The following is a 56607-nucleotide window of genomic DNA, read 5'->3' on the forward strand; positions in this document are numbered from 1 at the left end:
GCGCCGAGCAGCTGCCGCGTCAGCGAGAGCCCGCGCTGCACGAGCGCGAGCGCGGCCACGAGGCCGAGCTCGACCGAGACCCACACGAGCGCCGCGCGCTCATCGCGGGCGACCACCGCGTCGGTGATCGCCTTTCCCACGTAGGCCACCCCGAGCGGCAGCACCGCCGCGGCGAGCGTGAGCGCGCCGAGGGCGGCGCTCGCCGCCTTCGACGAGCGCCAGACGAGCTGGAGCGTCCGTGGTGTGTAGGCAAAGCTGTCCCGCAGGCGGGAGAGGCCGAGCATGGACGGCGGATTCTAGCCACGCCGCGGCGCTCCGCCCGCGAAGACCGGCGAGGGCGCGAGGGCTGAGGGACGCGAGCGCGACGACCCCGGGCGGCCGTGGTCGCGGGCGCGCGGCGGGCGGGCGGATACGGTGGCGGACGCGCGCCCGGCGCGGTATCCCGGGCCTCCGAAAGAAAAGGAGGCTCTTCATGTCGAGCATGTCCACGTTGACCATGGGCTACGGAGCGCTGCTCACAGCGCTCGGCGTCGGCGGATTCGCGGCGACGAGCGCGCGGACGGCGCTCATCCCGGCCGGCTTCGGGGTCGTCGCGTTCGGGCTCGGCCTGCTCGCGCGGCAGGAGAGGTACCGCATGCACGCCATGCACGCGTCGGCCATGGTGGGCGTCCTCGGCTTCCTCGGCTCCGCCCGCGGCCTGACCCAGCTGCCGACGCTGCTCTCCGGCGGCGACGTGGCGCGCCCCCCGGCCGTCATCGCCCAGTCCGTGATGGCCGTCCTCTCGGCGGGTTACGTCGCCCTCTGCGTGCGATCCTTCATCACGGCGCGCCGCGCCGCCGCCCGCACCTGAGCGCGACGCGCGCCGCCATCGCGTGAGGAGCGCGCCGCCCCGCCACGCGACGCGCGCCGCCCCGTCAAGGAGCCCAGGCGCGCCTTCACAGTCCCCTCTTCCCATCGCCGTCCGGCCGGCGTGCTCGGTGCGGTCCTGTCGGGCGCGAGAGCCATCGAACGGCGCGCTCCTGCCGATCCGTAGAGAACGGCCGCTGCGGCCCCTCTCGCGTGGCGCGTGGTGGATGAGCCCTCCCCTCTCCTCACCCGCCTTACTCTGCACGTCCCATCTCTGCGTGTCCGATTTCCGCGCGTCGGATCAGGGCGCTCGCACGTCGAGGACCTCTTTATGTCGATTATTTGGCAATCCGGACCGCCAGTCCGGAATGCTATAAATCCGCGCGCAAAAAGCCAGATCGGTGCCCTCGATGCCCGTGCATGATGTACTGTCATCGTCACCAGACCATCAACTACGAGAAGAGCGAGCACCATGCTTCGACGCGTCATTGCATTGGGGCTGACGGCGCCTTTTTTCCTTTCCTGCGAGGGGAGTGGTGGTGTCATCCAGATCTGGAATTGCGAGGAGTGCCTCAAGGGCTGGACCTGCACGGCGGACGCCTGCATCCCCCCGCACTGCAGCAATGACGTCACGGATGAGGACGAAGGAGAGACCGACCGCGACTGCGGCGGCTCGTGCAAGCCTTGCGGCCTCGGCGCCTCCTGCGAGACGGGCATCGACTGCAGGGAGGGCGTGTGTCGCCTGGGGGTTTGCCAGGCTCCGACCTGCGTCGACGGCGTGGCGAACGGCTTCGAGACCGGCGTCGACTGCGGCACGCGCTCGTGCCCGCTCTGCCCCGCGGGCGAGGCGTGCCTCACCGGCGAGAACTGCGGGTCCGGCGTGTGCAGGGAGCGTGTCTGCCAGCCGCCCTCGTGCGACGATGGGGTCCTGAATGGAAGCGAGCTCGCCGTGGATTGCGGCGGGGACTGCCGGACGTGCCGGTAGCCCGGAGCGCCCAGCGACGTGACCAGGCCTCGCGACCCCACCCCGACGAGGCGACGGCGCGTGGGAAGAGCGCCCCTCGCCTCAGAGGAACTGGACCACGGGCACCGTCTCCAGGCTGACCGTGCCGCCGGTCGCGATCCAGCGGAAGCCATCGATGAGCGCGGTCGAGTCGAAGCGGTCGTCGCCGGTGTCGAACAGGATGAACCGGAGCGAGATCTCCTCGCCGCCATGCACCGGCGCGCGCGTCTTGAGCCACCGGGTGCCGCCGTCGCGGCGCGGGCTGAACCCCGTCCCCACGAGCTCACTCGAGCCGAGCGGACATCCGTCGCAGACATCGAAGAACGCGATATTGACGCTGACCGGCCTTCCCTCCCCGTCGAACGAGAGATTGCCGTTGTACGACCCGGGAGGCGCGGGCGTCGCCAGCGCGACGAATTGATCGTTGAAGTCCTCGCAGACCCACTCCGGGTATTCGAACGTATAGAACTTGAAGAGGAACTCGTAGCCGGTCGCGTTCGTCGGCGCGCGGAGGACGACCTCCAGGCCGACGTCGTCGTTGATGAAGCTGGACGGAGGACAGGAAGGGTTGTCCTGAGGGAACCCGGGCGGCGCGGAGCCGGGACCATAACTCGCGCAGCTCCCGGACCAGCACGCGTCGGGGTGGCCAGGCAGGCGTGCGCTCCCCGTCGAGAGCGCGAGCAGGCGCGCGCCGCCCTGCACGTGCACGTTGGGGCCGAATCCATCGAAGAGGCCAACCGCGGGCGACCGCTCTGCAGGCGAGCCGTCCCCGCGGACATACCTCGCGGAGAGCACACCCCACCGCCTGTCCTCGCGGGACGCCACGGCGCAAAGGTCGATCGCCCTGGCCCCGTTCGCCGGATCGAAGTCCTCCAGCGAGAGGCCCTCGTCGCACGGCGGCGGCACGTCGTCGATCACCCCGTTGCAATCCTCGTCCGCCGGCGCGGGGATCTGGCCGCTCGCGTCAGGCTCGGTGACCTCGACCTCGATCGCGCCTGGATTCACATTTCCATCAACATCGTTGCAGTCGCCCTCCGCGGGCGTGAACCCGTCCCCGTCGCCGTCCACGTTGGGATCGGTGATGGGGATTGCGTCACCGGGGTCGAGCCCTGGCTCACCCGGCTCATCGAGCCCGCCGGGGCCGTCCTCGCCGAGGGTCCCCGAGGGCTCCTCGCGCCCGTCTCCCCCACCCCCCGGCGCGGACGCGCCGCCCACCGCGGAGCACCCGAATGCGACGGCGAGCACCGCGATCACGGCCATGCCGGCGCAGGGGAGAGCCAACCGTTGTTCGATCATGCTGCACTTTGCCAGAGAGAACGGACCGACGTCGCGCGCAACCTCGAGCGGGCGAGCGCAACCTCGGTTCGAATGCGCGGGCAGGCACGCGCAGCTCAGGCAGATGCGCATCCTCGGGCGGACGCGCGATCGCCGAGCGCAGGCAGGGTCGGGCGCCGCTGCCGGACGCTCTACATCCGCTCCGGCGCCTCGATCCCGAGCAGGCCGAGGCCCTTCGCCAGCACCTCCGCCGTCAGATCGCAGAGCGCGAGGCGCGAGCGGCGCACGTCGTCGCTCTCGGCCCGGAGCACCGGGCAGCGCTCGTAGAAGCTCGTGAACGAACCGGCGAGCTCGAACAGGTAACCGCACAGGCGGTGCGGCTCGAGCGTGGCCGCCACGTCCTCCAGCACGGCGCCGAACCGGAGCAGCTCCAGCGCGAGCGCCCGCTCCGTCGGCTCGCTCAGCACGATCCCGGCCTCGCGCGGCGACTCCACGCCGGCCTTCCGGAAGATCGAGCGGATGCGGGCGTGCGCGTACATCAGGTAGGGCGCCGTGTTCCCCTCGAACGCCAGCATGCGATCCCAGTCGAACACGTAGTCCTTGATCCGGTCGCTCGAGAGATCGGCGTACTTCACCGCGCCCACGCCGACCGCCCGCGCCACGGCGTCGGCGGCCTCGGCGTCGAGCTCGGGGTTCTTCTCCCGCACCACCTTCGACGCGCGCTCCGTGGCCTCGTCGAGCAGGTCCGAGAGCTTCACGGTGTCGCCGCTCCTCGTCTTGAACATCTTCTTGTCGGCCCCGAGCACCGAGCCGAACGCCACGTGCTCGGCCCGGGCCGGCGGCGCGAGCCAGCCCGCCTCGCGCGCGGTCGCGAAGACCATCGCGAAGTGCTGGCTCTGCGGCGCGCCGACGACATAGACGATCCGGCGCGCGCCGACCGTGGTGAGGCGGTGGCGGATCGCCGCGAGATCCGTCGTGGCGTAGCCGTAGCCGCCGTCCTGCTTGCGCACGATGAGCGGCAGCGGCTCGCCGCCCTTGCCGGTGAAGCCGGCCGGGAAGACGCAGAGGGCGCCCTCGCTCTCGCGCGCCAGCCCCTTGCGACCGAGCTCCTCGATGACGTCGGGCAGCATCGGGTTGTAGAAGCTCTCGCCGGCGAAATCCGCGTCGGTCAAGGTCACGCCGAGGCGGCGGTAGACCGACTCGAAGTAGCGCGTCGACTCGCGCACGAGCTGCCGCCAGAGCGCGAGGGTCTGCTCGTCGCCGCCCTGCAGCCGCACGACCCGGCGGCGCGAGCGCTCGGCGAACGCCGCGTCGCCGTCGAACTTGGCGCGCGCCTGCCGGTAGAACGCGTCGAGATCGCCGACCGAGAGCTCCTGCGAGGCCGCGGCCTCGCCGAGATCGAGCATGTGCTCGATCAGCATCCCGAACGGCGTGCCCCAGTCGCCGAGGTGGTTCTGGCGGATCACGCGGTGGCCGAGCGCCTCGAGCACGCGCGCGAGGGCGTCGCCGATGATCGTGCTGCGGAGGTGGCCGACGTGCATCTCCTTCGCGGCGTTGGGGCCCGAGTAGTCGACGATCACCGTCCCGGGCTCGGCCGCGGGCGCGATCCCGAGCCGCCCGCCGCCCGCGGTCTCGGCGAGCTCGCGCGTGAGGTACGCGTCCTCGAGCGTCAGGTTCACGAACCCGGGGCCCGCGATCTCGACCTTCCGGCAGATCCCGTCGAGCTGCAGGGCCGCCACGATCGCCGCCGCGACCTCGCGCGGCGGCCTGCCGAGGCGCTTGCCGAGCGCCATGGCGGCGTTCGCCTGGTAGTCGGCGTGGGTGGAGCGGCGCAGGGAAGGATCAACCGCGGCGTGCTCGGCGCCGAACGCGGCGGTGATCGCCGCCTGGAGTGCGCGGGCGAGGGCGTGGACGGGATCGGCCATGGCGCATCCTTTGGCCCGGGCGCCCGGCCAATTCAATAGGCAAGCCGGCGCGGCCACGCCACATCAGCGCACCTTTGACAAAAATCGGGGTAGGCCGGACAGTTCACGCCTCACGTGAGCGCTCCCCTGCCCCCTGCCCCCGGCGATCCGCCGCCCGCCGCGAGCAACGCGCTCGCGGAGAGCGCGGCGGCCCAGCTGGTCGGGACGGTCCTCTCGGACCGGTACCGGATCGTGGAGCTCGTGGCGACGGGCGGGATGGGCGCGGTGTACAAGGCCGAGCACCTGCTCCTGCGCAAGTGGCTGGCCGTGAAGCTCCTCCTGCCCGCGGCGAAGGGCTCCCCGGAGCTCACGGCGCGCTTCGAGCGCGAGGCGATCGCGGGCGCGCACATCCAGCACCCGAACATCGCCTCGGCGACCGACTTCGGCACCCTCCCCGACGGCTCCCGGTTCCTCGTGCTGGAGCACGTCCGCGGCACGACGCTGGATCGCATCATCAAGAGGGGCCCGTTGCCTGCCCCGCGCGCCGCGGAGATCGCGCGGCAGATCGCGGCGGCGCTCGCCGCGGCGCACGAGCGCGGCGTCATCCACCGCGATCTGAAGCCGCGCAACGTCATGGTCGAGGACGGCACCGACGCGGTGAAGCTCATCGATTTCGGCCTGGCGAAGGTGCCGATCGAGCGCCTCTCCACGACGGACGCGCACAGCAGCGAGGCGCGGCCCGACGCCGGCCGGATCACGCTGAGCGGCATGGTCTTCGGCACGCTCGCGTACATGGCGCCGGAGGCGGCGCAGGGCATGGATCACGTCGACGAGCGCTCCGATCTCTACGCGCTCGGGCTCATCCTCTACGAGATGCTCGCCGGGAAGCACCCGTTCGACGCGATCCTGCCCGTCGAGATCTTCCGCGAGCAGCTCCACACGGCGCCGCCGCCGCTCCGGCTGCGCGCCCCGGGCACGGCGGCGCCGCGCGAGCTCGAGGCGCTCGTGATGCGCATCCTGCGCAAGGACCCGGCGGAGCGCCCCGCGAACGCCCGCGCGCTGCTCGCGGCGCTCGACGCGGCCGTGCCGAGGTCCGAGGCGCTCGGCCTCCTCCCCTGGAAGGAGCCGCTGTCGAGCGGGTCGTGGCGGCTCAGCGACCCGCTGCGCGCGATCCCGCACGCCATGCCGCCCGAGCTGCCGGCAGGGCAAGACCGCGCGGGCGCGGCCGGCGGCGCTGCGGCCAGGGGAGCCGCGGCTGGCGGCGCGGCGACCGGCGGCGCCGAGGCCGATGGGTTCGACCTGCAGCTCGGGGCCGCCGGCGCGGACGGCGGGGCGGCAGGGAAGGCAGCGCGCGCGGCGGCAGGGAGCCGGCCACGAGCGCGAGGGCGCGCGTGGGGCTGGATGCTCGGGGTGGCCGCCGTGGCCGCGATGGGCGCGGCGGGCGCGCTGCTCCTCGGCCGGCTGCCCGCGGGCGCAGGCTGGCTGCGCGCGGGCGCCCCGGCGGCGGCCGGCCCGGAGCTCCAGCCGGCGCCCGCGGCGGCGCAGACGGCCCCCGCCGGGGCGCCGGCCGCCCAGGCGCAGGATGCCCTCGGCACCCCGCTGCAAGCCCCTTCCGAGGCGCCCGTCGCGAGCGCCTCGGCCCCCGGGTCGGCCGACGTCGCGGCGGCGCTGGACGCGGGCGCGGCAGACGCGGGTGCGGCAGACGCGGGTGCGGCAGACGCGGGTGCGGCGCTCGCCGGCCCGGAGCCGCTCGAGGGCGCGGGCCTCCCGGCCGAGCGCGAGCGCCTCGTGGCGACGGTCCGGGCGAAGCGGTGGGGCGACGCGGAGAGCGCGCTGCTCACGCTGCTCGAGAAGGATCGCGCCGCCTTCGAGCAACGCGACGTGATGACGGCCGCGGCCGCCGTCGCCGTGAAGAGCTCGTACCGGACCGACGGCCGCGCGGACGCGATCTTCGACGCGCTGGAGAGCCGCCTGGGCCCGGAGGGCCTCGACATCGCCTACGAGATCTGGAGCGGCTACGGGGGCACGCAGGGCGGAAAGCGCGCGGCGGCGCTGCTCCGCCGCCCCGAGGTGCTGAAGCGCGCGAGCGTCCCGCTGCGCATCGCCGTGGCGCTGCGCGAGGCCCCCTGCCGGCGCAAGGAGGCGCTCTTCGAGCGCGCGGCGCTCGAGGGGGACGCGCGCGCGCTCGTGTTCCTGGAGATGCTCCGCTCGTCGCAGTGCCAGCCGCGCATCGGGCAGTGCTGCTTCCACCACCACGAGGGGCTCGAGCGCGCGGTGCGCGCCTTGCGGGACCGGCTGCGCTACTGAGCCGACCGCGCGCGCGTGGCGCGGGCTCCCGGCGCGACGCGGCCCCGAGGGCCGCCGAGATGGGCTAGGCTCGCGCCCCCGGGTTCCACGGCGCCCAGGAAGCCAGAGCACGGCGACGGGGCGACAGGCGGCGCGCGGACGACAAGGACGAAGGATCAGGAATGAGCGACAAGACGAATGAGGAGATCTACAGGGCGTATCTGCTGGCTTATGCGTGCAGCGGCGACGCCTCGAAGGTCGCGGTGCTCCAGGACGCGCGCCCGCTGACGGCGGTGGTCGCCGCCGCGCTCGCCCTCGCCGAGCGCGACCGCCATGCGAGCGAGCCGCCGGACACGTGGGATTCCCTCAGCGAGCGCCTGCAGGCCATGTTCGATGAGTTCGATCCGCACGGGTACGACCTGGCGGGCGGAGGCGACGAGTCGCTCGAAGACGACGAAGAAGACGACGAGGACGAAGACGGCGACGAGCCGATCGCCTCCTGAGGCGCCCGAGGCGCTTTATCGAGGAGCGGCCGCCGGCGACACGGCCGTTCGCCCGGCGATCACGGGCGAATGGCCTTTCCTCACACCGCCTTCGCTCTCGGGTCGGCGGAGCTCACGAGCATCCCATCGGCGTTAACCAAGGCTTCGCGCCGCGTTCTCCCAAATCCGAACGTTGACGTTCACGTTCACGTTGGTGAGCGGGGGCGGGCTTCGTGCCCTGAGCGTGACCGAACCTGGTTAACCCCGTAGAGTCCGAGTCGCGGCGCGCGACGCGGCCCGGCTCACCCCCCGAGGGTCGCGCCGTTCGAGGCGATGAGCTCACGATACCAGTGAGCCGAATCCTTGAGGACGCGCCTGCCCGTCGGGTAGTCGACGAAGACGAGGCCGAAGCGGTGTTTGTAGCCGTGAGCCCACTCGAAGTTGTCCAGGATCGACCAGTGGAAGTAGCCGTTCACGACCGCGCCCTCGGCGATCGCCCGGCGGAGCTCGATCAGGTGGCGCGCCATGAAATCGATGCGCTGGGGGTCGTGCACCTTCCCGTCGAGCGAGATCCAGTCCCGGGTCGACAGGCCGTTCTCGGTGATCACGATGGGCCGCTTGTACCGCTCGTAGAAGAATTTGGGCCCCCAGTAGAGGCACTCGGGGGTGACCGACCACTCGAACGCGGTGATCGGGTGTCCCACCGGGTGGGGCACCACCTCGGCTGCGCCGTTCGCCCCGGCGCGCACCGGGACTCCCCAGTAGACGTTCACGCCGCAGAAATCGACCGGCTGCGCGATGATCTCCATGTCGCCGCTCCGGACCTCGGGCAGCTCGTTCGCGAACAGGCGGAGCCCGTCCTCGGGGTACCTGCCGAAGAACACGGGATCCATCCACCACGTGTTGGTCCACGTGGTCCGCGCATTCACCGACCACGTGGCCGCGCGCGCCGCCTCCAGATCCTCCGGCGACGAGGTCGCGGGGTATTTCACCTGGGCGACGGGCGCATAATAGACGTTGCACCTCCCGGGGCTCGCCGCGCGGATCGCCTGCACCGACTTGCCGTGCGCGAGCAAGACGTGGTGGCAGACCCGGAGCACCTCGGCGAAGCGCAGCCGGTCGCCGGGGGCGTGGCGCCCCTCGTAGTGGCCGGCGCCGGCGAACACCTGAGGCTCGTTGAGCGTCATCCAGTCCTTCACCCGATCGCCGAGCTTCCTGACCACGACGCTCGTGTACTCGGCGAACCAGTCGGCGCTGTCGCGGTTCAGCCACCCGCCCTTGTGGTAGAGCGCGAGAGGAAAGTCCCAGTGGAACAGCGTGATGTGGGGCTCGACGCCCGCCTCGAGCAGCGCGTCCACGAGGCGATCGTAGAACGCGAGCCCGCGCTCGTTGACGGCGCCCGTGCCCTCCGGGAGGACGCGCGGCCACGAGGTGCTCAGTCGATAGGCGCGGAGGCCGATGTCGCGCATGAGGGCGACGTCCTCCGGGTACCGGTGGTAGTGGTCGCACGCGACGTCGCCCGTGTGGCCGTTCCACACGGCGTCAGGCTTCCTGCAGAACATGTCCCACACGGACGGCCCCTTGCCGTCCTCGTGCGCGGCGCCCTCGATCTGGTACGACGCCGCGGCGGCGCCCCACAGGAACCCTTCCGGAAAGCCCTTTTCGCTCTGCTGTCGCGTCATGGTGGCCGCCACCATACCAAAGGCGGCCGCGTTTCGGCGCCGCGGCGCACCGCGGCGTCAGCCAGCGTCGCGCGCCTCGTAGCCGGCCTCGCGCACGGCCGCGAGGAGGGCCTCCGCCGCCGCGCTCCCCTCGACGACCGCCTCTCCGCGCTCGAGGCTCACCTCGCTCACCCGCGTCACGCCAGGGACCTTCGCGAGCGCCTTCGAGACCGCCTGGACGCAGTGGCCGCAGGTCATCCCTTCGATAACGATTCTGCGCATCTCCCCCCTATGCCCGCTCGAGGCAGCAGCGTCAACGAGGGCACGGCGGTTGCGGCGGTTGCGGCGGTTGCGGCGCCCACGCCCGCGTGATGTGCTCTCGAGCGTGACTGCCCTCGAGCACACGGCGCTTGTCGGCCACGGCGGCGTGCACATCATCGAGGGCGCCGGGGGGACGCGCCGCCATGCGCTCCACCTGGTCAAGCTGGTGGTGCCGGTCGACGGTCCTCTCGAGATCGAGGCCCAGGTCGGGCGGCCGTTCGAGGTGCGCGCGCCCGTGCTCACCGGCGCCGGCGTCGCCCATTCCATCGGCTCTCCCGGCGCGACGGTGACGACCTTCCTGGCGCCCGAGGGGCTCGGCGCCGGCGCGCAGGCGGCCGCCCGCGGGCGGGTGCTCGTCCTCGAAGGAGCGCAGGCCGAGCGGGCGCGCGCGGCGGCGCGCGACGTGCTCCGCGGCCGGCTCGATCACGCGGCGACGCATGAGCTCATGAGGGCGTGCGCCGGTGCGTTCGCGCCGGGCGGCCCGCCGGTCGATCGCCGCGTGCTGCGCGCCATGCGCCGCCTGGCGGAGCAGGCGCCGGGCCGCCCCGCGCTGGGCGCGCTCGCCGCCGGGGAGGGCCTCTCCCGCTCGCGGCTCTCCCACCTGTTTCACGGCGCCTTCGGCCACCCGCTGCGCGATTACGTGACCTTCCTTCGCGTGTTGACGGCCATCCAGGCGCTCATGGACGGCACCCCGCTGGCGCAGGCGGCGCTCGCCGGCGGCTTCCACGACCAGGCCCACCTGACCCGCGCGATCGTCGCCACGCTGGGCCGCACGCCGGGTTCGATCGCTCGCAGCCGCTTCGTACAAGCCGAGGCCACACGGCCGGGGCCATGGTGATCCCCTGAACCCAAGGAGGATCCATGCCCCCCCGCGCTGTCGGCGCAGCCCGCGTCGCCCTCGGCCTCATCGTCCTGCTCGGCGGCATCAACGGATTCGTGCGCATCGTGCCGGTCCCCGAGCCGCTCCACCCGTTCGTCCAGCTGCTTGTCGACAGCGGCTACATCTACGCCGTCAAGGTCGTCGAGATCGCCGCCGCGGTCCTGCTCCTCCAGGGCCGCCGCCGTCCACTCGCGCTCGCGCTGTTATGGCCGGTCGTGGTGAACATCGCCCTGTTCCACCTGCTGCTCGACCCCCGCGCCGGCATCAACGCCGGTGTCCTCCTCGGCCTGCTCGGCGCCCTCACCTGGCATGATCGCCACGCGTTCGCGCCGCTCCTCGCCGAGGGGCGGTCCGGGTCGCTCGCCCCGAAGGGCGACCCGGCGCGCGGAGAGCGCGCCTCGCTCGCCTAGGACCCGAGCCAATGAGCGCTTCGGGAAACCAACAGAAGAGAAGAAGACCGCTGGCGAGCCCGCGCGGCGGCGCCGGTAGCTACGGCGCGATGTCCTGGAGCACGCCGTCGGGCACGAGGCGGAGCGAGCGAACCGCGCCCTCGCGCGCGAGCAGGAGGGCGCCGAGCAAGCCGGCCTCGCCCCCCAGCGGAGAGGCGACGACCGGCACGTCCGCGCCGCGGACGGCGTGGCGCGGCAGCTCCTCGCGCACGCCGGCAAGCAGGATGTCGGGCGCGGCCAGCAGCTCGCCGCCCAGCACGATGAGCTGGGGGTTGAGCAGGTTCAGCAGGACCGCGATGCCGCGCGCGAGCTGCGTGCCCGCCTCGTGGAAGATCGCGCGGGCGCTCTCGTCACCGGCGAGCGCCGCGCTCGCGATGGCGCTGACGGCGTGCGGGCGGGCGAGCGCGGCGAGCTGGGGTGAGCGCGCCGACGCCGCCTCCGCGGCGCGCCGGAGCGCCATGACCGAAGCGAACGTCTCCAGACATCCGCGGCGCCCGCAGCCGCAAGGCGGGCCGTCGTCCGCAATGCGGCAGTGGCCGATCTCCCCGCTGTATCCCTGCATCCCGAAGAACAGGCGTCCATCGGCGACGAGGCCCGCGCCGACGCCGAGCCCGACATAGATCCATACATACGACGCCTGCCCCCGCGCCGCGCCGAGCTCCCCTTCCGCCACCGCCGCTGCCTGAGGCAGGTTGTACACAGGCACCTGCATGCGAAGCGCGCGGCTGAGCTCCGCGCGCACAGGGAACCGCTCCCAGCCCAGGTTGGGCGCAAGCACGCAGACGCCGCTCGGCCGCTCGATGAGCCCAGGTAACACCGCGCAGGCGCCGCGCAGCCGCTTCCGCGGCACCCCACTCAGCTGCAGCACCTTCGGCAAGAGCTCGACGATATCGCGGACCGTCCGGTGCGGATCGCGCAGGACGGTGGGCTGCTCCAGCCGCGCCCGCATCCGCCCGCGGGCGTCGGCCACGGCCACGGCCGTCTGCTCGACACCGATCTCGATGCCGAGGAAGGCCGCGCTGTCGTCGTTGAACTCGAGGAGCCGCGCCGGGCGCCCGCCGCGCGATTCGGTCCCGACATCGCGGACGCTGCCGCTGTCGAGCAGCTCCTCGATGATGGCCGAGACCGTCGGCTTGGTGAGCCCGCTCAACCGCGCGAGGTTCGTGCGGGAGATCGGGCCGTGCTCTTGCACGAGGTCGAGGACGAGGGAGCGGTTGAGCTCCCGAGGGGTGCGGTTGTTCGCCGTCTTGTCGTTGGCACGGACCATTCGAGCAAAACCAGACTTAGCCGTCCTCGCTCAGCAAAAGCAAGGGGGGTCGCAACCGAGCTGTCACGAAAGCGCGCGCGGCGAGCGCTTCACCCGTGGTTCCCCGCCTCAGCCGTGGTTCCCCGCGCTTCCGCCCTCTCCTCGCACGTCTTCCGCACGTCTTCCGCACGTCTTCCGCACGTCTTCCCGCTTCCTCTCGCTCACCGCACGCATCGCTGCCTCGACGCCTCGCCACCTCGCGGCGCGTCAGAGCTGCTTATGTCAGCACCACAATCGTCGCTGCCCGGACGGCCACCGGCGCAGCGCCCCTCCCGCCTTCCACGTAGCAAACTGCCCCGCTTCAGGGGATGGGCTCCTACAGCCCGCACCCCCGTGTGGCGGAACGCCGCATCGCCGCAGGTGAGATGGAAACAGGGAGCGCGCGCGCTCCTCCCGGCGTCCGACCCGCCCGGACCTGGCGATCGCCCGCTCCTCGCTCCCGCAAGGCCGCGAAGATCCGCGGCGGGCGGGCTCATCTCTTCTCCAAGGGGAACACCGATTGCAGACGGCAACGAACGACAAGCGGGGGATGACAGACGGCAGGCGCTCACCGGCAATCGACGTTCAATGAACGACAAACGGCAAACGCGGAAAGCGAGCAAACACCGAGTCGACGAGCGCAGATGCCGTGGGGTGTGAAGGAGAGCGTTCATCGAGGCGCTGGATTCCGGACATGCCGACGCACTGTCACCCCAGGTCGAGCCAGGGCTCGACGCGTTGGAGGACACAGCGACATCGCGCAGCGACGCGTTGCCCAGCTCGCGCGCGATGCGCATGGCCGAGGAGACGCCCGGAGCGCCGGGCCACCTCCTCACGAGGAGTTTTCACGATCATGAAGATGACACATGTTCTGGGTGCAGTGTTCGCTGTGACGCTCGCCGCCTGCACGGCGACATCGGACGATGCCGAGGTCGAGGATCTCGCGGATGCGGAGGAGAGCGGGGCCGCGGAGGGCGCGCTCGCAGTGAGCGACGTGGCGGCGGTACCGGCGCATTTCGAGCACGAGATCGGCTTCACCCGCGCGCGGCCCGGCGGCATGTGCGGGGGCATCGCCGGCATACGCTGCGCGGCGGGCCTCTATTGCGACTTCGCCCCCGAGGCGAGCTGCGGCGCGTACGACCGGAGCGGCGCGTGCAAGCTCATGCCCGACGCGTGCCCGCAGCAGTACGATCCGGTGTGCGGCTGCGATGGCCGCACGTACAGCAACGGCTGCGTCGCGGCCACGGCCGGCGTCTCGGTGAGGAGCGCGGGCGAGTGCGGCCCCACGATCGTGGGGATCGGCGAGAGCTGTGGCGGCTTCACCCTCGGCGGGCCGCGCGTGTGCGGCGAGGGGCTCTACTGCAAGTACGCGCCCTCCGCGATCTGCGGGCGCGCGGACGCGTCCGGCACCTGCGCGGAGAAGCCCGAGGTGTGCACGAAGGAGCTCGCGCCCGTGTGCGGCTGTGACGGCCAGACGTACGCCAACGCCTGCACGGCGGCCGCGAGCGGCACCTCCGTCGACGCGAGGGGCGCGTGCGCGGACGCGCCGATCGAGTGAGCGAGATCGCCGCCCCGCTCCGCGGCGGCCCGCTCCGCGGCGGATCGAGCGCGAGGAGCGCGGGCGGCGCGGCGCGCGTTCACGGCTTCTTCTCGACGGACTGCACGTCGAGCTGGATGAACTGACCGACGTACGCCTGGGGCGCCGGGGGGATGCCGTCCACGACCAGATGCTTGAAGTTGGCGATGCTGGTGTGATTCGGATCCTCGCCCTTGAAGGACACCTTGGCTCCGCCCCGGATCGGAATGGTCTTCGTGTGGTCGATCTTGAACGTGTCGTGGCCCACGTTGGGGCTATCGTTGAGCCAGTAGACCTCGGCCGGGTCGGCGACAGAGATGCTGTAGCGGTTGTACGTCGCGTTGTCGGGTGTACCGCCCACGCGGAAGTGATTGCCGTCGGACGTGCCGCCCTTGTAGGTCTCCGGCTCGACGACGCCGCGGAGCCGGACGGTCACCAGATAGACCGTGTCGGGCGAGCCGCCGAACGTCTTGGTCTCGTCGACCAGCGCCGAACACGCACACTCGTCGCTGTTGCCCGGGTCCCGGTCGCACGGCATCTCCCAGCGGAAGCCGTCGATGCTGTCGGCCGCGGCGAGCAGGTTTTCTTCTTCGCCGCCGCTGCCGCCGCTGCCGCCGGCCCCGCCGCTGCCGCCGGCCCCGCCGCTGCCGCCGGCCCCGCCGCTGCTGCTGGAGCTCGCGCTGCTGGAGGCGCTCGTGCTGGCGGCCGTCGAGGCTCCCCCGCCCGAACTCGCAGAGCTCGTCGTGCTGGCGCTGGCCTGGTCGTCCGCAGGCGGGTCGTCGGAGCCGCAGGCAAGAAGGAGCAACATCGCAGGAACAACGATCAGAGAGACTCTCATTTTACACCAGTCCGGCGAGGGCGCCGGCAGTCAAGGCTGGGGACGCGAAACGAGGTTGCCTTGATATCACGGCTCGTTCGCGTGGCCATGTCAGGTTCGTGAGCGGCCCGGTGCACCACCGGACGAAGCCAAAGGAGGACGTGCGGCCGACAATGTGAACGTTCACATGACGGGCGTCAATGCGAATCGACCGACCCGCGGGGTTCCTCGTGCGTGCGGGGGGGCGGGACCGAGGACATGGCCCTGCGCTCGCGGTAGGATGCCATGGCGCCCGGGGCGCCGCGCTCCGTCGCGCCGCCTTCACGCTTTGCAGCGAGGTTGAACGTGAGATCCTGGATCTCTGCCCGTCGAATCCTGTGCGTCATCCTGCTCGCGCCGCTCGCCCTCGGGATGGGCATCAGCGAGCAGGAGTTCCTGTGCGAAAACGCGGCTGCGCATCTCGAGGAGTGCTGTCCGTCGTTCGCCCCGACTCCCGCGCTCTGCCAGCAGAACATCGGCTGTAACGGGAACGAGGAGCTGTGGCTCACGGCCGACGAGAGCCGGTGCATCCAGGAGAGGGAGTGCGGCGACCTCGTCGGGAGCAACGTCTGCGAGCAGGCCGCCGCGCGCATGAAGCTCGCCGAGGGGGGGAGCGCAGGCGTCGCGCGCCCGGCGGTGTGTCGATGAGGCGGCGTATCCGCTCATCGAGCCGGCGATGGGGCGGCACGGCCGCGCTCTGCGGGCTCCTCGCCCCCGCCCTCGCCAGCGCGCAGGAGGCGCCGCCGGCCGCGCCGCCTGGGGCGCCCGCCTCCGAGGGCCCGGCTGGGTGGAAGCGCGGCTTCGGCGCCAAGCTGTACGCCGGGGGCTCATGGCAGAGCTTCTATTCCCTCGCCATCTATGGAGCGAGCTTCGGCGCCGCCGCCGGGGGCACGCTCGAGCACGTCGCGCTCTGGGGAGGGTTCGAGGGCTTCGTCGGCGTCACCGAGTTCGGCCTCCCCGCGCGCATGTTCCGTCCGAGCTTCGCGGTGGAGACCCACCTCGGCGATTTCCGGCTCGGCGGAGGCGCTGGCCTGCTCCTGCTCGCGGTGACCCGCGCGACGTCAACGTCGTCCATGACCTCGACGGCGTTCGGGTTCAGCGGGCACCTGAGCTACGACCTCGTCACCCTCGATCAGCACGCGATCTACCTCGAGGCTCGGATGAACGTCGATCTCGCCTCGGCGATCCTCTGGGGGCCCTCGGGAGCCCTGGGCTTCCGCTACTGATTCTACCCACCAAGGAGTCCGGCCCGGGATCCAGGGAGAGATTTGAACGCAAAGACGCAAAGGCGCGAAGACGCAAAAAAAGAATACATCTCGTGTATTTTTGCGACTTTGCGTCTTGGCGCCTTTGCGTTCAAATCTCTTTTCACTCGCCGGACCGGTCGCTGGCAGGATCTCTGACCTGCGCAACCGGAGACAGCCTTGGGCGCCGCGGCGCTACGGCTCTCCGCCGCCGGCGCTCCCCTCGCCGTGCCGGTGCACCCGCGCCCGCCGCTCCCGGTTCCTCGCCACCTTCGCCGCGCGGCTCGCCATGAGCTCCGGCGTCGGCTTGCGCCCGAGGTGCGGCACCTGCTCCGCGTGGTGCTCGTCGAACGACCCCGGCTCGCTGCCGAGCTCGAAGATCGCGACCTCCCGCTGGCCCCGCTCGCCGAGGCGCAACGGCATCACCGCTGCGCCGATCCCCGCGCCCACGTAGACCGCCCCCTGGCCAGGCTCCCCCCGCTTGCGCGTGCCGTAGAGCCCGTGAATGTAGCGGTGCCCGGCGATCTTGCCGATCGAGAGCTCGTTCAGGCGCGCGACCGTCACCTGGCCCGCGTGCGTGTGGCCCGACAGCACCAGCGGGACGCCATGGCGCCAGAGCCCGTCCGCCTCCTCGGCGATGTGCGAGAGGCCCAGCGTCGGCAGGTCGCGCCGCATCCCCTTCACCGCCTTCTCGAGCGACGCGTGGCCCGTATACGCGTCGTCGAGCCCCACCACCTGGAGCCGCTCATGGCCCAGCGTGATCACCGTGCTCGCGTTGCAGAGCACCGCGGCGCCGCCCCGCTCGAGCGCGCGCTTCACCGCGTCGGCGCCCGACCAGTGATCGTGATTCCCCAGCACGGCGATCACCGGCGCCTCGAAGCCGCGCACAACCTCTTCCAGCTGATCGAGGTAGAGCTGGCTGTGACACACGAAATCGCCCGTGAGCACGACGAGGTCGGGCCGCTGCAGGTTCGTCAGCGCGACGGCCGCGCGCTGCACCCGCACCGACGTCACGCGACCGACATGCTGATCGGTCAGGTGGGCAATCCGGAGCGACGACATCTGCTCCAGGTAGGCCGCCGGCCCCGCGAAACGCCGGAGCCGAATCCCCATGGCCGGGTCCGCTCCCTCGGGCGCGGGCTCCCCCCCGGAGGCGCCAGCGCCTCGCGTGAAGAGCCTCCGCCACCGCTCCCTCGCAGGTACTGCGCTGCTCACGATGGCCGAGTGTACGGGTGAGGCTGAGTGGCCGCCACCTTTTCTTTCGTCGAAGACGCCCTGACACCGCGATTCAGCGGAGCGCAACAATGCGTCGACGCGAGCGACGCGGGCGTCGCGAGCGCCGCCGTCCGCCGCCTGGCCGCACGCGGGACAGCGCCGATCTTGGAAAACTCCGCGCTCGTGCGACTCAGGCATCCATCATCGCGCCTGAGCTCGTCGGACCAGATCGCGATCGATGGATGCCAGGGTAGGACAGCCGGCGAGCGCCATGGCGATCGAGAGCTCATCGCGCAACCCCGCGAGCACGCGCGCGACGCCCTCGCCGCCGAGCGCGGCGAGTCCCCACAGGACTGGGCGTCCGACCAGCACCGCGCGGGCGCCGAGCGCGATCGCCTTCAGCACGTCGGTACCCCACCGGATACCGCCGTCCATCAGCACCGGGCACCTGCCGGCGACCGCGTCGGCGATCGCCGGGAGGGCATCGATCGTCGCGGGGGCGCCGTCGAGCTGCCGCGCGCCGTGGTTGGAGACGACGACGCCGGCGGCGCCCGCCTCGAGCGCGCGGACCGCGTCGTCGGGCCTGACGATGCCCTTGAGCAGAATAGGGAGCTTCGTGAGCGAGGCGAGCCACCCGACGTCGCGCCACGTCAGCGAGGCGTCATGTCGGGTGGCGACGTAGGACGCGAGCAGAGAGCCCCGCTCCTCGACCGGGGCGGCCGCCGCGGCGTCGATGAGGTTCGCCATCACGAGCCCCTCGGGCAGCGCGAAGCCGTTGCGCACGTCCGCTATCCGGCGGCCGAGGACCGGTGTGTCGACGGTCAGCATCAGCGCCCGGTAACCGGCGGACTCGGCCCGCTCGACGAGGGCGCGCGTGAGGCCGCGATCCTTGTGGACGTAGAGCTGGAACCACTTCGGCCCTGGAGACGCGCCCGCGACCGCCTCGAGGCTCGTCGTCGAGAGGGTGGAGAGCGTGAAGATGGTGCCGAGCTCGGAGGCCGCCCGCGAGGAGGCGATCTCACCGTCGGGGTGCGCGAGGCGCTGATAGGCCGTCGGCGCCACGAGGATGGGGAACGGCACCCTCGTGCCGAGCACCGTCGTGCTCATGTCGCGCTCGGCCACGTCGACGAGGACGCGGTAATGGATCTCGAGGCGGCGGAAGGCGCGCCGGTTCTCGCGGAGCGTGCGGCCCTCGTCGGCGCCTGATCGGTAGTAGTCATAGGCCATCTTCGACAGCCGGGCGCGCGCTGCGCGCTCGAAGTCGTCGACGGTGAGCAGCGACGGGGCGGGGCGAGGGTCTTGCACGGTGTTCTCCTGGAGATCCCGGCGGCGCGTCCCGACCGCAGGGGGCGGCCATCATCCTACCAGCTGGCCCCGTGACGAGCCGGGCTGGCGAGCGCGCTTCCCCGCAGCCCGGCGCGGCCGCGGCGCCCGTGGAAGCTCGGCCGCGCCGCGCGAGGGGCCCGTCCACCACCGGGCCTCCGGGCGGCCGCCCTGGAGCACGGGGCGCGGGCCTCGGTCTCAGTTGCAGGCGGCGAACTGCCCGCCCGCGGGCTGGTTTCCGGCCTTGAGCTCCAGCATCGCTTCCACGGTGGAGCCGTTGATGTCGGTCGCGCGGACGTGATAGGGCGCATTCCCCATGTTCCCGTCGCCGACGACGAAGTAGTTGTACGACTGCCGCGTGGCCGTCTGCCACGTGCCGTTGATCTCCACCTCCAGCTTCTCGATCGGGTGCGCGTGCCCCTCGACGAGGATCTCGTTCCAGTACTTGTTGCTCGCGTCCTTGAGGCGGAAGGAGACGGCGCTCGTCGTCGGACAGGGGATGTACCGCCAGGAGATCTTCCCCGCGGCGCCGCCGTGGGTGGTCCCCAGATACCCCTCGCGCTCTTCGCCGATCTTGAGAAAGGCGCTCTTGCTGAGATCGATGTGGCCCGCCGTGCACTTCGGGTTCGTGGCGATCGGGCACTGGTCCACGACCATGGCCTGCACCTTGCGCCCGTCGTCCCGGGAGACCTCGACGCACGCGCCGCACATCGCCGCCGCGTTGTAGTCGGCGGTGTTCATGGCGGCGAAGTACTGGCCTCCGCCGAACGGGACGTGCCCGACGACGTCCGGGTTGCGCCCGACGATCGGGTAGCTGCAGTTCACCTCGGTCGAGCCCATGTCGAGCGTGTAGAAGGTGATGGATCCGTTCGCGTACTCGGCCGGATAGTCGCAGCTCACCGGCTCGCCGCCCGTTCCCGTCGAGGTGGTCGCGCCGGTGCTCGCGGCGCTGGGCTCGCCGCCGCCGCTCGTCGAGGAGGTGGAGCCGGTCGTCGTGGAGCTGCCCGGACCAGCGCCCGCGCCCGTCGTGACGCCGTCCCCGCCCCCTGCGCCTGTGCCGGCGCTGGCGCTGGCGCCGACCGCGCCCGCGCCACCCGGCCCGCCGGCGGCGGACGAGGCGCTCTCCGCGCTGCCGGCTTCCCCGCCGCCGCCGTCGCTGCAGCCAGCGACGCCGAGCGCGATCAGCGACACGAGCGGCCATGAAATGCCCCTGGGCAGATAACCTAGCTTCATCTCGACTCCTTAAGATTTACGATAGGGATGGATTCGCGAATCCACGCGGTTGGCTTATCACGGCCCCGCGGCGCGCTGCTCGATGAAGGTGCCGGCCGCGTTCGTGTACGCGATCCACAGCGAGCCGCCGCGATCCGCCTCGATCGCCACGTGCTTGAACGACTTGCCCTCCACCGCGACGCAGCGCGCGTGAAAGCGCCCTTCGCCGTCGAGCTGCCCGAGCTCGAGCGCGTGGCGCGCCCCGGGCTCGCGCGAGACCGGCCGGACCCGGGCCACGTGGATCGGCGAGACGCCCTGCGTGGCCGCGATCGGCGCGGGGCTGAGCCCGTTCGGGTAGAGCGACCAGACCGCGGGCATGTCGTCGCGCGGCGCCTCGTCGACGCGGATCGCCGCCATGCCGAACGCCGAGATGTCCTTCGCCGCCGGCAGGAGCACGTACGCAGGCCCCGCGGCGCCGATGGCGAGCGCGCCGCCCATCCGCGATTCCCCCGCGTCGCCGATGAAGACGACAGCGTCAGGGCCGAGCTCGAGCTTGCCTTCCGCGGTGAGCCCCAGCGTGCGGGCGTGCACCGGCGTCAGCGCCGAGCGCGCGTCGATGTACATCGCCAGCGCGCCTGCCTTCCAGGGCGACAGCGCGACGAAGGTGGCGCCGCTGCCCTCCTCGGAGAGCGGCACGGCGGCCCCGTCGTCGAGCACAGCGAAGGCCTGCGTCACGGCGCCCTCGGTCGTCTTCCGATCCGAGAGGAACGCGAGCAGCGTGTGACCTCCGGGCAGCGCGACGGCGGAGATCCCCGTGCCGCGGCGCCCGGCGCCGATGGGCGGCCCCTCGCCGCCGCCGAGCGGGGTCCTCCGGATCGTGCCGCCGTGATCCATGCAGTACACGAACCGGGAGGCCACCGCGCACGCCGGCCACGAGGCGCGGGCTGGATCGCCGCTGCCATCTCCGGCGTCGGGCGCGTCGGGCGCGGCCTCCGCGGGCGGAGAGCCTGGCGCGGTGAGCCCGCCGAACGACGGCGCGACGTGCTGCGCCACGCCGTCGCGGTTGAAGATCACCCGGAAGTCGGCGCGCTCCGCCTCGTCGGGAGACCAGAGCAGCGCCGGCCCACGGAGCGAGAGCGAGAGCGGCCCCCGGCGCAGCGTGCAGCCGGCGCCCAGCGCGGCGGCGTCTGGAGCTCCCGCGTCTGGCGCTGCCGCATCCGCCGCTGCTGCGTCCGTTGCCGCTGCGTCCGCCACCCCCGCGTCCAGCGACGGCGCGCTCGGGGCGCTGGCCGCGCTCGCGGTGGGCGCAACGGAGGGCGCCGGCGTTGCAGCACCCGCGTCGGACGCCGGCCCGGCGCCCGGCGTACCCGAGCCGTCACGGCAGGCGGCGAGCGCCGCCAACACGAGCACGCGCGCGCGCAGGGGGGGACAGCTCACCACCGCGGCCCGACTCCGAGCAGGGCCTGGATGTTCCCCGAACGCATGCGAAAGCTATCGGGCGAACGGCGTGTAGCGTCAACCCGGGAGGCATCGCCGGGTGCCGCCACGTCGAGCGCGTCGCACCGAGTCGAGATCCAGGGCTCGGCAAGGGAGTCCCAGAGAACACAGCACCGCTTTTCGCTCGGCAGTCTCTCTGTCTATCCGGTGCAACCTGCCTGAACCGTCACGGCACATGGCGAAGAAGATTGAACCATCAGACGCGAGAGAAACCGAGAGAACTCCGCCTCATGGCGCCCTTCGGCGCCTCGGCACCTGATCATGCCCGCTGCCCGTGGAACGAAGGGGATGTCCACGCGAAGGGCGAAGGCTGTTTTCTCGCCACCTCTGGCGAGTCGGTCGCGCGAAGTAGATGTACGCTATGCCTGAGGATGTGCCGCTACCCGCACCACCGGTACACCGCAGCGGGCAGCGTCTCCGGAGAGACCCTTGCTTGCCCGGCACCGCTCAGCTGGGGTCGTCGAGCACCTCGGCGAGCGACGCGGCGACGACGGCCCGCTCAAGCCATCGTTCCAGAATTTCCGGGTTTTTCTCGGCCAGGATGCGCTCCCGCGCCACGTCCGGCACGGCGATGCCTCGACCCCGGAGCGCGATCAGCACAGCACGCGCCGCCTCCTCGGCACGGCCTTCCTTTCGCTCCTCGGCCCGGAGATTCCTCTCGTAATCCTCGAACCACGCCCGGATCTCTGCGCTCACATCGTCCTCCTCGTCGGTCGCCGGCTCCTGTCTTCCGAGCCGGAAGTGTACCAGCAACGGCTTGGCGATGCTCTTCTCCCACGCATCGTCCGGCAGCGCCGCCAGATCCGCCAGCGCCTCGCGCAGGAGGCGACCCGAACCGAGCAGCCGCAGGAGCAGCGTCGCACGCGTCCGGGGCAGCTCGGCGAGCACCACGACACGCATCGCCAAGCCCGGCACGGCGTGGTAGACGCCTGGCTGCACCGGCTCGCAGCGGTAGGCGTCGAGCACCGTCTCAGGGCGCCCCGGGCCGATGACGACCAGCGCAGGGAAGTCCACCCACGGCTGCGGCGACGCGTCGACGTCCTCGTTCGGCGCGACGGAACCGGCCGCCGAGCGGGCACGGCGCTCGAGTTCGTGGTGCCACGTGAGCTGCTTGCGCAAGCACTGGCGGATCAGACGAAGGCTCGGCGTGCGGTGAAACGGCTCGAACAGGCTCGGCTCCGCCGAGAGCTCGCCGAGCAGGCCCATGCCGGCGCGCTCGGCGTGCCGCGCTGGATCAGGCACGCTGTAGACATCGATTTTCTGTGTCGCTGCCAGGACCTCGACCTCAGTCTCCGCCGCCGAGACGAGGCTCAGCCCGTCTCGCAGCAAGTTCTTGGAGAACTGGTCGGAGCGATTATGCATCGGAGCGCGACTCTAATCCATGCAGACAGCATGAACCACCAGGAATCGACGCGGGGAGACGAATTCAAGAATTCAGAAATGACCGCGAACAGCGCGCGATAAACGTAACGCCTCACCGACCAACAAACACTTACGGGCATGGGAAGACAATTATGTGAAAATCGTCCTCGATCGCCGCGCACACCGTGACGCCCTGATGGGCAGGGAACCTCAGGGAGCGCAGACGCGCGGGTACAGGGCGCTATGGTCGCTCGCCATCATGATGTGAAGGAGCGCCCTCCTATCGAATCGATCCTATCGAGTCGTTCGAGAAGGCCGGCGCGCGCGGCGACACCGGCGGTCCGGCGCCGGGGAGCTCGACGGTGAACGTGGCGCCGGCGCCGGGCGCGCTCTCGACACGGATCGAGCCGCCGTGCGCCTGCGCGATCTGGCGGCTGATGTACAGGCCGAGCCCCAGCCCGCCGTAGTGCCGGTCGGACACGGCGCGCTCGAAGCGATCGAAGATCCGCTCCTGGCGCGCCGGGTCGACGCCGATCCCGTGATCCTTCACCGAGAGCCGCGTCGTCCCGGCCTCCTCGCCGAGGACGATCTCGATGGGCTTGCCCGCGCCGAACTTGATCGCGTTGGCGACGAGGTTCGTGACGATCTGGTCGAGGCGGGAGCGATCCCAGGAGCCCACGCTCCGGCCGCTGATCCTCAGCGAGACGGAGCAGCCGGCGCGCGCCAGATCCAGCTCGAACCGCGCGATCACGTCGCGCACGACCTCGCCGAGGTCGACCTCCGCGAGGTCGAGCGAGGCCCGATCCGTGTCGATCCTCGAGACCTCGAGGAGCTCGCGGTTCAGGCGGGCCAGGCGCGTCGCCTGCCGCAGCGCGCGCTCGACCTGCCTGCCCATCGCCGGCGGATCGGAGAGCCTACCCGAGCGAAGGCCCCGATCCATGGCCTCGAGCGAGAGCGTGAGCGACGTCATCGGCGTGTTGAGCTCGTGCGTCGCCACGGTGAGGAACTCGTCCCGCATGCGGATGGCCTCCTGGGCAGCGCGGTACAGCCGCGCATTGTCGATCGCGAGCGCGGCCCTGTGCGCCACGTGCTGGACCATCTCCAGGTCGGCCTCGCCGTAGCAGCGCCCCGGCGCGGACGAGACGACGCTCAGCGCCCCGATCGGCCGCCCCCGCGCCATGAGCGGCACAGCGATGACGCTCTGCACCCCGAGCTCGCGGATGAGCCTCGCGTGCTCGTCGTCCTCGCAGTAGTGCCGGAGCTGTTCCTCGGAGCACCCGGAGAGCAGCAACGGCTCACCACGCCGCAGCGCCCTGGCCGCCGGATGGGGCGAATCCAGGGCTGGAGAATACCGGCGCCGCAGCTGCTCGAGCAGCGATTCCTTCGCGGGATCCGTGTGCGCCCAGATGCTTCGCCGGATCTGCTCGCCTTCGACGACATCGGTGATGCACCAGTCGCAGAGCGATTGCACCGCGAGCCGCGCGACGCGCGCCAGCGTCTCCTCGTAATCGAGCGACCCGGCGAGGATCTCCCCGGCCTCGGCCAGGAAGGCCGCGCGCCGCTCCGCCGCCTCGGCCCCCGTCCTCGCGGCCTGCTCCCTGGAGAGGAGCCGCGCGTTCTCCAGGGAGATCGCGGCCTGCGCGGCGAGCAGCGACAGGGCGGTGAGCCGCTCCGGCGGGAACGCGCCGGCAACGAGGTTGTTCTCGAGATAGAACAGGCCCGCGACCTCCGCCTGCCTCAGGATGGGCATGCAGAGGACCGACCTGGGCTTGTGCCGCGCGAAGTACGCGTCGCCGGAGAACTTGCCGGCGAGAGCCTCGGTAGGGCTCTGGATGACGCGCTCCTTCGTTCGTTGCACGTAGCGGACGAGCGACATGGGGACGCGCTGTGAAGCGCACTCCGCAGAGCGCGGGAAAAGGATCTTCACCTCCCCGCTCTCCTCCAGGATGGCCTCGGCTCCGATGGAGAGGCGCTCGTCCTGGTGCAGGACGAGACAAGCGCGCTGCGCGCCTCCCTGCTCGAGGACCACCGTGAGCAGCGTCCGCAGGAGCTTGTCGAGGACGATCTCGCTCGAGAGGGTCTGCGACGCCTTGACCACCGAGAGCTGGTCGAGCTGCTCGAACCGCGCCGCGAAGGAGGCGGTCGGGGCGAGCGGCCTCGCGTCCCAGAGACGCGGATTCCGCTGATCGATGTGCCGGACCTTGCCGTCCGCCCCCCAGCGGACATAGCAGGCGCGGGCCTCGCGGAGGTAGGTGTCGGCGATCAGCTCGAACCCTCGCTCCCGGTAGAACCCCGACGCGATCTCGTAGGCCAGCGCCTCGCCGTGGACGAAGCCGCTCGCGCGCCCGGCGCGGATCGCCTGCTCGTAGAGCTGGGCCGCGTCGTCCCATGCGCCGCGGACGCGCGCGACTTCGGCGCCGATCAGCGCCGCCCTGTCGCCGAAGTTCTCGGGGCAGCTCTCGGCCCAGGCGTCGATCTGCCGCTGGTGGGCGGCGAGCGCCTCGAGGTGCCGGCGCCGCTCGGCGGCGTCCGCCGCGCGGCAGCGCGCCGCCCGCGCGAGCGCTCCATAGAAATGGTACTCGGCCACCTCGAAGAACGAGCCCGACGTCCAGAGGTGCGGCCGCGCCTTCTCCGCGGCCTCGAGCGAGCCGTCGAGATCGCCCGCGAGGAAGCGCGCTTGCAGCTTGCGTATCCAGTACCAGCAGGTCGCGATCGCGAGGCGCGGATCGCCCTCCAGGCGCTGCTCGAACCGGCGCTCGTCGAAGTCGGCGTCGCTGAACGAGGAGAGATCGGGCAAGAGGCCCCGGAGGGCCCGGATGAGCCTGAGCTGCACGGTGACGATGTCGACCTCGAGGCCGAACCGCGCCCGCCGCACGAAGTCGAGCGCGCGCTCGGCCTCGCGCTGCACCTCGCCGAGGGGCTCTCCCGCGGCGAGGAGGATCGTGATCAGGCAGTTCTTGTTGTACGACGCATACGTGATGTCCCCGGTCTCCTGCCCCGCCTCGAAGCCCCGTCGCAGGAGCTCGACGCCGGCGCGCATGTGCCTCACCCACGGGTTGACCCGGTGCCCGAAGCCCAGGTAGACGCGGGATTTGAAGCGCAGGGCCCCGCGGCGCTCCAGGAGGTCGAGGCCGAGCCTGGCGAACCGGTAGGCCATGCGGTAGTCGCCGAAGCGCGGCCCGAGCAGCATGCCGAACCAGGTGTAGGCGATGCACGATGCATCGGAGTTGCCACGCTCGAGGCTGAGGGTCGTCATTCGCGCCACGACGAGGCAATTCAGGTTCGCGTCGGTGAACAGCGCCGGCGACTGCGCATGGGTCAGGACCTCGAGGGTCGCGCGGCACGCCGGGTCCGTCATCTGGGGTGCGTCGATGAGGTCCTCGACCGAACGGCTCCCGAGCAGCTCCCAGACGCGCTCGTATTCCTTCCGTACCTCCTCGTCCGTCGGGTGCGGAGACCACGTGACGCCGACGCGGCGGAGGTAGTCGAGGCCCACGTCGACGCCGCGATCGCTGCGGTCCATGGTCGTGTAGAGGCCGAGGCGCACGCACGTGACGGCGGCCAGATCGACGAGGCTCGCGGCGCGGCGCGAGAGCGCCGAGAGCCGCTCCTCGGCCGCCGAGAGATCGCCGGTGAGGTACTCGCACTCGGCCCGATGGAGCTCGAGCTCGAAGGTGAGCTCGTACCGTCGCTCCCAGCAATCCTCCGGGAGCAGCGCCCTGCCGGCGGCCAGGTACCCGAGCGCCAGGACGCAGGCGTTCGACCCCCTGGCGCGCTTGCCCGCGATGAGGTTGAGCTCAGCCACCCGCTCGCGCTCCGCCGGTGATGTGATCAGCGGAGCGCCGCGGTCGAGCTGATTGACGATCTCGAAGATCTTCTCCTCGAGCTCTTCCGACGCCGCGCGCGACGCGAGCAGCCGGCCGATCCCGAGGTGCATCGCCGGCCGCTCGCCTCCGGGGATGAGCGAATAGGCGGCCTCCTGGACCCGGTCATGGACGAACCTGTACGAGGCGTCCCTGCGCAGGACCAGCCCCACGCGGACGGCATCCCAGAGGTCCGCGTGCGTCTCCTCCACCGAGCCGCCGCGGACCATCGCGAGGAGGTCGACGCCGGCGGCGCTCCCGAGACAGGCGAGGTGCTTCAGCGCCTCCTGGGTGCCCGGAGGGAGCCGCACGAGCTTGCCGACCATCAGGTCGATCACGTTGTCCGTGAAGCCCTTTTCGCGGATCTTCGCGACGTCCCATCGAAAGATCCCGGCGCGCTCGTCGAGCTCGAGGAGCCGCTCCTCGTGCAGCGCGGTGAGGAACTGGATCGCGAAGAAGGGGTTGCCGGCCGTCTTCGGATCGGGAATCTAGAAGGCGAACGGCACGTCGATCTGAAGGATCTTGTGCTCTGACGCCTTCATCGGATCATCGAGCCCCATCGCGAACGCGACGCCGGGGCGCAACCACATCTTCTCTCCCAGCTTGAAGTGGCCGCGCGGCCCCACGGCCACCGTCGTCGTCTCGCGCGTCGCGCGGGAGGCGTCCTTCTGCACGGAGACAGGCGTCGAGAGCCAGCGCTGGTGCCGGAGCTCGGCGCCGATCGACAGCATCGGGACGACGAAGTAGCCGAGGTGCACACCGGCGGTGAAGTTCGTCTTCGACGAGTCCGGCTGCACGTCCTCCCCGCGGACCCGCAGCAGCTGGAGCACCGTGGCCTCGACCTGCGCGGTGAAGCCGTGCGCGACATAGGCGAACCCGACGCCCGGAAAGACCGTGAAGTCGTTGACGGCGAACATGGCGTTATCCATCGCCGAGCGGGCGTAGATCCCGGCCGTCCTCGCCGGGCCCATCTCCGGGCTCGGCGTGTTGCCGCCGCCGGAGCCCACGGGCACCGTGAGGCCAAGGAACAGGGCGAGGCGCAGCTCCGGCGTGAGCTTCAGCGCGTAGGTGGCGCCGACGACAGGGTTCAGGAACCCGAAGCCCGAGTCGCCCGCAGGCGGGGAGTTCGAGACGACGCCGAGCCGCACGAGCGGGGCCAGGTCTTCGGTCACCTTGTAGCTGAAGAGCAGCGTGGACGCGACGGTCGAGCCGGAGGAGCTCGCGGAAGGAGCGCTGTAGAAGGCGATCGCCGTGTCGGAGCGCACGACGGACGCGGCGACCACCGGGCGAAGCTGAAACGGCAACGAATACGGAGGGGGCTTGGGCTTGTCGGCCGGCGGAGGCGCCGCCGGATCCGCGGCGACAGGCTCCGTCGCGGGCTGAGCCGACGCCTGAAACGCAGGCAGGCAAAGGAGGCTCGCGCCGAGGAACACACGGAACAACGGACGACATGGATGCTTGTTGGTCATGGGCAGAGCAGGGGGGTTGGGCTGGAGGACAACCGCTGTGGCCTCGTCGCCAGCGCAACGAGACGACCTTCGGAACTGCCGTCGGCTCTGCTGAGCCTGCTCCCACCCTCTGCGCAGAGAGGTTTCGCAAAGATGACAGGGACGAAATCATGGCGGGTGTTCGACACCTCTGTTCGCGGGAGATGTCGTCACCTGCGCGCCGCGGAACCTCGGAGAAACACGCCAGTCATCCAGAGGACCCGTGAGCGCGCTCCGCGCGGAGCGGGGCCCCGCCGCCCCGGCCGGGCTACTACTGCTCGAGCACGGTGATCGAGCGGTCCCAGTACGACGCGACAACCGCCCGCGCGCCGTCCTTCGAGACCGCCACGGCGCACGCGCCCTTGCCCGTGGGCAGCGACGCGACGACCCTCGGCGGGTCGCCCGCGATGACCGCGACGCCGCTGCCGACCGGCGGCCACTGGGTCCCGCCGAGCGCCACGAAGAGCGTCTTGCGGTCGGGCGACGTCACGCCCGTCAGCGGCACCCCGCGGAGCGGGAGCGTGCTCTTCACCTGCATCGTCGAGAGGTCGATGACGCTCGCGGTCCGCGCCTCGGCGTTGAGCGTGATGCCGTACCGGTCCTCATCGAGCAAGAAGCCCGCGGTCGGCCCGACGCCGACGGGCGTCTTCCTCGTCTCGGTCACCCCGGCGACGCTCAGCAGGATCGCCGTGTTGGACAGCCGGTCCGGGAAGAACACGGCGCCGCCGTCCCGCGTGATGTCGCCCTCGCGCGGCTCGCGCCCGACCGCGATGCTCCGCCGGGTCGCGCCGAACGGCGACTCGCTCGGGTCGAACAGGTCGATCCACGCGCCCGCCGGCCGGCCCGCGTGCGTCAGCGCGCCGAGCGCCGCGATGTAGGGGCGCCCCTCGGCCTGCACGAGGAACAGCTGCCCCGTGGCGTGCGGGAGCGTGATGTTCGCGAGCCGCACCCCCGTCGGCAGCTCGAACTTCGTCACGCGCTTCGTGTCCGTCGTCGCCGCGACCACCGTCCTGCCGTCCGGCAGCGCCACGATGTCGCCCGGCGTCCGGCCGACGTCGAGCAGGACCGGATCGCGATCCCACGCGGTCGTGTCCATCACCGGGATCCGCGCGGCGTCCTCGTGCCGCAGCACCGCGACGTAGCGGTCGAACAGGAGCCGGATGTGGTCGCCCTGCGCCGGCATCGACGCCTTGTGGAGGAGCTCGCCGCTCTGGAGCTTGTACTCGCGCAGCGAGGCGTCGTCGGCGCTGACGTAGATCGACGCGCCGCTCGGGTGGAAGACGACGTCGAGCGGGTGCACGTCCCCGATCCGGAACTCGCGGGCGCGCCAGCGGCCCTTCGGCTCCGCCGGGGGCGGCGCGGACTCGGCGGCGTCGGGGCCGAACGCCGCGGGGTCCGGCGCGTCGTCCGACGTGTCGCGCGCGGCGCTCGAGGCGGCGCCCTCCGGCGCGAGCGCGGTCAGCGGCGGCGCCTCACCGACGGGCGACTTCAGGCTGGTCAGGGTGGCGATGATCACGGCCGCGACGCCGCTCGCCACGGTCACCGCGGCCCGCGCCAGGCGCGGCTCGCGGCCGGAGAGCGACCCCACGGAGCCGCGGTGGCGCTCGCCGAGCCACCCCTTGCAGGCGCGGCACTTGCGCGCCCCCTCGACGATCCGCGCGCCGCAGCTCGGGCACGGGACGCGACGCTCGCTCATTGCAGCACCCATGCGACCTTGGCGCGATCGCCGAGCGCGAGCGCCGAGCCGCCGTCCGGGGCGAGCCGCACCCGCGTCGGCTCGCCGCCGAGCGGGTGGACCTTCGCCGCGTAGCTCTTCAGATCGACGAGGGCCACCGAGCCCGCCCCGTCGCCGCTCAGCGCGACGACCGCCTGCGCCCCGTCGGGAGCGACGGCCATGTCGAGCGCGCGGCCGGGGAACGTGACGGCGTGGAGCAGCTCGCGCTTCGACAGATCGAAGATCTGGATCGCCCGCCCCTCGTTGCACCGCACGATGGCGCGCCGGTCGATCCGGACGAGCGCGATCTGCTCCGGCTCCCGGCACGTCGTGATGCGCGCCTCCTGCCGGACCGCGCCCGACGGGAGCCAGGTGAGCGGCACCAGGGTGTTCTCGGCCCGGAGGGCCACGAAGCCCGCCGAGCCGTCGGGGATCATGAGCGCGCTGGCCGGGTTGCCCACCATCGAGGTGCGCACGCGATCCTGCTCCGAGCCGAGCCGGCTCGGGTCGAACGGATAGGCGACGCCGCCCGACGGCTCGCGCTGGCCGGGCAGCGGGAGCTGGCCCGTCGTCGTGATCGCCCGGCTGCCGCTGTCGTCCACGGCCACGGGGCCCACGGCGTCGTCGCCGAACTGGATGCGCTCGATCTCGGCGTGGTACTCGGTCGCGAGGATCGCCACCGCGTGCGCCGCCGGCAGCGAGGCGAGCGCGCGCCGGCCCGAGGCGCCGACCTGGATGTCCCCCACGGCCTCGCCGAGCTCGATCGTCTTGAGCAGCCGCGTCGTGGCGGCGTCGATCACGTAGATGCGCGAGGGCGCGGTCGCGTAGACAACGTCGCCCACGCGGTGCAGGCGCCGGACGTGGGGCGCCTCGGAGACGAGGCTCAGCGCCTGGCCGGTCCGGGAGCTGCGGACCTCCAGGCCGGCGGACAGCGCGACAACGAAGCGGTCGCGGTCGAGCGGGAGCGCGTCGAGCGCGTCCTTGGGGAGCGAGAAGGGCCCGGCGATCGAGGGCGCCTCGGCGAGGTGGCCGACGTCGTTCGGGCGCTGCCAGACGCAGCGGCCGAGCTGGCACGACTCGCCGCTCCAGCACGGCGCCCCGCACACAGGGGCCGGGGGAGCGACCGGCGACGCGGCCCGGGACGGCGCGAACCGGTGGGGCGCCAGGTAGCGGAGCGCGCCGCCGGTGCTGATGAGCCCCAGGATCGCGCCGATCGTGACGAGCGGGCGCCAGTGGAGGGAGAGCCAGCTCGCGTCCTTGGGGGCATCGGGGATCGAAGGCGCCGTCGCCGGCCGCCTGGGCGCGTCGGCCGGCTCCCCGCACTCGGGGCAGAGGGCGACCCCGGCGGCGATGCGCTCGAGGCAGACAGGGCAGGTCGCCTCGCCGGCGCCGGCGCCGGTCGATCGCCGGGGCGGCGGCTCCGCCCACGGGACGGGCACCGGGCTCGCCTCGGCGGCGTGGCGAGCCTCCCGCGCCTCAGCGGCGCTGGAGCCGGGCTCGGTATCGCTCCGCGTCTCGTGGTCCACTGCGCACCTGCGTCTCTTCCGTGTCCGTGACGAGCGGACCTCGCGTAACCCGAGCGTGCCCGGAAGTCGAGCCTTTCGTGCCGGCGCAGCCGCTCCGGCGACGTGGCCCACGCCACGAGCGGCCCGCGCCGTGGACGAAACGACGTGGCAGGAGATCGCGCCGCCACGAAAGACGCCTCGCGCGGCGGGGCGAGGGCCGCCGGCGCGGCAGAGGGGAACATGGTTGTGGCCGTCAGCCCGGCAGTCGGGCGTTGGGAGTTGGGAGTTGGGAGTTGAGCGTCAGCTCGGGAGTCGGCCGGCGGCCGCCGGGTGACCGAAGCGTCGATATCACCGGATTGACGTGCTCCCTGCTCCCGGCGCGCTCGCGCGCCATGATTTCGACCAGCGAACACCATCAAAAGAAAATCCCAGCACCATCAAAAGAATAGGCACATTTGCCGGGTGCAATTCCACCAGATAACGCGCCACGTCAGCACGCCGGGAGGACACCCTCATGCTAATTTATCGGCGGGGTTCTTGGACGGCATCTTAACACGAGGTTGGCGATGAAAAAGACGGCTGGGTGCGTGGCGGCGCTTGCGCTTATGGGCGTGCTGGGTGCGTGCAGCGCAGTGGACAATCAGGGCAATAGCAGCAGCGGAGGCAACGCGTCATCGCAGGGGCAGGGCGCAGGCGGGCCCGGCGGGCCCACCGGCGGGCCCAGCGGGACGGGCGGCTACGATGACAGCTTCGGCTCGGTCGATCCCACCGTCGGCAGCAGCGGTGTCGGCGGGAACCCCGGGGAGGACCAGGGGACCGGCAAGTCGTGCGACGGCAAGTTCACCGGCCGGGTGCGCGACTTCCAGGAGGCGCACCCCGACATGGAGCCGCAGGACGAGGGCAAGTGCATCAACTGCAACGATCACATGATCGTCACGGACACCCTCGGAGAGGACCTGAAACCCGTCTATGCCGGCGGGGCCGAGGGCACCACGACCACGACCGGCAAGGAGAACTTCGACGTGTGGTTCCGCGACACCGAGGGCGTGAACATGCCGATGAACATCACCCTGCAGTTCGAGGACCCCGAAGGCGACGGCGTGTGGACGTACAACAACCGGGAGTTCTTCCCGATCGACGAGGCGCTGTTCGGCAACGAGGGGCGGCCGCACAACTACCATTTCACCTTCGAGATGCACATCGGCTTCCAGTACAAGGGCGGCGAGCAGTTCACGTTCGCCGGCGACGACGACGTCTTCACGTACATCAACGGGCAGAAGGTGGTCGACCTCGGGGGCATCCACGCCGAGCAGCTCGAGGTCGTCGACCTCGACGAGCTCGGGCTCGAGATCGGGAAGACGTATCAGCTCGACTTCTTCTTCGCCGAGCGCCACGTGACCGACTCTCACTTCCGGATCGACACCTCGATCGAGTTCCTCAACTGCGGCATCCAGGTCAACTGACGCCGGCGACGGGCGAGGCCGCGCGCCTGGCCTTCCCGTGGCGCCTCGTCGGGGTGCCCCCTCCCTGCGACGCTCGCGCGCGCGGCGATCAGTCAGCGCAGGTGAACGTCTGCGGGCATGCCCCCGACGGCTCGCAGGCGTCGCCGCACTCCTCGTAGCAGCGCACGCACGCATCGTGGCTCTCGTCGGTGGAGCAGGACGGCACCGCGTCGCGCAGCTGAGCACAGCGCTGCTGCGCCTCCTCCGTCGAGAGCCCCCCGCAGCCGACCGCGAGCGCGACCAGCGAGAGCAGCGCCGCGCCAATCCCCAACCTTCGAGCCATCCAAGCCTCCCTTCGAGCCATCCGAGCCTATCCGAAGCGCCGCGGCGGGGCGCGGCTTTCCGCCGCGCGCCTTCAGCCGTCCGCCGGCCTCGGCACCTTGACGAACCCGTACGTCCCCGCGCCGCTCACCTGGATCCACGCGCGCAGCACCTGGATCGGCCGCCCCGCCCGCGCCACGGCGGCCACCGCGTCGCCGAGGTCGCGCGCGCACGCGGCGTGCAGGTCGTCCGTCGTCTCGTGGTCCTCCGCGGAGCGGCGGATCCAGACCGCGGTCGACGGCATCACCGCGCCCTCGTGCCTGTCCTGCCAGCGCCTGCCGACGAGGTGCGCCCGCAGGAGCTTCCTCGCTTCCGGGGGCGTGTCCGGGTGGAGCTCATACACCATCGTCGCGATGAACGACCTCATGCGCCCGAGCCTGCCGGAGCAGCGCGGGCCCGTCCAGCGCCGCGCGCCAGAGGTCCGGCCATGGATGCCAGGCTCCTGCGCCGCCTCGGTGCGGCTTCGCGCGGGCGTCCCCAGCCGGCGGGCGCGGTCTCGGATCCGCGTGGGTCCCCGGCGAGGACACAGCGGTCGAACCCGCGTTCCTGTACAATGCGCGAACGGGCATGACATCTTCCACCCTCGTTGCCGTCGTCGGTGACGTGCATGGCGCCATGCACTCCATGGTCGAGCTGCTCGACGCCTGGGAGCACCGCCACCGCCGTCACATCGATTTCGTGCTGCAGGTCGGTGACTTCGAGCCACACCGCCACGAGGACGATCTGGCCACGGCCTCGCTCCCGCAAAAGTACCGGGATCTCGGTGATTTCTGGGCCTTCGACCAGGGTTTGGCGAGCTTCGAGTGGCCGATCTATTTCATCGGCGGCAACATTCGAGGCACGCGCCGACGGCTCGATCGTGGAGCTCGTGTGAAGCGCGACTGGCTCACGAGCAGCGCCCGGCGCTCCGCCCCGACATGCGCACGCACCATGTGAACGGAGCGTCGTTTCTCCAGGATGAAGGCATATCGCCTAAAAAGCCTTGTCTATCCCCTCTGGACCGGAGGCTCCAGCGTGCCAGTCGGACGAGCGAGCGGGCTCGCGCGGAATTCCCGCACGCCCAGGCGGCGAAACGGTGGAATAGTGTCCTGCCCATGCCTCCGAGCGACCTCGACCCCAGGCGTATCCTGCCCATCGCGGACCGGCTGCACGCGGACCCCGGCTACGCTGGACGCGGCGTCACCATCGCGTTCCTCGACTCCGGCTTTTACGCCCACCCGGACCTCACGACGCCCAGGAACCGCGTCCTCGCCTACCACGACCTCTTCGCGCCCGAGGCGGGCCCCTCGGCGCTCGAGCACGGGGACGCCTCGTCGTGGCACGGCATGATGACCTCGGTCGTCGCCGCCGGGAACGGCGCGCTCTCCGATGGGCGCTTCCGCGGCCTCGCCTCGGAGGCGAACCTCGTGCTGGTCAAGGTCGGCTTCGCCCACCGCATCGTCCACGACGACATCCGGCGGGGCATCGAGTGGGTGATCGCGCACCGCGAGCAGCACGGGATCCGTGTGCTCAACATCTCCTGCGGTGGCGATTACGAGGAGTCGTACCTGACCGGGAGCCTGTCGCGCGCCGCCGACGACGCGACCCGGCACGGCATCGTGGTCGTGGCCGCCGCGGGCAACGCAGGGCACGACCCGGGGCACCGCGTCCTGCCGCCGGCCAGCGCGCCGAGCGTCATCGCCGTCGGGGGGCTCGACGACGGCGGCGCAGGAGAGCAGACGTGGAACTACCACTCTTCGTACGGCCTCACCCTCGACGGGCTGCAGAAGCCGGAGCTCATCGCGCCGGCGATCTGGCTGGCGGCGCCCATCCTGCCCGGGACGCCGACGGCGGCGCAGGCGCAGCTCCTCTCGCTGCTCGACCGCGCCCGGGACGAGGAGCTGCCCGGGCTGCTCGTCGAGCACGCGTGCGTCGATCCGGACCTCGACGCCATCGCCGGCCGCGAGCCGTACCTCGTGCGCCAGCTCGCGGCGGCCAAGCTGCGCGACCAGAAGGTGATCTCCGGCCACTACAAACACGTGGACGGGACGAGCTTCGCCGCGCCGATCGTGAGCAGCGTCGTGGCGCAGATGCTCGAGGCGAACCCGCGCCTCTCCCCGCAGCAATGCCGGCGCCTCCTGATGAAGACCGCGCGCGGGCTGCCGGGCATCGCGCCCGAGCGGCAGGGCTTCGGCGTCGTGCAGCCCCGCGCCGCGGTGGCCGCCGCGCGCGCCGCCTGAGCGGGAGGCCCGGCGAGCGCGGGCGAGCCGTCCTGGAAGCGGCCGATCGCCGCGAGCTGCACGGCGGCGGACTCGCCGCAGGCAAGCGCGACCGAGGCGGCGCCCGGCTCGACGCGCAGCCGGTCCGGCGGCCAGCGCCCCGGGATTTCGAGCACGAACGGCGCGAAGAGGACCCGGATTCCCGTTCGTCCCCATCGCACCGAGCCTGGCGGCGCGAGGCGCGCGCCCTCTCCAGCGTGGGTGCGCGCCGTCGCCCGCCGGCCGACGCGATCGGCGGTCATGAACAGGCAGACGCGGCCAGCCTGGGGGAATACCTTGCGTACCCCGTCGCCGGCCGGTAGCTTCCGGAGCGCCTCAAGGCTCGTTCGTCCTCGACCTCTGATCCGGCCGCCTGCTGCAACGTGGTTGCCTCGTCCGAACGTGGGAGACGGCCGGTCGTCGGGGAGCGTTTTCGCGTGCGGCCCGCGGCACGATCCGGGCCGTTCGCGAGGGAAGCGGGGATCGTGCAACGGGATTGGCGGCAGACATGAGCAAGCGGCTTTATGTGGGGAACCTCGCGTTCCATTCGACGGAAGACAGCCTGCGCACCGCGTTCGAAGGCGCCGGCGTCGAGGTGCTCTCGATTCAGTTGATGACGGACAGGATGACCGGGCAGTCGCGCGGGTTCGGGTTCGTCGAGGTGAGCGATGCCCAGGCGCAGGCGGCCATCAATGCGCTGCACGGCAAGGACCTCGACGGCCGTACCCTGACGGTCAACGAGGCGCGTGAGCGCACCGGCGGCCCCGGCGGCGGCGGCGGCGGCGGCGGTGGCGGCTTCCGCGGGGGTGGCGGCGGCGGCGGCCGTGGAGGTGGCGGCGGCGGGCGCGGCGGTGGCCGCGGCGGCGGCGGGCGCGACCGCTGGTAGCGCTGAGAGGTCGACCCCGACGGCGCGCTCAGCGCCGCGCGGGGCCCCTCGCCCTCTCGACAACGGACCCCGGGGCGCGGAGCGCAGGGGGATCCCCAAGGAAATAAAGCAAGAAACGCCAGCGCGAAGGCGCGGCGACCCGCGCAGGAGCCCGGCCAGCGATGGCCGGACTCCTGGCCGGGTAGAGCAGAGCTAGCTGACGCGCTTCGCGCCGGGGCGGCGGAACGGCGCGCGGCCGGCGAAGACCTGGCCGTCGCCGAGCGCGTAGGAGATCCGGAGCAGCTGGTTGTACTTCGCGACGCGGTCCGAGCGGGACGCGGAGCCGGTCTTGATCTGGCCCGCGTTCGTCGCGACCGCGAGGTCGGCGATGAACGTGTCCTCGGTCTCGCCCGAGCGGTGCGAGATGATCGACCGGTAGCCGCCCTCGGCCGCCTGGCGGATGCACTCGAGCGTCTCGGTGACGGTGCCGATCTGGTTCAGCTTGATGAGGATGGCGTTGGCGAGGCCGTCCTCGATGCCCTTCGCGAGGCGCGCGGGGTTCGTCACGAAGAGGTCGTCGCCGACGAGCTGGACCTTCTTGCCGAGCCGCTCCGTGAGCAGGCGCCAGCCCTTCTCGTCGTTCTCGGCGACGCCATCCTCGATGGACACGATCGGGAACGCCTTGGAGAGCTCGTCGTAGATCGCGACGATCTCCTCGCGGGTCTTCTGCTGCTTGTCGAAGGTGTACCGCTCGGTCTTCGCGTCGTAGAACTCGCTGAGCGCCGAGTCGAGCGCGACGCCGACGTCCTCGCCCGGGCGGTGGCCGGCGGCCTCGATGGCGCGCACGACGTACTCGAGCGCCGCCCGGTTCGACGGGAGGCGCGGGGCGAAGCCGCCCTCGTCGCCGACGGCGGTGACCATGCCGTCCTTCTTGAGCAGGCCCCTCAGGGTGTGGAAGATCTCGGTGCCCGTGCGCAGCGCCTCGGCGAACGACTCGGCGCCGTAGGGGACGATCATGAACTCCTGGATCTCGAGGCCGTTGTCGGCGTGCACGCCGCCGTTCAGGATGTTCATGAGCGGCGTCGGGAGGACGCGCGCCGCGGCGCCGCCGAGGTAGCGCCAGAGCGGCAGGTCGACCGTGTCCGCGGCGGCGCGGGCGGCGGCCATCGAGACGGCGAGGATGGCGTTGGCGCCGAGCTTCGACTTGTTGGGGGAGCCGTCGGCCTGGATGAGCACCTTGTCGAGCTCGGCCTGGTCGAGCGCATCCATCCCGAGGACGGCCGGACCGAGGACGGTCTCGATGTTCTTCACCGCGGTGAGCACGCCCTTGCCGAGGAAGCGCTTCTTGTCGCCGTCCCTGAGTTCGACGGCCTCGTGCTCGCCGGTCGACGCGCCGCTCGGCACGGCCGCGCGGCCCGTGCCGCTCAGCGTGGTGACCTCGGCCTCGACGGTGGGGTTGCCGCGCGAATCGATGACTTCGCGCGCGATGACGCTCTGGATCTCCGACATGACCTCTCCTCAAGGGGATCGCCTTCGCGCGACCCCGGCTGCTCTCGAAGGGGGCTCGAGAAGCGGCCGGAGCATAGGCACGGCCCCCCCCGGATGTCGACGCTCCGGTGCACCCGCGGCGCCCGGCGCGGGATCCGGCGCGGAGCGACGGTCGGCCCGTCGACCTACGCGCGGCGCGCGAGGTGGACGCGCGCCCGGGTCGACGGTCGGTGCGCGCCTGGCGTAAGCTCGCGACCGCGTGGAAACGTCCATCGGCGTCTTCGGTGAGGAGATGCTCCTCTGGCTCTGCATGCTCCGCCAGTCCCCGCGGCGGCCGCCGGCCGATCACGTGCTGCGGCAGGCGAACCTGCTGCTCGAGGAGCTGAAGGGGTCCAGGCTCGCGCAGGGGATGCCTGTCACGTCGGTCGACGACGGCATGTTCGCGATCGCCGCGTGCGCGGACGAGTTCGCGATGTCGCTGCCGGACCTGCGGCCGGTCTGGGCGCAGCGCCCGCTCCAGGCGTCGCGGTGGACGACCAACAACGCGGGCGTCGAGTTCTTCGAGCGGCTCGAGCGCGTCCGGAAGGGCCCGCTCCCGGTGATGGCGACGTACGCGTGCGTGCTCGGGCTCGGCTTCCGCGGGCGCTACGGGCTGCCGGGGCAGAACCCCGACGATCTGCTGCGGATCCGCCGCGAGCTGTCGCTCAAGCTCGGCGTGGATCCGGATCGGGACTGGAAGGGCGGGGTGCTCAAGCCGGTGCAGGTCGAGGGCGTCGCGGTGCAGCACCTCCCCACCCAGTCGTTCTGGCGGTCCGTGCTCGTCGGGCGGGTGCTGGCGTCGCTCGTCGCGATCGCCGGCGCGCTCGCGCTCGCGTGGACGATCGCCCAAAGGGTCCGATGAGCGGCTCCTTCGTTTACGAGCTGGCGAGCGTCCACACGCTGGTCGAGCAGGCGAACCTGGGCAACGACCAGGGGATCTACGCGGTCCCCTGCTACCTGGTGCTCGGCGAGCCCGGGTCGGGCCGCTCCACGGTGATCCGCTCGATGAACCTGACGTGGCCCGTGAGCGGCGGGCAGCTCCCGATCGGCGTGCCCGGGGCGCGGTGCTCTTACTGGCTGGCGAAGGAGGCGCTCTTCATCGAGCCGGAGGCGTCGGTGCTCGGCCCGCGGCGGGAGCCGGCCGAGCTCTCGCGGCTCTGCGACGAGCTGCGCCGCTCGCGGGAGCGCGAGCCGATCGACGGCATCCTGCTCGTCCTGAGCATCGCGGAGTTCGTCGAGCTCGACGAGCAGGGGCTCGACGCGTACGCGAACCGCATCCGCGCGTACCTCGTCGAGGTCGGCCGGGCGCTGCACGCCGACGTGCCGACGTACGTGGTGCTGTCGCGCTACGACACGCTCTGGGGCTTCGCCGAGGTGTTCCAGTGGACCGCCGAGCGCGGGCGCGAGGAGCCCTGGGGCTTCACGCTCCCGCTCGAGACGAGCCCGGACAGCGCCGGGCCGCGGATCCTCCAGGAGCTCGAGGGGCTGAACGCGCGGCTGGAGTCGACCTGCCTCGCGCGGGTGAGCTCGGAGGACGCGGCCGAGGCGCGGACGCGGGCGTTCCAGCACCTGGCCGAGGTGCGGGCGCTGATGCCGCGGCTGCGGCAGCTGTTCGGGGTGATCGCGATGGCGAACGCGTTCGAGCGGGCGCCGTGGCTCCGCGCGGTGGCGATCGGCAGCGCGATGCCCGGCATGGGCGACCGGCTCCGCGCGGGGGTGACGCGGTTCATCAACATGGGGCTGGCGCAGCCGCCCAGCGTGGCGGTCGCGATGCGGCCGGGGGGGCTGCCGATCCACGCGACCCTGAGGGCCGTCGTGCTGCCCGAGCGGGACATCGTGCCGCTCCGGCAGCGGTGGCGGGACGACCGGTTCACGCTCTTCTGCTTCGTGGGCGGGCTCTTGCTGCTGCTCGCGGCGGGGATCACCGAGATCATCCTGCGGTACGCGATGTGACGATGTGAGCGCGCGGCGAGGGCCGCCCCACCGGCCCCGGCCGTCCAGTTGACATGGCAACTCGTGGGCTCAAACGCCCGCGATATGCCGGACACGTCGGCGTCGTGGAATCAACCTGCTGTCCAGGGGGCTCGCTCCGTCGAGCCCGGGCGCGCGCTCGCGGTGCGACCGGGCACAGCCCGGCTCAAGGGGTATCACGTCACCGCGAAGACCGGCGAGGGCACGGGCTCCACCACGTATCGAGCCCATCGGGACGCCGACGGCATCGACGTGGCGATCAGGATGCTGCACACCGATGACGCCCGAGCCGGCGAGCTCATGCGCCTCAGGCACGCCTACCGCGCGATACGGCAGCTCGACTCGGAGAGGGTCGTCAAGGTGTACGCCGTCGAGGAGCACGAGGAGGGCCTGGCGCTCGTCACCGAGGTCTTCCCGGGCGCCCCGCTGTCCGAGAAGACGGCCTGCAAGCTGGGTGTCGGCGCGTCGCTGGACGTCTTGATCCCCGTGGCCGAGGCCCTGGCCGACATCCATCGCCATGGCCTCATCCATGGCGACGTGAGGCCCACGAACATCCTGCTCGGAGAGGACGGTCAGGTGAAGCTCACGGGCTTTGGCGTGGATTCCCTCGTGACGCGCGAGAAGGAGGAGATCTATTGCGGCCGCGTCCTCTCGAAGGTGCTCCCCTATACATCGCCGGAGCAGACCGGCCGCATGAACCGGAGCGTGGACTACCGCACCGACATGTACTCGTTCGGCGTCGTCCTCTACGAGATGCTCGCGGGGCGGAGGCCGTTCGAGGCGCTCGACCCCCTCGAGCTGATGCACGCCCACATCGCCGTGACGCCCGTCGCCCCCTCGGAGCTCGACCCGCAGGTGCCCGACGCGCTCTCCGCCGTCACGATGAAGCTCCTCAGCAAGAACGCAGAGGACCGTTACCAGTGCGCCGAGGGGCTGAGGGCCGATCTGGAGGAGCTCCGAGCGCGATGGCGGCGCGGCGGCCAGATGGGAGCGTTCAGCCCTGGCCGCCACGACAGGAGAGACCTCTTCCGCCTCCCCCAGAAGCTCTACGGCCGCGAAGGAGACATCCGGAAGCTCGTCGGCGCGTTCGACGACGTGCTGCAGGGCAAGCGGACGATCGTCCTCGTCTCGGGCTATTCGGGCATCGGCAAGTCGTCGCTGGTCCAGGAGATCTTGAAGCCGCTTGTGCGCGAGAAGGGCTATTACATCAGCGGGAAGTACGATCAGTACAACCGCGACACGCCCTACAGCGCCATCGTCCACGCGTTCGACACGCTCGTCAGGCAGCTCCTCTCCGAGAGCGAGGAGCGGATCACGCGGTGGCGGGACGCCATCCTGGGCGCCCTCGGGACCAACGGACAGGTGATCTGCGACGTCCTCCCGTCGCTCAAGCACCTCCTCGGCGAGCAGCCGCCCGTCCCCGCGCTCGGCCCGGTCGAGGCCCAGAACCGCTTCATCCTCTACTTCAACAACTTCGTGTCCGTCTTCGCCCGGCACGCCCACCCGCTGGCCATCTTCCTCGACGATCTCCAGTGGGTGGACTCGGCCAGCCTGAGCCTGCTCACGAGCGTCCTCGCGAGAGAGGACGTGGGGTCGCTCTTCTTCTGCGGCGCTTACCGCGACAACGAGGTGAGCCCGACCCACCCCTTCCTCGTCGCCCTGGAGCAGCTCACGAAGGGCGGCCTCGAGGCGCGCGACATCGTCCTCGCGCCCCTCGGCCTCGCGCACCTGACCGAGCTCATCAACGACAGCCTGCAGATCGGCGGCGGAGAGGCGCTCGCGGCCGCGATCCTGAAGAAGACCGGGGGCAACCCGTTCTTCGTGAAGCAGTTCATGCGGCACCTCTACGACACGAAGGCGCTTGTCTTCGATCCACCGGCGGGCTGGCGCTGGGACCTGCGCCAGATCGAGCGGCTGGAGTACACCGATAACGTCCTGAGCCTCATGGCGGAGACCATCCGGCGCCTGCCGCAGGCGACGCAGCGGGTGCTCCGGCTGGCCTCGGCGATCGGCAACACGTTCGAGATGGATGTCCTGAACACCGTCAGCGAGCGGCCCCCCGACGAGACGTACGCGAGCCTCGAGCACGCCGTCGCCGAGGGCCTGATCGTGAGCGCGGACGAGCAGGTCCGGTTCGCGCACGACAAGATCCAGGAGGCCGCGTACTCGCTGATCCCGGAGGGAGACAGGCCGGCGTTTCACTACCGGATCGCGAAGCTCCTGCTCGGCAAGCCGCGCTCCGGCGACGGGCGCGATCTGTTCGACGTCGTCAATCACCTGAACAGCGCCGGTGATCTGATCCGCGCGCCGGAAGAGCGCATGGAATCGGCCAGGCTCAACCTCCAGGCGGCTGGGCGCGCCCAGGAGTCGTCGGCCTTCACCGCGGCCCTCAGGTACCTGGAACATGGCATATCCATGCTGCCCGGAGACGCGTGGACCTCCAGCTACGAGCTGACCTTCATCTACCACACGAAGAAGGGGCTCCTGGAGTCGCTCTGCGGACGCCACGACGACGCGCTCTCCACCCTCGCGGGGAGCTTCGAACGAGCGGTGGGGCGCCTCCACAAGACGGAGGTACGCCGCCTGAAGATGAACGTCGAGATCCTGAAGAACGACCTGCCCGCCGCCATGGAAGAGGGGCTCGCCGCGCTCGAGGCGTACGACATCCACCTGCCGCCGTATCCGGACGACGACGCGCTCATGGCCGAGATGGAGCGGACGATCGCGATGATCGGCGACCGCCCGATCGCGTCGCTCGTCGATCTGCCCGCGCTCGACGATCCCGAGATCGCCGCCCTGCAGGACGTGCTCCAGGAGATGTTCTCGCCGACCTACCAGCTCGGCACGAACAACTTCGGCATCACGGTGATGAAGGCGCTCCAGAACTCGCTGACCCATGGCATCTCGAGGAACTCGATCTACGCCTACGTGAACTTCGGGACGCTCCTGTGCGCCAGGCTCGACATCGAGAAGGGGTACGAGTTCGGGCGGGCGGCGGTCCGCCTGAACGAGCGCCGCCCGGACGCGAAGTCCGAGTCCATGCTGTGCAACATGTGGGGAGCGTGGGTCCAGCACTGGATGGATCCCTACGAGCGCTCGAAGGCGTCCCTTCGCAAGGGCGTCCACGCCGGCATGGAGACGGGGCAGTACATCTGGGCCTTCTACAATGCGTGCAACGCGAGCATGAACGGCCTCCTCCGGGGCGAGCACCTCCACGACGTCATCGAGGAGGCGAGGCAGTATCTGCCGCTCTGCAAGCTCGACAAGTTCAACGCGATCACGTGGATCGTCGGGGCCGCCGGGCAGCTCTGCGAGTACCTGAGCACGCAGGATGAGGGCGACTGGAAGCGCGGGGCGTGGGTCGACATCGACGCGGTCACCGAGGCCGCCCGCAGCATCGACAACCGGGCCTCGCTCTACTTCGTGAACGTCTTCAAGGTCCACGCCGGCGTGTTCCAGGGCGAGTACGAGGAGGTGGCCGAGATCTGGGGCTCGACCGATCCGGCCAGGCTCGGCATGCTCGCCGCGTGGCACGCGAGCCCTTGTTATCACTTCTACGGCGGGCTGGCCTTCTCACGGGCCGCAGACGCCGCCGCCCCCGCGCTCAGGGCGGCGTACCTCGCGAGGCTCGGGGAGTGCGCGCGCAAGGTGGAGTCGTGGGCGGCGCTCGGCCCGGAGAGCCACCGCCACCGCAGCTTGATCCTGAAGGCCGAGGTCGCCCGGAGCGAGCGGCGAGAGGGCGCGGGCGCCCTCTACGATCAGGGGATCGCGGCCGCACGGGAGGGTCGCTTCCTGCACGACGAGGCGCTGGCCAACGAGCTCTGCGCTCGACACTACCTCGACCTGGGCAGGGCGTTCGTCGCGCGCGCCTACATGACCGAGGCGCACAGGCTCTATGCGCGCTGGGGCGCCGTGCGGCCGATGCTGCGCCTAGAGAGGGACTTTCCGCACGCGCTCGGGCCGGAGGCGCTGCGCAGGCGGACCGACCTGGCGCGGGACGGGGGCGCCGATATCCGCGGCGCCGCCGTGGATCACGGCGCGCGACCGGGGCTCGACTTCATGGCCATGCTCAGGGCCTCGCAGGCGGTCTCCGGCGAGCTGAACCTCGGCCGGGTGATCGAGGCCCTGCTGACGATCGCGGTCGAGCACGCGGGCGCCGAGCGGGGGCTGCTGATCCGCGCGTCGAGCGCCGCGCGCGCCGCGCACGCCATCGAGGCCGAGGTCGTCACCCGGCGCGGCCGGGTCGAGGTCACCCTCCGCCAGACGCCCGTCACCTCGAGCGATCTCCCCACCGCCGTCCTCCAGTACGTGATCCGCACGCGAGAGAGCGTGATCCTGGACGACGCCGCCGTGCCCAACCTGTACTCGGAAGACGCCTACGTGCGCGCGCGGCGCCCGCGCTCCGTGCTCTGCCTCCCCCTGGTGAAGCAGGGCACGCTGGTCAGCGTGCTCTATCTGGAGAACAACCTGACCCCGCGCGCCTTCACCGCGGATCGGATCGAGGTGCTGGAGCTCCTGGCCTCCCAGTCCGCCATCTCGCTGGAGAACGCGCGCCTCTACACCCAGCTCCAGCAAGAGAACGGCGAGCGCAGGCGGGCGGAGCTGGCGCTGCGGGAGAGAGAGGCGCGCATCCGGCGCCTCGTGGACTCCAACATCATCGGGATCGCCGTCTGGGACCTCGACGGCAGGGTCATCGACGCGAACGACGCGCTCCTGTGCATGCTCGGCTACAGCCGTGAAGATCTGACCTCGGGGACCATCCGCTGGGCAGATCTCACGCCGCCGGAGTTCAAGGAGACGACCCGGCGGACGCTCGAGCAGGCCCGCATGACAGGTGAGTTCGGGCCGCTGGAGAAGGAGTATTTCCGAAAGGACGGCAGCCGCGTCCCGGTGGTGATCGGCGGCGCGCGGTTCGAGGGATCGGAGAGCCAGGGGGTGGCGTTCTTCCTCGACGTGACCGAGCGCAAGCAGGCGGAGGAACGCCAGAAGCTCCTGATGAACGAGCTGAACCATCGGGTGAAGAACACGCTGGCGATCGTCCAGGCGATCGCCGTGCAGACGCTCCGCATGGCGGACTCGCCCAAGGCCTTCACGAGCGCCTTCGTCGCCCGGTTGCTCGCCCTGTCCCAGACCCACAACCTCCTGAACCAGACCGCGTGGCAGGGCGCCGACCTCCGCGACGTCGTCCGCGCCGAGCTGGCGCCGCACGCCCATGGCGACGCCGATCGCGTCCGCCTGGCCGGCCAGGACGTCCGCCTCCGCCCGGAGGCGGCGGTGACGCTCGGCATGGTCTTTCACGAGCTGGCGAGCAACGCGGCCAAGTACGGAGCGTTGTCGCAGCCGTCCGGCCACGTCGCGGTCACATGGGATGTGATCACCCAGGCGCACGAGCGCCTGCTCCACCTGGAGTGGCAGGAGACGGGCGGGCCGCCTGTCCGGCCGCCGCGCCGCAAGGGCTTCGGCTCACGCCTGATCGAGCGCGACCTCGGGCGCCAGCTCGCCACGGAGGTGCGCCTCGACTACCTGCCCGGGGGCGTACGTTGCGTGATGGACCTGCCCCTCGAGCGTGTGGGCGCAGGATGAAGCCGGTCCCAGGAGGCGAACGTGGGCTGGAGGGGCTGCGTGTCCTCATCGTCGAGGACGAGCCCATGATCGCCTCGTCCCTCGAGGACGCCCTGACCGACCTCGGCTGTGTGGTGATCGGCCCGGCGCTGAACATGAAGGACGCGACGCGCCTGGCCCTCGAGGCCGAGATCGACGGGGCGAGCCTGGACGTCAACATCGCCGGCGAGAAGGTCTATCCGGTGGCCGACATCCTGAGCGAGCGAGGCATCCCGTTCGTCTTCCTGACCGGATATGGCAAAGCCGGGTTGCGCGAGACCGATCTCAGCCGTCCGGTGCTGCAGAAGCCGTGCAGTCTGGAGCGCTTCGAGGAGATCCTGGCGGGCTGGCGGTGAGCGATTCCACCGGGCTCCCGGGCGCAGCGGCGCCTGCGCGGCGCGCCATGACGGACACGGCCAGCAGCGCGGCGTCGACAGGCCACGTCATCTACGCTGGTTCACGCTCGCGGCACGGCACCACACTTGCAAGTCTGACCATCGCAAGAAAGGAGGTTCTTATGGCGGAACAGCAGCGTCATCCGACAGGCCAGGACGTGTCGGTGAGCAAGTCGCAGCAAGGCAAGCCCGGCAGCCAGGCGACAGGTCAGACCCCTTCCCAGGGGGCCGGCGGTCAGTCCACCGGGCTGCAGCGCCAGCAGGGCGGCGGCCAGATGGGGCGGTACAGCGCGGCAGGCGGCGTCTTCAACCCGTTCGCGATGATGAGCCGGATGATGGAGGACATGGATCGCATGTTCGACGACTTCGGCTTCGGAGGGTTGCTCTCGCCGTTCAGGCAGGGCCGCACGATGGGTGAGCCCGGTGGCGGCCGGGGTCTCTCGTCCCTCGGGGGCAGCCTCTGGTCGCCGCGCATCGAGCTGGGCGAGCGCAACGGTCAGCTCGTGGTCAAGGCCGATCTCCCCGGCGTCACCAAGGACGACATCCGGGTGGAGCTCCGCGACGACACCCTGATCATCGAGGGTGAGCGCCGGCAGGAGCAGCAGGAACAGCGCGAGGGGATGAGCTACACCGAGCGCAGCTACGGGTCGTTCACGCGCGCCATCCCGCTGCCCGAGGGCGTGCAGGTCGACGACGTGGACGCGCGGTTCGAGAACGGCGTCCTCGAGGTCTGTCTGAAGCTGCCGCAGCAGCAGCAGCGCGGCCGCTCGGTCGAGATCAAGAGCGGCGGGCCCTCGCAGGGGACGAGCGCTGGCGGCGGCCAGATGTCCGAGAAGAACCGGCCCAGCTAGCCGATCTCGACCTGGGGCCCACCGGGGCGGCGGCGCGCCGTCGCCCCGGTGTCGCCCGGCGGAGGGGGACAATCGTGGACCGGGCGCGACCCGCAGGCGCGCGACCCGGCAATGCGGCGCGGCGGTCCTACTTCGCGTCGCGCGGCGCGCCGCCCCCGGGCGCCGCCTCGCGCCCTCCGAGGATCGCGAGCTCGGTCTCGATCCACCGGTCGAGCTCGCCCTGCAGGCTGAACAGCGCCAGATCGAACTCCCGCCCGTTGATGACGATGAACGGCGTCCCCGAGAGCCCGGCGCGGTCGGCCTCGGCCTTGTCGCGCGCGATCACCCGGGCGGCGGCCTCGCCCGCCATGTCGGCGCGGAACCGGGCCATGTCGAGGCCGACCTTCTGCGCGTAGCCGAGCAGATCCTTCTCCTCGAGCCGCTGCTGGTTCTCGAACAGCAGGCGCTCCATCGGCCAGTAGCGGCCCTGGCGGTGCGCCGCGATGGCCGCGCGCGCCGCGGCGTCGGCGTGCGGGTGCGATCGCAGCGGATACACCTTGTGGATCAGCCGGACGTACGGCGCGTGGCGCTCGATGAGCTCGTCGAGGTACGGGACCGCCCGCCCGCAGGAAGGGCACTCGAAGTCCGACCACACGACGATCTGGATCGACGCGCGCTCCGGCCCGCGAGAGGGCGAGTCGGCGAGGTCGATCTGCTTCACGTCCGGACCGAACCTCACGCCGTACGCGGCCTGGGCCTCCGCGCCGCTCGCGCCGCCGCGGATCTTGTCGGCGAGGAGCTGCGCGGCGGGCGCGCAGGCCGCGCAGGCGCGCGACTCGCGGACGCACTGCGCGAGCGACACCGCCTGTTCGGAGCACGGCGCGTAGAGCTGCGAGACGAGCTGCCACCAGGTGTCGCGCTCGCGGCGGACGAGCTCGGCCGTGTCCACGCCGGGCAGCTGCTCCGGCGCGCCGCCGGGCGCGTCGAGCGGCGCGGCGCCGGGGGGCCCGGGGAGCGGGACATCGGGGGAATCGGCGAACTGGGGTTCCTGCCGCTCCGCGCCGCCGCAACCCGGGAGCGCGGCGAGCGCGAGGAGCGCGGCGAGCGCGAGCCGTCGTGCACCTGATCTCGGAATGAACACGCGCGGATGCTACACCCCCGCCGCAGCCGGGCCAGGCCGAAGCGCCGCCCGAGGCGCGCGCCCGGCGCCGCCCCCTCAGAAGGCGCCGCGGAGGCCGAAGGTGGTGCCGCCCGGCGCAAGGGCGACGTGCGGCGCCAGCCGGAGCCGCGGCGGGCGGAGGCGGATGTACTCGTAGGTCTCGGCCGCCGTGGACTGCTCCTCGTACTCGAGGAGCGCGACGTCGAGGATGTTGGCCGTGATCAGCCCGAGGCTGCCGCCGATGAACAGGCCCCCGAGCGCGCCCCAGTCGCCGGACTCCGAGGCGCTGCCGATGGCCACGCCGACCAGGCCGCCGCCGATCGTGCCGCCGGCGTTGAGGCCGAGGCTGACGAAGCCCATGCCGAGGTGGCCGTTGGCCCAGTGGGTGACCGGGCCGCCGAACACGACGGAGCCGGCGGCCATCCAGCCGAACACCTCGTTCTCTGTGATGGCAGCGAGGGGCCCGAGCACAACGGTCCCGCTGAGCACGAGGAGGTGCTGCCAGCCGTACCAGGTGCGCTTCGGCTCGGATCGCTCGCGACCAGGAGCGCTCCCGGGCTGCCAGGGACCCGGGCTCGTCGTCCACCGCGCAGGCGCCAGGGGAGCTCCGATCGGCGCAACCCCGGCGGGTGGCGCGCCCCCGTCGCCTGGCGCCGTCGGTGGCTGAAGGGTCGCTGCCGCGGCGCCGCCCGGAGCCGGCGCAGGCGGCGCGGCGGCCGGACCGCTCAGCGGCGCAGCGGGCGCAGGCGAGGCCTCGGACGCGGGCTGTATGGCGCTCGCCGGTGCCACCGTGAGCACCACGGCTGCTGCACAACCGATCCACAGCCCATCGCGAAGCATGCCTGTCATCCGGCGATACTCGCCTCGTTCTTTCTGCGCTCGCAACCTCTTTTGCTTCCTTCTATTCGGCCGCTGCGCTCGAATCCGGCGCCGCATTCCTGCGCTCGGCGATGGATGGCTGCCCGGCGGCGCGCGCCGTCATACCCAGCGCCGCGTCGATTGGGCGTAGCTCTCGTAAGCGGCGCCGAACCGGGCGCGCAGCCGCCGCTCCTCGAACGCGATGTACCAGCGGTCGACGATCGTGACGAAGACGGCCGCCAGCAGGAACGACGTCGCCGCGCCGCTCAACGCCGCCATGCCGGCGGCGGCGAGGCCCATCCACGCGGGGCGCGAGCCTGTGCAGCGACGATCCGCCCGGTCGACGACGGGCCCGCGACAACTTGCCGCATATTCCGCGCACGGCGGCCGTGCCACGGGTCGTGCGCCGGGCAAGCAGCAAGAGGGCCCTGCGCGTTCCTTCGGAGGCACGACGACCACCATGACCCAATCGCCGAGATCCACCTTGCTTGCGCTGGCGCTCGCCAGCTTCGCCGCCTTCGCTCCAGGCTGCGGCGACGACGAGGCTGTGACGCCGGCTGGAACCGGCGGCGGAGGCGGCGAGTCTCCCGCCGGGACCGGCGGCGGAGGCGGCGAGGAGCCCGCCGGGACCGGCTCTGGCGCGGGCGGCGGCGGCGAGCCGGTGGATGACGAGGACAGCGACCACGACAGGGACGGCTTCACCCCGCGCGAAGGCGACTGCGACGACTTCAACAACACCGTCCACCCCGACGCCGAGGAGCGGAATCTCGATGGCGTCGACTCCAACTGCGATCAGTCCGACGCGCCGGTCAAGACGCTCGTGTGGAACGGCGGCCCGGAGCCCGACCTGGTGGACGCGATCGACCTCATGGACGAGGACGGCGACGGCCAGATCTCGCTCGCCGAGTTCGCCGCGGCGTGCGCCAGGTCCGCGTCGCTGACGGGCCCCGCGCGCCCCGGCGTGGTCCAGATCAATTCATCCTGCAGCCACTCGAACAGCTGCCGGGGCATGGTCTACCAGTCCTGGAACGAGCTTTACGAGCATACCTGCCGCGCCATGAACGGATGCTCGGGCTGGAGCTGCGTGGAGACCGCCGAGGATCAGGATCGAGACGGCCCCGCGGCGTTCAAGGCGGCGACGTGCGACCACTGCCACTCCGGCTCGGCGGGCTCGTTCGGCGTGAAGGTGCGGCCCACCGAGGACATGGCCACCTACGTCGCCGAGTTCTGGGAGCGCCGCTCGGATCTCTACCTGCAGTCCATCATCGCGTTCGGGATCGACGGCGTCCACCCGGAAGGCTATGCCTACTCGAACATGCCCGGCGCATACCACCTGCTCTCGCTCGCCGAGATCGATCGGCTGATCGCCTACCTGCGCACCCTGACGCCCGAGGGCAAGAGCTTCGACCCGCTGGCGCCGGCCGACCCCATCGAGCCGAGCCCCTGAGCAACCGATGAGCGCGCCGCGAGGCCCGGCCGGCAGCCAGGCGTCCATGGCGCGTGCGCTCCCGCGAGGCGCGCTCGGCCTCGGGCTGCGCCCGCCGCACTACGACGCGATCGAGCAGCTCCGGCCCCCGGTGGGGTTCTTCGAGATCATCGCGGAGAACTACCTTGGCGCGTCTCCCCTGCCCCGGGAGCGGCTCCGGCGCATCGCCGAGCGGACTCCGATCGTCGCCCACGGCGTCTCGCTGAACCTGCTCGGCGAAGCCCCCCTCGACCGGGATCACCTGTCCCGGCTCAAGGACCTGATCCAGGAGCTCCGGATCCCCTATTTCACGGATCACCTCTGCTGGACGGCGTTCGAGGGCGTGACGCACCACGACCTCCTGCCGGCGCCGTACGATCCGGAGCTGATCCCGTACGCCGCCGGCCGGGCGTTCGAGGTCCAGGAGGCCCTCGGTGTGCCCTTCGGGATCGAGAACCTGTCTTCCTACGTCGCCTGGGAGCGCGACACGATGCCCGAGTGGGAGTTCTATCGCCGCGTGGTCGAGGAGTCCGGCTGCTGGTGCATGCTGGACATCAACAACGTCTTTGTCTCCAGCGAGAACCACGGGTTCGATCCGCGCGAGTACCTCGACGGCGTGCCCTGGCACCGGGTCTTGCAGGTCCACCTGGCCGGACACCAGGTCTTGCCCTCGGGCCTGCGGCACGACACCCACGATCGTCCGGTGTGCGACGAGGTATGGTCTCTCTACGAGGAGGCGTGGCGCCGGGGCGGCCCTTTCCCGACGCTCCTCGAGTGGGACGCGGAGATCCCGCCCTTGCACATCGCGCTCGCGGAGCTCGACAAAGCGCGGCAGGTGCGATCGTCATGAGCCCGAGAGGTGGAGATCCTCCGGGCTGGCTGCGGGAGCTCCAGCGCGACTTCACCGCCGTCCTCCGCGCGCCGCTCGACGCGAGCGAGGGCCGCTTCCGGGAGCGGCAGGAGCGGTATCCCGCGGGGCTCGTGGCGCAGGTGAAGGGCGGCCCCGGGGGCCTCGCGCCGGCGGAGCGGCTCGCGATCTATCACCGCCAGTACTGGATGCGGCTGTTCACCGCGCTGCAAACGAGCTTCCCCCGCGTATCGCGGGCGATGAGCTATTGGCATTTCAACCACCTGGCCGCGCTGCACCTCGCCGCGTGCCCGCCCCGGCACGCGGACCTCGACTCGGCGTCCAGCGGGTTCGCCGAGCGGCTCCGCGGCGCGCTGCGCGGCCCTGACGGCGCGCGCCACGGTCGCCCGCCGGGGCGCCCGGCGCGCGGGCACGACGACGCGTGGCGCCGGCGGATCGAGCTCTCCGGGGCGCCGCTCGCGATGGTCCGCCAGGCGCTGCACATGGACGAGGCGGAGCGGCGCGCCTTCGAGTCGCCGTTCGAGGGCCTCTGGCGGCCGGCGCCGGAGGAGCTCGCCACGCTGGCCGAGGCGCGGCTGCGCTTCGCTGTGTCCTTCACGCTGACCCACGAGGACTGGGACCTCGCGCGCTTCTCGCGGCTCGCGGGGGGCGACCTGGGCGATCTGGAAGAGCGCCCCCTGGACGCGAGGCATCGCCACGCGTCCACCCGCGCGTGGGTCTTCGCCCGGAGCGTCGCCGGCACGACCATGACCTCGGTGGATCCGCTGTTCGCCCGCCTGCTCGAGCGCTGCCGGGAGCTCTCGTTCGGGCAGGCGCTTGCCGCCGTCGAGCAGGGCTGCACGGCGGCGGAAGCAGCGCAGCTGCGGGCCAACCTGCAGGGCTGGATCGCGCTCGCCCTCTCGAGCGGCTGGTGGACGGGCCTCGCCGGCGTCGGGACCGCTAGCCGCGGTCCGTCTTCTTCAGCTCGCCCTTGAACCGCCACTCCACAGCCGCCTTCACGCCCAGCGTGATCACCGACACGCCGGCGAGGAGGCTGGCGACGGCGAACGCGGGCACCACGCGGACCATGTTGGCGTAGTAGACGCGCTCCACGTGGAGCGGCAGCGTCACCTGATCGGACGAGCCCGACGAGACCACGTAGACGGCGCCGAACTCGCCCATCGCCCTGGCCGTGCACAGGATGACGCCATACAGGAGGCCCCAGCGGATGTTGGGCAGCGTGACGCGCCAGAAGATCTGCCATCCGTTCGCGCCGAGGACGCGGGCGACCTGCTCCTCCTCGGTCCCCTGGGCCTGCATCAGCGGGATGAGCTCTCGCGCGACGAACGGGAACGTGATGAACACCGTGGCGAGCACGATGCCGGGAAGGGCGAAGATGATCCGGGTGGAGACCTCGAGGCTCGTGAACCCGAGGCTCACCGCGTAGGTCCTGTTCACGAACGCGCCGAAGAACCCGTTCGCCCCGAAGAGCAGGACGAAGCAGAGGCCGGCGACCACCGGCGAGGTCGAGAACGGCAGATCGATCAGCGTGACGAGCAGGCTCTTGCCCCGGAACTCGAACTTGGCGACGGCCCACGCCGCCGCGACGCCGAAGAGCGTGTTGAGCGGGACCGCGATGGCCGTTGTGAAGAGCGTGAGCTTCACCGCGTGGAACGTCGCGCGGTCGAAGACCGCCTGTCCGTAGGCGCGCAGCCCCTCGCTGAAGGCGTGCCAGAACACCACCCCCAGCGGGAGGACGAGGAACACGCCGACGAGCGCCACGCACAGGCCGATCAGCAGCCGGCGCGCGCCGGCGCCCTCGGCGGAGAATGCCTTGCCTGCCCGGGAGCGCGCGGCGAGCATCTCGTGCCTCGGGTCCGCCGGCCGCGGGCGGTCAGCCCGCCGCCCTGCCTGCGTGGGCGCGCGCGGCGGCGCGCTGGAGCAGGTTGATCGCGAGGAGGAGCGCGAAGGACGCCGCGAGGAGCAGGACCGCGACCGCCGTCGCGTCGGCGTAGGTGCCCGTCTCGTTCACCTCGATCATCTTGATGATCACCTGGGACGCGATCTCGGTGTCCGGCCGGTTGCCCGAGATGAAGATCACCGACCCGTACTCGCCGAGGCCGCGCGCGAGCGCCAGCGCGAACCCCGTGAGGAGCGCCGGCGCGAGCTCGGGCAAGACGACGGCGCGGAAGATCTGGAACCGGCCGGCGCCGAGCGTGGCCGCCGCCTCCTCGACGTCCCGGCTCAGGTCCTCGATCACCGGCTGCACCGTGCGCACGACGAACGGCAGCCCGACGAAGGCCATCGCGATCACCACCCCGAGCGGCGCCAGGGAGATCCTGTCGTACACAGTCCACTCGATAGGCCATCCGCGCCCCCCGCCCCCGTCCGCGAACCCCCGCCACGCGGGCCACGGATACCGGAAACCCAGGCCGGCGAGCCACCCGCCGAGCAGACCGCTCTCGGCGTACAGCGTGGAGAGCGCGATGCCGGCCACGGCCGTGGGCAGCGCGAAGGGCAGGTCGATCACCGCGTCGATCACGCGCGCGAACGGGAACGTGTACCGGCCGAGCACCCACGCGATGAGCAGGCCGACGACGACGTTGAGGAGCGCGGCGACGAGCGAGGCGCCCAGCGTGAACCGCACGGCCGCGGCGACCCAGCCGCTCGTGATCACCCCGAAGAACCGCTCCCACCCGAGCTCCCCCGTCTTCAGGAACAGCGCGGAGAGCGGCAAGAGGACCACGAGGCTCAGGTAGAGCACCGTGACGCCCAGCGAGAGCGAGAGCCCGGGGAGCACGCGCGCGCGGCGCGACATCACTTCTTCCGCATCTTGTCGAGCTCGGCCCCCTGGCTGAAGTGGGCGTTCATCACGGTCGGCCAGTCGCTGAAATGGTCCTTGAACCGGAACAGCGAGAGGGGCCTGAGCCGCTCCGCGTGCTTCTTCGCGATCGCCTCGCTGTACGGGCGGTTGTAGCGCTTCGCGATGAGCTCCTGGCCCTCGTCGGAGAAGTGGAACTGGACGTACGCCTCGGCGACGTCCTTGACCCCGTGCCGCTCGGCGACCTTGTCGACGACCGCGAGGGGGACCTCGATCGTGATCGAGTCCGAGGGGATGACGACCTCGAACTTGTCGGCCGTGGCCGGATCGGCCGCGATCTGGAGGATCTCGTTCTCCCAGCCGAAGAGGACGTCGCCCGTGTTCTGTACGATGAAGCGGGTCGACGAGCCGCGCATGGCCGGGTCGAGGATGGCGTCGTCATAGACCTTCGCCGTGAACTCGCGCGCCGCGGCCTCCGCGTCCGCGCGCCCCTCGGCCTTCGCCTTGCGCTCCGCGTGCGCCCAGGTCGACAGGTAGATCCACCGTGCCCCGCCGCCGGTCTTCGGATCCGGGCACAGCGCCGTGACCTCGGGTCGCGCGAGGTCTTCCCAGCCCTTCACCTGCTTCGGGTTGCCCTTGCGGACAAGGAAGATGACGGCGGACGAGTACGGCACCGAGCCGTTCGGCAGGCGCTCCCGCCAGGTCGTGGGGAGCAGGCCCGCCTTGGCGATGGTGTCGATGTCGAAGTCGACCGACAGGGCGGCGACGTCCGTCTCCTTGCCGGCCGCGATGTCGCGCGCCTGCTTGCCCGACGGGCCGTGATCGGTCTCCACGTCCACGTCCTTGCCCGTCGTCTGCTTGTACCACCGCTCGAACGCCGGATTGAGCTCCTGGTAAAGCTCCCGCGTGGGGTCATAGGACGCAACGGAGAGCTTCGCGACCCGGCCTTCCGCGCTCGCATCGGGCGCCGTAGCCGTCGTCTTCTCCTCGCACCCCGCGACGGCCAGGAGCAGGGTACCCAGCGCGAGCGCGGAACGGAGCAGGGCTGTCATCATCGATCGTCGCCTCCGGGGGAAGGGCGGCCACTCTACCGCCGCGCAAGGCGCTTGTCGCGGCGAGAGCGCCCCGACGCGTCGAGCGCCGGCCCGGTGACCTTCTATTTCCGCCCCCCTCTGCGACGTGCAGAGCAGAGCAGAGCAGAGCGACGGTCACCCGCACAGGAGACGGGCCCAGATCGGCGTTTTCGGCGCGCAAGCGCACTCCCGTGCGCTGAGCACCGAAAACGCCGAGGTGGGCCCGTATCCGAAGCGGGTGACCGCCGCTCTAGGCGGCCGCGCTCCGGCGGTTAGATGCACCGTTTCCGCCGTCGTTGAGCTTCGCTTCGTGCTTTGCGACCCACTTGCGGAGCCGCTGCGACAGCGGTGACCGCCCGTTTTCGTAGTTGGCGACCGAGCTGCGCGCGAGGCCGAGCTTTTCGCCGAGCTCGGCCTGCGAGAGCCCGAGCTTCTCGCGAAGCACCTTGAGCGTCGTCGAGTCCGCCGCCCCTTGCGCGCGCGCCGGTGCGCTCGGAGGGGTGGGAGGCACGGCCTCGACCGCGCGCCCGGGCCGCTGTGCGCGCTCGACCGCCGCCGGCTGCTCGGCGCGGGCGCCTTCCGGAGCGGTGCGCCGCGCGACGGGCGCTCGGACGCTGTTCGTGCTCCCCGCGAACTTCTCGCCGCAGAACGGGCAGAAATCGAACGCGAGGACCTTGCCCGCGTCGGTGCGGAGCTCGACTCCCTGGATCGACGCGGGGATCCCCTGCGCGCGGCGCTCTTCGCTCGCCCACCCGTACACGAGCGTGAGCCCGCGCTCCTCTTGATTCACCGGCAGCCCGGTCTGACTCATCCGAAGGCAGACCGTCCTGCCGTCGCGCGTGCACTGTCGTCCGATCATGGGCATCGTCATCTCCTCTTTTCCGTGCGGGCGCAGGCGTACCCGGTCGAACTTTTGCGCAGTACTGCTCACCTGTCAAGGTGGACACATGCCAGGTCGAACTTTTGCGCGATACTGCTCATTTGTCAAGTCAGAACAATGCGAAGCCTGGGCGAGGAAGATGCGATGATGTAGGGATCGCCCACGAGCTCGTACTCGTCCTCGTCCTCGTCCTTTTCACTTGTTCACTTTCACTCGTTCACGTTTCGGCTCCAGCGTGGGACCCGCGCGTGGAGTGTCCACGTGCCCTCGCGTTCCTGGGGGAGCTTGCAGCCGATGAGCCCCGTCAACGTTTACCACTGCCAGCGATGCATCGCGCCGCTGGAGGCCCCGCCGGGCAGCCGCACGATCGTGTGCCGCTACTGCGGAACACACAACGAGCTGCAGCGCCCAGAGCTGCAGCGCGCAGTCCCGCCCGGCCCGCCCGTCGCCGCGCCTCGCCCCGCTGTGGCGCCGAGACGCACGTCCGCGGCGATCCTCCTCGGGGTCGCCATCGCGATCGCCGTGCTCGTGAGCATCGCCGTGCTCGCCCCGCGGGGCGCGCGGGTCCCCAGACCGTTCCGCGGCCCGCTCGAGCTTGAGTGGTCGAACGAGCGCAAATTCGTCGTCAAGTCCGACGAAGCGCTCCACGGCGAGGTCGCCATCTTCGAGGGCACTTACCAGATCACCTTCCACGGCTTCCCGGAAGGCACCCGGTGGAAGGTCGGGGAGAAGAGCGGGCGCATCGAGAGCAACATCTATGACATCATCAAGCTCGACAATGTCGAGGGCCAGCTCGGAAGGGTTCCAGTCGCCAGGTACCGCGATACCCTGCTAGGGCCCAAGGGGAAGCTCGAGATCGAGCTCCCCTCCGGACAGGCAGCTTCCATCGAGCTGCGCCAGGCCGACGCCGCCATGTCCGTCCTGTCGGTGCTCGATCGGGTCAAGAATGGTCCGGTCGTCTTCGAAGGCGAGCCGAAGCAGGAGAGCGATCTGAGCAGCGTGCTCCTCC

The 56607-nt window shown here is 71.3% G+C and carries 48 protein-coding genes (2 of these 48 only partly in view); 22 read left to right on the forward strand and 26 right to left on the reverse strand.

Going from position 1 to position 56607, the window contains the following annotated elements:
• Positions 1–284: the 5' end (the start) of an ABC transporter ATP-binding protein gene (locus WMF45_RS42295; RefSeq protein WP_437712058.1), read on the reverse strand. The gene continues 1528 nt to the left of window position 1, outside the view; only the first 284 of its 1812 coding nucleotides appear in the window; its start codon is at positions 282–284; the stop codon falls past the left edge of the window.
• A gap of 188 nt (positions 285–472) precedes the next feature.
• Here WMF45_RS42295 and WMF45_RS42300 point away from each other — a divergent pair, with 188 nt between their 5' ends.
• Together WMF45_RS42300 and WMF45_RS42305 are read left to right on the forward strand one after the other, a co-directional pair.
• Positions 473–850, forward strand: coding sequence for a hypothetical protein (locus WMF45_RS42300; protein ID WP_437712060.1), 378 nt, complete (start codon positions 473–475; stop codon positions 848–850).
• A 468-nt stretch (positions 851–1318) separates the two neighbouring features.
• Positions 1319–1831, forward strand: coding sequence for a hypothetical protein (locus WMF45_RS42305; RefSeq protein WP_437712062.1), 513 nt, complete (start codon positions 1319–1321; stop codon positions 1829–1831).
• Between the two features lie 81 nt (positions 1832–1912).
• Here WMF45_RS42305 and WMF45_RS42310 read toward each other — a convergent pair whose 3' ends face one another.
• Together WMF45_RS42310 and argS are read right to left on the reverse strand one after the other, a co-directional pair.
• A complete protein-coding gene (locus WMF45_RS42310; protein WP_437712064.1) occupies positions 1913–3145 on the reverse strand; it encodes a choice-of-anchor L domain-containing protein in 1233 nt (410 codons plus the stop codon).
• A 170-nt stretch (positions 3146–3315) separates the two neighbouring features.
• Positions 3316–5049 (reverse strand): arginine--tRNA ligase, encoded by a 1734-nt coding sequence (gene argS, locus WMF45_RS42315; protein ID WP_437712066.1) that lies wholly within the window; start codon positions 5047–5049, stop codon positions 3316–3318.
• Between the two features lie 114 nt (positions 5050–5163).
• Here argS and WMF45_RS42320 point away from each other — a divergent pair, with 114 nt between their 5' ends.
• Positions 5164–7335, forward strand: a complete 2172-nt coding sequence (locus WMF45_RS42320; RefSeq protein WP_437712068.1) for a serine/threonine-protein kinase — start codon at positions 5164–5166, stop codon at positions 7333–7335.
• A gap of 161 nt (positions 7336–7496) precedes the next feature.
• On the forward strand, positions 7497–7817 hold the full coding sequence (locus WMF45_RS42325) for a hypothetical protein (protein WP_437712070.1): 321 nt from the start codon (positions 7497–7499) through the stop codon (positions 7815–7817).
• A 281-nt stretch (positions 7818–8098) separates the two neighbouring features.
• On the opposite strand, the gene WMF45_RS42330 is transcribed toward WMF45_RS42325, so the two are convergent.
• Together WMF45_RS42330 and WMF45_RS42335 are read right to left on the reverse strand one after the other, a co-directional pair.
• Positions 8099–9478, reverse strand: coding sequence for a GH1 family beta-glucosidase (locus tag WMF45_RS42330; protein WP_437712072.1), 1380 nt, complete (start codon positions 9476–9478; stop codon positions 8099–8101).
• Positions 9479–9535: 57 nt separating this feature from the next.
• Entirely contained in the window at positions 9536–9739 is a 204-nt protein-coding gene (locus tag WMF45_RS42335) for a CopZ family metallochaperone (protein ID WP_437712074.1), read from the reverse strand.
• Positions 9740–9842: 103 nt separating this feature from the next.
• Here WMF45_RS42335 and WMF45_RS42340 point away from each other — a divergent pair, with 103 nt between their 5' ends.
• Together WMF45_RS42340 and WMF45_RS42345 are read left to right on the forward strand one after the other, a co-directional pair.
• Positions 9843–10616, forward strand: a complete 774-nt coding sequence (locus WMF45_RS42340; RefSeq protein WP_437712076.1) for a helix-turn-helix domain-containing protein — start codon at positions 9843–9845, stop codon at positions 10614–10616.
• 23 nt (positions 10617–10639) lie between these two features.
• Positions 10640–11068, forward strand: a complete 429-nt coding sequence (locus WMF45_RS42345; protein WP_437712078.1) for a membrane spanning transport protein — start codon at positions 10640–10642, stop codon at positions 11066–11068.
• A gap of 79 nt (positions 11069–11147) precedes the next feature.
• On the opposite strand, the gene WMF45_RS42350 is transcribed toward WMF45_RS42345, so the two are convergent.
• Positions 11148–12374: an ROK family protein gene (locus WMF45_RS42350; protein ID WP_437712080.1), complete on the reverse strand. Its 1227-nt coding sequence runs from the start codon at positions 12372–12374 to the stop codon at positions 11148–11150.
• Positions 12375–13245: 871 nt separating this feature from the next.
• Between WMF45_RS42350 and WMF45_RS42355 the strand changes: the two genes are divergently transcribed.
• A complete protein-coding gene (locus WMF45_RS42355; RefSeq protein ID WP_437712082.1) occupies positions 13246–13950 on the forward strand; it encodes a Kazal-type serine protease inhibitor domain-containing protein in 705 nt (234 codons plus the stop codon).
• Between the two features lie 79 nt (positions 13951–14029).
• On the opposite strand, the gene WMF45_RS42360 is transcribed toward WMF45_RS42355, so the two are convergent.
• The gene (locus tag WMF45_RS42360; RefSeq protein ID WP_437712084.1) at positions 14030–14776 is read right to left on the reverse strand and encodes a hypothetical protein; all 747 of its coding nucleotides are present in this window, start codon (positions 14774–14776) and stop codon (positions 14030–14032) included.
• A 354-nt stretch (positions 14777–15130) separates the two neighbouring features.
• Between WMF45_RS42360 and WMF45_RS42365 the strand changes: the two genes are divergently transcribed.
• A complete protein-coding gene (locus WMF45_RS42365) occupies positions 15131–15472 on the forward strand; it encodes a hypothetical protein (protein WP_437712085.1) in 342 nt (113 codons plus the stop codon).
• Complete coding sequence (locus tag WMF45_RS42370) at positions 15469–16050, forward strand: hypothetical protein (protein ID WP_437712087.1); 582 nt, start codon at positions 15469–15471, stop codon at positions 16048–16050. Before WMF45_RS42365 ends, WMF45_RS42370 begins: the two co-directional genes overlap by 4 nt.
• 213 nt (positions 16051–16263) lie before the next feature.
• Here the strand turns inward: WMF45_RS42370 and WMF45_RS42375 are convergent, their stop codons facing one another.
• The 9 genes from WMF45_RS42375 to WMF45_RS42415 all read right to left on the reverse strand — a co-directional run bounded on the left by WMF45_RS42375 (position 16264) and on the right by WMF45_RS42415 (position 31267).
• Positions 16264–17181 carry a metallophosphoesterase gene (locus WMF45_RS42375; RefSeq protein WP_437712089.1) on the reverse strand — a complete coding sequence of 306 codons (918 nt, stop codon included), beginning with the start codon at positions 17179–17181 and terminating at the stop codon, positions 16264–16266.
• Between the two features lie 303 nt (positions 17182–17484).
• Entirely contained in the window at positions 17485–18588 is a 1104-nt protein-coding gene (locus WMF45_RS42380) for an alpha-hydroxy acid oxidase (protein ID WP_437712091.1), read from the reverse strand.
• Positions 18589–18804: 216 nt separating this feature from the next.
• Positions 18805–19839 (reverse strand): expansin EXLX1 family cellulose-binding protein, encoded by a 1035-nt coding sequence (locus WMF45_RS42385; RefSeq protein WP_437712093.1) that lies wholly within the window; start codon positions 19837–19839, stop codon positions 18805–18807.
• A 57-nt stretch (positions 19840–19896) separates the two neighbouring features.
• Positions 19897–21255 carry a hypothetical protein gene (locus WMF45_RS42390; protein ID WP_437712095.1) on the reverse strand — a complete coding sequence of 453 codons (1359 nt, stop codon included), beginning with the start codon at positions 21253–21255 and terminating at the stop codon, positions 19897–19899.
• 507 nt (positions 21256–21762) lie between these two features.
• Positions 21763–22677, reverse strand: coding sequence for a hypothetical protein (locus tag WMF45_RS42395; RefSeq protein ID WP_437712097.1), 915 nt, complete (start codon positions 22675–22677; stop codon positions 21763–21765).
• A gap of 280 nt (positions 22678–22957) precedes the next feature.
• Positions 22958–26878, reverse strand: a complete 3921-nt coding sequence (locus WMF45_RS42400) for a sensor histidine kinase (protein ID WP_437712099.1) — start codon at positions 26876–26878, stop codon at positions 22958–22960.
• 150 nt (positions 26879–27028) lie between these two features.
• Positions 27029–28009 carry a hypothetical protein gene (locus tag WMF45_RS42405; protein ID WP_437712101.1) on the reverse strand — a complete coding sequence of 327 codons (981 nt, stop codon included), beginning with the start codon at positions 28007–28009 and terminating at the stop codon, positions 27029–27031.
• 289 nt (positions 28010–28298) lie between these two features.
• Entirely contained in the window at positions 28299–29723 is a 1425-nt protein-coding gene (locus WMF45_RS42410) for a YncE family protein (protein WP_437712103.1), read from the reverse strand.
• Positions 29720–31267, reverse strand: coding sequence for a YncE family protein (locus tag WMF45_RS42415; RefSeq protein WP_437712105.1), 1548 nt, complete (start codon positions 31265–31267; stop codon positions 29720–29722). The genes WMF45_RS42410 and WMF45_RS42415 overlap by 4 nt, the downstream gene beginning before the upstream one ends.
• A 545-nt stretch (positions 31268–31812) precedes the next feature.
• On the opposite strand from WMF45_RS42415, the gene WMF45_RS42420 reads away from it, so the two are divergent.
• Positions 31813–32709, forward strand: a complete 897-nt coding sequence (locus WMF45_RS42420; protein WP_437712106.1) for a fibro-slime domain-containing protein — start codon at positions 31813–31815, stop codon at positions 32707–32709.
• A gap of 88 nt (positions 32710–32797) precedes the next feature.
• Here WMF45_RS42420 and WMF45_RS42425 read toward each other — a convergent pair whose 3' ends face one another.
• Entirely contained in the window at positions 32798–33031 is a 234-nt protein-coding gene (locus WMF45_RS42425; RefSeq protein WP_437712107.1) for a hypothetical protein, read from the reverse strand.
• A gap of 72 nt (positions 33032–33103) precedes the next feature.
• Complete coding sequence (locus WMF45_RS42430; protein ID WP_437712109.1) at positions 33104–33436, reverse strand: hypothetical protein; 333 nt, start codon at positions 33434–33436, stop codon at positions 33104–33106.
• A gap of 257 nt (positions 33437–33693) precedes the next feature.
• On the opposite strand from WMF45_RS42430, the gene WMF45_RS42435 reads away from it, so the two are divergent.
• The 3 genes from WMF45_RS42435 (at position 33694) to WMF45_RS42445 (ending at position 36192) form a co-directional block, all read left to right on the forward strand.
• The gene (locus WMF45_RS42435; protein WP_437712111.1) at positions 33694–34005 is read left to right on the forward strand and encodes a hypothetical protein; all 312 of its coding nucleotides are present in this window, start codon (positions 33694–33696) and stop codon (positions 34003–34005) included.
• Between the two features lie 158 nt (positions 34006–34163).
• Complete coding sequence (locus WMF45_RS42440) at positions 34164–35288, forward strand: S8 family serine peptidase (RefSeq protein ID WP_437712113.1); 1125 nt, start codon at positions 34164–34166, stop codon at positions 35286–35288.
• 526 nt (positions 35289–35814) lie between these two features.
• A complete protein-coding gene (locus WMF45_RS42445) occupies positions 35815–36192 on the forward strand; it encodes an RNA recognition motif domain-containing protein (RefSeq protein WP_437546021.1) in 378 nt (125 codons plus the stop codon).
• A 192-nt stretch (positions 36193–36384) separates the two neighbouring features.
• On the opposite strand, the gene eno is transcribed toward WMF45_RS42445, so the two are convergent.
• Positions 36385–37680, reverse strand: coding sequence for a phosphopyruvate hydratase (gene eno, locus WMF45_RS42450; RefSeq protein WP_437712115.1), 1296 nt, complete (start codon positions 37678–37680; stop codon positions 36385–36387).
• Between the two features lie 238 nt (positions 37681–37918).
• Between eno and WMF45_RS42455 the strand changes: the two genes are divergently transcribed.
• The 5 genes from WMF45_RS42455 (at position 37919) to WMF45_RS42475 (ending at position 46516) form a co-directional block, all read left to right on the forward strand.
• On the forward strand, positions 37919–38560 hold the full coding sequence (locus WMF45_RS42455; protein ID WP_437712116.1) for a DotU family type IV/VI secretion system protein: 642 nt from the start codon (positions 37919–37921) through the stop codon (positions 38558–38560).
• A complete protein-coding gene (locus WMF45_RS42460) occupies positions 38557–39651 on the forward strand; it encodes a type VI secretion system protein (protein ID WP_437712118.1) in 1095 nt (364 codons plus the stop codon). Before WMF45_RS42455 ends, WMF45_RS42460 begins: the two co-directional genes overlap by 4 nt.
• 84 nt (positions 39652–39735) lie before the next feature.
• Entirely contained in the window at positions 39736–45252 is a 5517-nt protein-coding gene (locus tag WMF45_RS42465) for an AAA family ATPase (RefSeq protein WP_437712120.1), read from the forward strand.
• Positions 45253–45317: 65 nt separating this feature from the next.
• Positions 45318–45626: a response regulator gene (locus tag WMF45_RS42470; protein ID WP_437712122.1), complete on the forward strand. Its 309-nt coding sequence runs from the start codon at positions 45318–45320 to the stop codon at positions 45624–45626.
• Positions 45627–45787: 161 nt separating this feature from the next.
• On the forward strand, positions 45788–46516 hold the full coding sequence (locus tag WMF45_RS42475; protein WP_437712124.1) for an Hsp20/alpha crystallin family protein: 729 nt from the start codon (positions 45788–45790) through the stop codon (positions 46514–46516).
• A gap of 127 nt (positions 46517–46643) precedes the next feature.
• On the opposite strand, the gene WMF45_RS42480 is transcribed toward WMF45_RS42475, so the two are convergent.
• The 3 genes from WMF45_RS42480 to WMF45_RS42490 form a co-directional block, all read right to left on the reverse strand.
• A complete protein-coding gene (locus WMF45_RS42480; protein ID WP_437712126.1) occupies positions 46644–47636 on the reverse strand; it encodes a DsbA family protein in 993 nt (330 codons plus the stop codon).
• 75 nt (positions 47637–47711) lie between these two features.
• Positions 47712–48503: a hypothetical protein gene (locus WMF45_RS42485; RefSeq protein WP_437712127.1), complete on the reverse strand. Its 792-nt coding sequence runs from the start codon at positions 48501–48503 to the stop codon at positions 47712–47714.
• A gap of 129 nt (positions 48504–48632) precedes the next feature.
• Entirely contained in the window at positions 48633–48812 is a 180-nt protein-coding gene (locus tag WMF45_RS42490; RefSeq protein ID WP_437712129.1) for a methyltransferase family protein, read from the reverse strand.
• Between the two features lie 160 nt (positions 48813–48972).
• On the opposite strand from WMF45_RS42490, the gene WMF45_RS42495 reads away from it, so the two are divergent.
• Genes WMF45_RS42495 through WMF45_RS42505 form a run of 3 tightly spaced genes read left to right on the forward strand, consistent with a single transcriptional unit; the run spans position 48973 to position 51819 of the window.
• Positions 48973–49959, forward strand: coding sequence for a MopE-related protein (locus WMF45_RS42495; RefSeq protein WP_437712131.1), 987 nt, complete (start codon positions 48973–48975; stop codon positions 49957–49959).
• 7 nt (positions 49960–49966) lie between these two features.
• Positions 49967–50827, forward strand: coding sequence for a DUF692 domain-containing protein (locus WMF45_RS42500; protein ID WP_437712133.1), 861 nt, complete (start codon positions 49967–49969; stop codon positions 50825–50827).
• Positions 50824–51819: an HvfC/BufC N-terminal domain-containing protein gene (locus WMF45_RS42505; RefSeq protein ID WP_437712135.1), complete on the forward strand. Its 996-nt coding sequence runs from the start codon at positions 50824–50826 to the stop codon at positions 51817–51819. The genes WMF45_RS42500 and WMF45_RS42505 overlap by 4 nt, the downstream gene beginning before the upstream one ends.
• Here WMF45_RS42505 and cysW read toward each other — a convergent pair.
• From cysW to WMF45_RS42525, 4 genes are all read right to left on the reverse strand, one after another.
• Positions 51785–52687 carry a sulfate ABC transporter permease subunit CysW gene (gene cysW / locus WMF45_RS42510; protein WP_437712137.1) on the reverse strand — a complete coding sequence of 301 codons (903 nt, stop codon included), beginning with the start codon at positions 52685–52687 and terminating at the stop codon, positions 51785–51787. The genes WMF45_RS42505 and cysW overlap by 35 nt on opposite strands.
• A 31-nt stretch (positions 52688–52718) precedes the next feature.
• Positions 52719–53642: an ABC transporter permease subunit gene (locus WMF45_RS42515; RefSeq protein ID WP_437712139.1), complete on the reverse strand. Its 924-nt coding sequence runs from the start codon at positions 53640–53642 to the stop codon at positions 52719–52721.
• Positions 53642–54700: a sulfate ABC transporter substrate-binding protein gene (locus WMF45_RS42520; protein WP_437712141.1), complete on the reverse strand. Its 1059-nt coding sequence runs from the start codon at positions 54698–54700 to the stop codon at positions 53642–53644. The genes WMF45_RS42515 and WMF45_RS42520 overlap by 1 nt, the downstream gene beginning before the upstream one ends.
• 268 nt (positions 54701–54968) lie before the next feature.
• On the reverse strand, positions 54969–55583 hold the full coding sequence (locus WMF45_RS42525) for a helix-turn-helix domain-containing protein (protein ID WP_437712143.1): 615 nt from the start codon (positions 55581–55583) through the stop codon (positions 54969–54971).
• A 309-nt stretch (positions 55584–55892) separates the two neighbouring features.
• On the opposite strand from WMF45_RS42525, the gene WMF45_RS42530 reads away from it, so the two are divergent.
• Positions 55893–56607: the 5' portion of a hypothetical protein gene (locus tag WMF45_RS42530; RefSeq protein ID WP_437712145.1), read on the forward strand. It continues 347 nt past the right edge of the window; only the first 715 of its 1062 coding nucleotides appear in the window; it begins with the start codon at positions 55893–55895; its stop codon lies off the right edge, out of view.

The organism is Sorangium sp. So ce448, from assembly GCF_051520915.1.
Classification (GTDB): Bacteria; Myxococcota_A; Polyangia; order Polyangiales; family Polyangiaceae; genus Sorangium; species Sorangium cellulosum_B.

Coding starts and splice junctions, on each gene's coding strand:
- WMF45_RS42300 (WP_437712060.1), top strand. CDS start 473: ATGTCGAGCATGTCCACGTTGACCATGGGCTACGGAGCGCTGCTCACA.
- WMF45_RS42305 (WP_437712062.1), top strand. CDS start 1,319: ATGCTTCGACGCGTCATTGCATTGGGGCTGACGGCGCCTTTTTTCCTT.
- WMF45_RS42310 (WP_437712064.1), bottom strand. CDS start 3,145: ATGATCGAACAACGGTTGGCTCTCCCCTGCGCCGGCATGGCCGTGATC.
- argS (WP_437712066.1), bottom strand. CDS start 5,049: ATGGCCGATCCCGTCCACGCCCTCGCCCGCGCACTCCAGGCGGCGATC.
- WMF45_RS42325 (WP_437712070.1), top strand. CDS start 7,497: ATGAGCGACAAGACGAATGAGGAGATCTACAGGGCGTATCTGCTGGCT.
- WMF45_RS42330 (WP_437712072.1), bottom strand. CDS start 9,478: ATGACGCGACAGCAGAGCGAAAAGGGCTTTCCGGAAGGGTTCCTGTGG.
- WMF45_RS42335 (WP_437712074.1), bottom strand. CDS start 9,739: ATGCGCAGAATCGTTATCGAAGGGATGACCTGCGGCCACTGCGTCCAG.
- WMF45_RS42345 (WP_437712078.1), top strand. CDS start 10,640: ATGCCCCCCCGCGCTGTCGGCGCAGCCCGCGTCGCCCTCGGCCTCATC.
- WMF45_RS42350 (WP_437712080.1), bottom strand. CDS start 12,374: ATGGTCCGTGCCAACGACAAGACGGCGAACAACCGCACCCCTCGGGAG.
- WMF45_RS42355 (WP_437712082.1), top strand. CDS start 13,246: ATGAAGATGACACATGTTCTGGGTGCAGTGTTCGCTGTGACGCTCGCC.
- WMF45_RS42360 (WP_437712084.1), bottom strand. CDS start 14,776: ATGTTGCTCCTTCTTGCCTGCGGCTCCGACGACCCGCCTGCGGACGAC.
- WMF45_RS42370 (WP_437712087.1), top strand. CDS start 15,469: ATGAGGCGGCGTATCCGCTCATCGAGCCGGCGATGGGGCGGCACGGCC.
- WMF45_RS42375 (WP_437712089.1), bottom strand. CDS start 17,181: ATGGGGATTCGGCTCCGGCGTTTCGCGGGGCCGGCGGCCTACCTGGAG.
- WMF45_RS42385 (WP_437712093.1), bottom strand. CDS start 19,839: ATGAAGCTAGGTTATCTGCCCAGGGGCATTTCATGGCCGCTCGTGTCG.
- WMF45_RS42395 (WP_437712097.1), bottom strand. CDS start 22,677: ATGCATAATCGCTCCGACCAGTTCTCCAAGAACTTGCTGCGAGACGGG.
- WMF45_RS42405 (WP_437712101.1), bottom strand. CDS start 28,009: ATGACCAACAAGCATCCATGTCGTCCGTTGTTCCGTGTGTTCCTCGGC.
- WMF45_RS42410 (WP_437712103.1), bottom strand. CDS start 29,723: ATGAGCGAGCGTCGCGTCCCGTGCCCGAGCTGCGGCGCGCGGATCGTC.
- WMF45_RS42420 (WP_437712106.1), top strand. CDS start 31,813: ATGAAAAAGACGGCTGGGTGCGTGGCGGCGCTTGCGCTTATGGGCGTG.
- WMF45_RS42425 (WP_437712107.1), bottom strand. CDS start 33,031: ATGGCTCGAAGGTTGGGGATTGGCGCGGCGCTGCTCTCGCTGGTCGCG.
- WMF45_RS42430 (WP_437712109.1), bottom strand. CDS start 33,436: ATGAGGTCGTTCATCGCGACGATGGTGTATGAGCTCCACCCGGACACG.
- WMF45_RS42435 (WP_437712111.1), top strand. CDS start 33,694: ATGGTCGAGCTGCTCGACGCCTGGGAGCACCGCCACCGCCGTCACATC.
- WMF45_RS42440 (WP_437712113.1), top strand. CDS start 34,164: ATGCCTCCGAGCGACCTCGACCCCAGGCGTATCCTGCCCATCGCGGAC.
- WMF45_RS42445 (WP_437546021.1), top strand. CDS start 35,815: ATGAGCAAGCGGCTTTATGTGGGGAACCTCGCGTTCCATTCGACGGAA.
- eno (WP_437712115.1), bottom strand. CDS start 37,680: ATGTCGGAGATCCAGAGCGTCATCGCGCGCGAAGTCATCGATTCGCGC.
- WMF45_RS42460 (WP_437712118.1), top strand. CDS start 38,557: ATGAGCGGCTCCTTCGTTTACGAGCTGGCGAGCGTCCACACGCTGGTC.
- WMF45_RS42465 (WP_437712120.1), top strand. CDS start 39,736: ATGCCGGACACGTCGGCGTCGTGGAATCAACCTGCTGTCCAGGGGGCT.
- WMF45_RS42470 (WP_437712122.1), top strand. CDS start 45,318: ATGATCGCCTCGTCCCTCGAGGACGCCCTGACCGACCTCGGCTGTGTG.
- WMF45_RS42475 (WP_437712124.1), top strand. CDS start 45,788: ATGGCGGAACAGCAGCGTCATCCGACAGGCCAGGACGTGTCGGTGAGC.
- WMF45_RS42485 (WP_437712127.1), bottom strand. CDS start 48,503: ATGACAGGCATGCTTCGCGATGGGCTGTGGATCGGTTGTGCAGCAGCC.
- WMF45_RS42490 (WP_437712129.1), bottom strand. CDS start 48,812: ATGGGCCTCGCCGCCGCCGGCATGGCGGCGTTGAGCGGCGCGGCGACG.
- WMF45_RS42495 (WP_437712131.1), top strand. CDS start 48,973: ATGACCCAATCGCCGAGATCCACCTTGCTTGCGCTGGCGCTCGCCAGC.
- WMF45_RS42500 (WP_437712133.1), top strand. CDS start 49,967: ATGAGCGCGCCGCGAGGCCCGGCCGGCAGCCAGGCGTCCATGGCGCGT.
- WMF45_RS42505 (WP_437712135.1), top strand. CDS start 50,824: ATGAGCCCGAGAGGTGGAGATCCTCCGGGCTGGCTGCGGGAGCTCCAG.
- cysW (WP_437712137.1), bottom strand. CDS start 52,687: ATGCTCGCCGCGCGCTCCCGGGCAGGCAAGGCATTCTCCGCCGAGGGC.
- WMF45_RS42515 (WP_437712139.1), bottom strand. CDS start 53,642: ATGTCGCGCCGCGCGCGCGTGCTCCCCGGGCTCTCGCTCTCGCTGGGC.
- WMF45_RS42520 (WP_437712141.1), bottom strand. CDS start 54,700: ATGATGACAGCCCTGCTCCGTTCCGCGCTCGCGCTGGGTACCCTGCTC.
- WMF45_RS42525 (WP_437712143.1), bottom strand. CDS start 55,583: ATGCCCATGATCGGACGACAGTGCACGCGCGACGGCAGGACGGTCTGC.